Source organism: Lysinibacillus sp. G4S2 (assembly GCF_030348505.1).
Classification (GTDB): Bacteria; Bacillota; Bacilli; order Bacillales_A; family Planococcaceae; genus Lysinibacillus.
Window position 1 is genome coordinate 403,701 of sequence record NZ_JAUCFJ010000002.1, and the last position, 57,671, is coordinate 461,371.

Consider the following 57,671-nt stretch of genomic DNA (forward strand, 5'->3'; position numbering starts at 1 on the left):
CATATTAAGCATATGCTTTATACGACAATTCCAGCTTTAGTCATTGCAATCGTTGCATTTGGAATTATGGGAAGAAGCTTTGCGGATATCTCAATGAAATCAGAAAGCATTTTAACAACACTTCAAGTAATGGAGGAAAGCTTTGTTATTTCTCCGTGGTTATTGCTTGTACCAGTTGGTGTAATTGTCTTGGTAGCGAAAAAAGTACCTGCAATTCCAGCTTTAATTATTGGAATTATCTCAGGATTCTTACTACAAATCTTCGTGCAAGGTGGCACGCCTGCAATGGCTGTACATGCTTTACAAGAAGGATTTGTTATTTCAACTGGCAATGAAATGGTGGACGAGTTATTTAACCGTGGTGGCTTAGATTCGATGATGAATACGGTTTCAATGACGATTGTAGCTATGACATTCGGTGGGGTGTTAGAATATTCCGGCATGTTAAAAGCACTTATGAATGTTATTGTGAAATTTGCTAAATCTACAGGAAGCCTAGTTGCTTCAACGATTGCTGCATGTATTACAACGAATGCTACATGTTCTGAGCAGTATATTTCAATTGTTGTTCCATCACGTATGTTTGCAAATGTTTATCAAGAGCGTGGCTTGCATTCGAAAAACTTATCTCGTGCGTTAGAGGATGGGGGAACTCTAACTTCTGTATTCTTCCCGTGGAATACTTGTGGGGTGTTTATTTTAGCAACATTAGGTGTAAGCGCTATAGAATATGCGCCATATGCAATTATTAACTTCTTGGTACCGATCATTTCAATTTTTTATGCTTATATCGGATTTGCGATTGTTAAGCTGACACCTGAAGAAATGGAAGAAGCTGAGAAACGCAAAAAAGAGCAAGAAGTAGACGAAGCTAATATGGTCATGGCTGACTAATGTAGAAACTAAAATGTCACTCTTATCTGATAGTTAACGGTAAGTCTCGCGGATGCAAAAGCATCTGCGAGATTTCAATTTATATATTTTAGTAGGTTGCAAAGTTTAATTCGTATATTGTGCGTGGGCGACCTTGTTGGTGGGTCATTTCTTCACCAACTATTTTAGCATAGCTGTGATCCACTAGTTTTTTGATAATGCGCTCTGTTGTGCGGCGTGTAACTTGTAAGTACTCTGAAAGATTATGTGACGTGAATTGAGCGGATTGGCGCTCTCGGCTAAACTGAATGATCTTGGAAATGTTTAAGGGGCTTAAGCTTGTTTGCTTTGCCATTTGTAACACGTAAGGATCATCCGTTTTTAAAGCTAGCCTTACTTCCGAATTTGGGTATGGACCTAGCAAGTTTTTATGTTCATCTAATAGATAAACTTCACAAGGTTTAGCAAATGTTAATGCGTTCTTGGCATTTTGGTTAGCCTCAAAAATAGAGTGACCATAACCAAATGCTAACTTAAAGGGCTTATCAGTTTGCTGTAATAAGTTCTGTAAATTCTCTTTTTCGAGTGCCCTTTGCAAATGCCCAGCTGTCGTATAAAGCTCAAAAGAGTAAGGTGTAATTTGTTTATAAGTTGAATGGGTAGCTGCAGTGATTTGCGTTAACATGTTAGCGTCTATAGGTTTATTTTCAGGAGCCTCTAATAGTCCAACAACAGCTTTAACAGATTCAGATTTTGTAAGAAGTGATTGGGATTTCGTTTCCTCTAAACATTGAATAATAGAGTTAGTTGCATCTAGCATGCGCATTGCAGGTATTTGAAGAGCTTGTAATTCATCAAACACACTATGAATACTTGTTATGATAAAGTCAATACTGTTAGCCTCCCATAAAGCTATATGATGTTGCAATATAGATTGAGTAGGTTTAGTGATAGCGATAGGCTGGATAAACGGTTTTGGACCAAAATACTCTATTTCTGTTAAAACATTTTCTACAATAGCTGGGTTCATAACATCAATGGAAATTCTATTTAAAGGCACTGCATGATTTGCTATAAGGGATAAAAAAGTTGTAGAAATTGCCGTCTCATCTTGTTTTATATAATTCCAAGGTATTGGCATTGCTGACAGTGCAGATTGGGCATGTAAATAGGGTAACGTTCCTCCAAACAAAAGTGCATCACATGGCTTAATTTGTTTTAACAAAACGGGTGCCTCTGTAGGTTGAGTGTAAAGATAAAATTCTAATTGAATATTCTTAATGTTTTGTGCGATACTATTTATACGCTCCATAAATGCTTTAGAGCAGATAACTGCTATTTTAGTAGACATAGGCAATGTTCCTTTTCTTCCATATTTTTTCGATAATTAGCGACGTATTAACGACAACTATATTATACAGGAGACTGATAAAAATGAAAATCCAACAAGTAGAAATTTTTGCAATCCATTTACCACTTATTGATCCATTTATCATCAGTTATGCTACATATGATACGATGCCTTCTATTATTTTGAAGGTTACGACAGACACAGGTATTGTAGGCTACGGTGAAGCTGTACCAGATGAGCACGTAACAGGGGAGACATGGGAGAGTACATACGCTGTATTAAAGAATCAGCTTGCTCCTGCAATCATTGGAGAAAATCCAATGGCCTTTGAAAAACTTCACGATAAAATGAACAAAGTTGTGAAGGATGTCCCAGCAGCGAAAGCAGCGCTTGATATTGCTTGCTTCGATATTGCAGGTAAGGCGTTACAGGTTCCGGTATACCAACTACTAGGTGGACGCTATCATGAAAAGTTCCCTATTACACATGTACTAAGCATCGGAGAACCAGATGCTATGGCTGATGAGGCGGCTAGCAGAGCAGAGATGGGCTATCAATCATTTAAAATGAAGGTAGGAACAGAGGTAGCACGTGATGTTGCTCGTATTAAAGCAGTGCGTGAGCGTGTCGGTGAAGACATCGCCATTCGAGTGGATGTCAACCAAGGGTGGGGCAATGCGTCAACTACATTACAAGGTTTACGTGCATTAAAGGATCTAAATATCGATTGGTTAGAACAGCCGGTAGATAGTGAAGATATAGATGGAATGGTAGAAGTGAAGTCAAAATCGGATGTACCATTAATGATTGATGAAGGACTTCGCGGTGTACGCGAAATGCGTGAAATTATTGCCAAGCGTGCTGCAGATAAGGTGAATATTAAATTAATGAAATGCGGTGGCATTTATCCTGCTATGAAACTAGCAGTTATGGCTGAAATGGCTGGCATTGAATGTCAGATCGGTTCAATGGTAGAATCATCAGTTGGCTCAGCAGCTGGCTTCCATGTAGCATTCTCTAAAAAAATAATGACAAGTGTAGAATTAACAGGTCCATTAAAATTCTCTAAGGATGTCGGAAACTTACACTATGATGTCCCATTCATCTGCTTAAATGAAAAACCAGGATTAGGTGTGGACGTAGATGAAGAGATTCTTAAAGAATTATGTAAATTCTCAACAGTTGTAACAGCGTAAGGAGACGGTGAAATGGAAAAAATTTATGAAGGCAAGCTTGGTGAAACGCCGTTTTTTGTGACAACTTTAAATTTTCAACATTTAGAGGAAATTGAGAAATTACAGCTTGAGGTGTATGAATCTTTAGAAGACCGAAGTATCTTACAGCCATTAAGCACTGAAGAATTTAACTATATTTTAAAAGGCAATGGCATGATGATAGGTGCTTACGTCGGTGAGGAGTTAATTGCCTTCCGTGCACTATTAAATCCTCCTGTCGATGATGAGCACCTTGGCTTTGATTGTGGAATTGCCGAGGATGAATTTAATCGCGTATTATATCAAGAAATATCGAATGTCTCACCAATATATCGTGGCTATGGTCTACAAAAAACATTAGCCAAAGTGGTCATGAGTCATATCGATTTAGACAAATATGATTATGTATGCTCAACCGTAAAGCCATATAATATCCCAAGCTTAAAAGATAAATTTTCTCAAGGATTAGTGGTAAAGGGATTAAAAGTTAAGTATGTAGATAAGCTACGTTACATTTTCTATAAAGACTTGCGACAAGAGCTATCAACCTGTACAGAAAAGAAGACAATATCGATGGGGGATACAGTTGGTCAGCAACAGCTTTTAAAGCAGGGCTATGTAGGTACTTCTATGTATGAGGATCAAAATGATTGGTTCGTCGTTTATGAAAAATAAATAACAGTAAAAAGCCTTACCTTTTACTTATTGTGAGAGGGAAGGCTTTTTTGTAAGGGTAGAATATTAGAAATTCGACTTGATGTTTATTCTTTTTTTAATTTGTAATTGATTAATTCGAATTATATTTTCATCTTTATCTATTAATCGTCTTTATGAAGTGAGTAAATATTGTCTGCCAAGTATAAAAAATCTAACCGATTGGTTGTATCGTAGGCCATTACACAATTTAAACAAAATAAATTGATGGAATTAAAAGCGTCCAAAATGGGAATGATATGAGACTAGTTGATTGCTTATGAGATTCAGGTAAAAAACCTTTACATACAAAGTAAATTGTTGTTCGATCCAATTCGTGTAAATCTATCGTTCGCATTTTTTGATGTCCATAGTCATTAATTATCATCTTCAGCTCGAAGGGTAATAGTTGGTCTATAGAATATTTTTGTATTGGTTTTGTCGTCTACCTCTACAACAAATAGAACTGCTCCACTGGTTATGTAGAGACCTGAAAAATGTTTAACGCCAGTTCTTTTAACTTGAACAGGAACCTTCCCTAAAAAAGCATCCTTTCTTTCTGACGCATCTTTCATTACGTCTATATGACCATCAAAAGATATTCCTTTGTCTCCTGCTGGAATATCTGGCATAAGAGGATGACATATTGCTGCTGTTGTAATCGCATTAACTGCAAATGTTCCAAGTTGCATATTGGAGTATGTGGCCATTTGCTTTTCACCAACCGATTCATAATTAAAAATTGAAAGTCTAGATTTTTGGAGGGGATATTAGCAGTCCTTAATTATGATGTGGCAAGAAACTAAAGTTGTCTAAAAAGAAATAATACAGCTGATACGAAAGAATTAAAAAATAAATATTTGTAGACATCTACAAAATATTGTACAGTTTATGTAGACAGGAGTTGAGCGATTAGGAATGAACACATATGAGGTAGTTATTACCAGAGTGAAGAAATGGTTGGAATCGGAGGGTAAGTCTTACCAATGGTTAGCTGATCAAATGGGGATTAGTAAGTCACTAATAGGATTTATATTGAAAGGAGAGCGAACTCTTAAACCTGAAAGAATAGAACAAATAGCAAAAATAATGAACTTAACTACAAAAGAGCTAATGGAATCAGAAGTTATAACAAAAGATAAATTAACTGTAAATTTAAGAGGAAAGTTAACTAATCGACGTTCTCGTAGAGAGCTGGACTCTTTATTGTTTGCTATCGAAGACTATATTGGATTAAAAGAGCAGGTGGAAGATGTTGGAACGAAAAGAACAAGCTGAAGTATTAGCGGAGGCATTTGCAACAAGTTTTTTACATGATAAATATGGACATGATTTATTTATAGGTGGTCAAATTGAACATATTTTGGCAGAGTACGCAAATGTTATTTATCAATACGTTGAAGATGAAGAGTTCTTTGGTGTAGCAGTAACCCATGAAAATGAAGAACAATTTATTGCTTTAAACACATATCATCCGTTGCGGACGAGGTATTTCACAGCTTCACATGAATTGTGGCATTTAACTAAGTACAAAGATTTAGATAACGAGTTTTTTGATCATGAACGTGCTGCGGATCGATTTGCAGCTGCAATAATGCTTCCAAAAGCGTTAATAAAAGATTTGTGGAACAAACTTTCAGAACTAAATGATATCGAAAGTTGCATAATTCATCTTTCAGATTTCGCCCAGGTACCATATTTAGCTATGGTTCGCAGAGTAAAAGAATTAGGATATACAATACCTAGTTCGTTGGCAAATAGAACAGAGCATGAGTGGAGAGACAGCCGGATTGAGTTAGGGTTTCCATATTCGAATTTAGATGAACCTGTGAAAGAGACCCGTTTTAAGGCTTATGAAGATGTCGTTAAACAAAATGTTGAGCACATAGGCTTGGATACTTTAATTGCCGCAAATAAATTGGCAAAGTTTGCTCCCAAACAAGCTGAGCAGTACCAAAAAACGCTGTATCTGGGGGAAAACGATGAAGAAACGTAAAGGAAAAGTATTGATAGACTCCAACATATTAATATTTGCAACAGAATACAAGATAATTAACGTATTCCAATTGATTGATGCATTATATGATGAGGTCTATATTCATAAAATGGTGTATGATGAACTGTTGTTAAACGAGGTAAAGCAAAATGTAGACGCTAAGTTAAAAGACGGTTGGATACTATTTGATCCTGATGATGAAGTTACATTATCAGATGATATATATGAAATCTATAATCGATACTTAGTAGATGTGAAACAAGGGTTTGATGATCAAAATGAAAAGAAAAAAAGAGAAGGTCGGCCACTGAAACATACAAACGATTTAGGTGAAATGCATTGTTTAGCCGCTGCCATGTTATTAGGGGCTTCCATCATTTTTAGCAATGATTATGACATCCGAGAGATTATACAGGATTCAAAGCTATGTATAACTGTAGATGAGGCTGAGGAAAGTGTGCTCATTCAACATGATACGCTACTGGACTTTTGTTGCTATTTGGTTGTTTTTGAAATTGAGACTAAATCGAATGTCCGTGAATTTTTAAAAGCCATTCAGCCTTTAAAAGTTTCTGGTTTGGATGAACGTTTGAAGCAATTACTACCGAAAGAAACTAGTTGATATATTTGTTTTATTGAAAAAAGCTCGCTTATAATTTTTGATTTGAAGCGTTTTTTCTTTCCATACATAGAGAAACATGTATTTTCATCAAAATCGTTTAATAACCCCCGCTCCAATGTGACTGGAGGGGGGCTTTTTTGTATAAGAAGTATTGGGCCATTTTAGAAATTCGTCTTAATGTTTTTAGCACGTAATTCTTTTTTAAGAAGGTGAAAACTAAAATACTTTAATGTAGGGTTATCAGCCCTTAAATCCTCAACTATTTGTGTAAGTGTGCAATTCTTTTAATCCTTTCCTATCACATTATTTACAAATTTGATTCTTTCGAAAAAAAGGGAACGGTATTTGTACTTCATGACGTCTGCTTTATAGCGCGCTAATGTTCAGTGGATCGGAACATTCCAGCAGACGATAATGAGATTGATTGCGTTGTAAATTCTCTCCATTCCCTTTGTATCTTCATTGAAAGTTGTATTGGTTATTATATACGGTGGTATTATTTAATCGGGCAAAAGCCACATGCCATTAAACCAGGTATATCTTTAGAAAAACAACATGATTTTCGTACAGGAACGTTCACTAAATTAGTTGGACTTTGACCTCCTGTATATTGTGCCCACCACGATTTGTTAGAGAAACGAGCCCACGTTTTAGGATCCTCTAAAGCTTCAATATCCTCCATGGCTTGATCGGCTAAACCAGGATTAGAAAGCAATATGTGATAGTGCCAAAGTAAATATCCAAAGAAATTCTCCCAAATAGTGAGAGGGGAAATAGACGTTACTTTACGAAGCTGTTGAACGATAACATGCCCATCATATAAGATCTTCTCAATAACTGCCTGGCGTTCATCTTCATCGACATAACGCCAATCATTTGGGTTTACAAACATAGCGACTGTAAAGCTGTTGAATTCTTTTGCTGCATCAAAGCGAAGCTCGATTGGTTTACCATCCCACACTTCGTCATAGGCGGCAAGCATGTATAGTTGCATAGCGAAAAACATACCGTAGCGGCGTGCAAAGTGAGAAATAGCGGCCGTTTCCGTTGCTGCATCTGTAATTCCCATCATCAGGTTTAAAAAGTCAGGATGGTAAAAGTCTTTATGTATATCTGCTAAAGTAAATAATGTTCGCTTTGGTTCTGTTGTATAAATGCTATAGGAATTCAATTGTCGAACTTGATCCATCGTTAATGCTGGCATTGTCATCACCTTTTCTTTCAATCTTCTGCTTCAATTATAAATTAATCATTTTTGCTTCACAAATGGAATGCAATATAGTAAAATTAATTAAACATATCTGAAAGGTTGGTTTTAGTTATCGAAACCTCTATAGCTTAAATTATTTGCAATTACAAAAGGTGTAGTCATTAAAAACTTTAAAAAATTTTCAGATTAATGTTGACATTTTAATTGATAATGATTATCATTATCGTATAAAGATTATTCCTCTTCTACAATACAGTGTAGGGAGGATGAACTTTAGCTACTTTTCTCCAGAAGTTTGCTAGTTCATGATAGACGCTCCTAAAACCCCCCTCATTTTTTGGGAACGTGAAATCTTCAGACGACTCATCCATTGTGATTGAGTCGTTTTTTGGGGGATTGAAACTGCAATTGTTCTGATAAAACGAGAGAATGTTCCGATAAATGCCCAAAGTATTCCTATAAAAATGAAATCGTCAACGTAACGTGGGGTGATTTCTGTTTCTGCTAGGTAAGAGTGCGCTGCAGGGGTCATCTGTGACGCTGATCCCCAAGGAGTCACCCAGCCTTCACTCCAATCAATGTATATATCGTTCCAAAAATTACAATTTAATATATAATACCCCTGAATGCATATAGTTGCAGGAAGGGGGATTATTTCATGTTTTCTATTAAAAACTTCGAAGGTAATGAAAACGAGTTTGAGTTCTTTCAAGATATGTTATATGAATCAATACACATTCCTGAAAATAAACCATCAAAAGAGGCATTGCTAAATTCGCCTGACATAAAGAAATATCATGAAGGTTGGGGGAAAGTGGGAGACAAAGCTTTGATTGCCTTCAACCGAGAAAATCAAATGATTGGTGCAGTCTGGTATAGATTATTTGATGAAACTAATAAAAGTTATGGTTACATTGATTGCAATACGCCTGAAATAGGAATCGCTGTTTCGAAAGAGGTAAGAGGAAGGGGCTTGGGAACTTCACTTATGCTTAAAATAATTCAACAAGCAAAGGATGATGGATATCATACCCTTTCTCTTAGTGTAGACCTTGAAAATAGTTCTGCAATTAATATTTACAACAAATTAGGCTTTAAAGATTATGAAGTAGTAGGAACATCTAAAACAATGATTTTCAAATTATAAGAAACTGCAATTGTTCCGATAAAATGAGATTATGTTCCGATAAATCTTCAAATCTTTTCGATAAAAATGAAATCCTCATCACAACGTGGGGGAGATTATTGTTCCGATAAATGCCCAAAATAGTCCGATAAACTCCAAATTCCGCGAAAAAAGCAGCCCACTGTGTGCGGACTGCTATGAAGAGACAGCACTTTTTCTCCCTAGTATCATCGTGTAGTAACTATGTAATAGCATACCAACAATAATGACGCCTAGACCGGTAAGAGCAATTGGATCTGGGAATGCAATGCCGAGTAATAATACTTCACCAATAATGACAAAAAGTATTTCAGTGGATTGTGTTGCTTCAACTGCGGCAAGTTTGCCTTGATGATCGCGAACACGGTCAGTTGCAATGAAAAATAAAGTTGTCGCGATGACACCAGAGCTTATACCTACAAGCAACGATTGCATCACTTGGCTGCTTGAAGGAAGCCCGACCGTCGCCAGTGCATAAATGGCCATAATAATCCATGCGGGCATCGAGGCGATGGTCATGCCTAGTACGCGTTGAAATGTATCGATGCGTCCGCCGCAGATTTCCATCATTTTGCGGTTACCAAGAGGGTAGGCAAATGCTGCAACTACTACAGGTAAAATGCCAAGCATTAAACTTTTGAATGGAACGGACTGTGCCTGTGGTATTTGAATAAGAAAAATGCCGACTAAAATGACACATGAAATTAGTAATGAAATTAGCGGTATTTTTTGACGTACAGTTTTCCCAGCCACTACTGAAACAAATAGGGGGGCTAGTAATACGCCAGCGACAATTGTCAATTGCCACGTTCCAGAAACGAGCCAGCCTGGGCCGAATGCTGCTGCAAATGTTAGTGGTGCATAGAACAAAACGAACCCAATAAAGCTCCAAAGCAGCCAAGGTACTGGTTGTGCTTTCATTTCATCTGATAGTTGGGAATAGCCTTTTCGATAAAAGACGATGGCAAGTAAAAATGGAAGCATGAAGAAATAGCGCAGAGAGGCACTCCATAGCCAACTACCCCCTTGCATTTCCATTGCATGATTTAATATAAATGTAACAGCAAAAAATAGTGAGGCTAAAACGCCTAATGCAATCTCTTTCATTAAAATTCACCTCAAAACCTTTTATTTAATTTGAAAATTCAGTTATTTATCTCAAAAAAATTACGAAGAAGGGGCAGACCCTTCTTCGCAATTACTATTTTGCTTGTTCTTCAAATAGCTGTACGATTTCAATAATAACTTGTGTTGCTTTTTCCATTGTTTCCGCAGATACATATTCGAATTTACCGTGCATATTTTCGCCACCTGCAAAAATATTTGGTGTTGGTAAGCCCATGTAAGAAAGCTGTGAACCATCAGTACCGCCACGGATTGGTAATGTAATTGGAGTAATATCTAACTTTTCCATTGCTATGCGTGCAATGTCAACGATTTCTTTTACAGGCTCAATTTTTTCGCCCATATTATAGTATTGATCTTCAATTGTAATGCTTAAAGCATCTTCACCATATTGAGCTTTAATTTTTGCCGCAGCATCAAGCATTAATTGTTTTTTCGCCTCGAATTTTTGACGGTCGTGGTCACGAACGATATAGGAAAGCTCAGTATGCTCGATAGCACCTTTAAAGCCCATTAAGTGAATGAAGCCCTCATAGCCATCTGTTTTTTCTGGTACTGCATCAGTAGGCATTTCATTTTGGAAGGCGATCGCCATTGTAATCGCATTGACCATTTTATTTTTTGCAGAACCAGGGTGTACACTCGTACCTGTTGTCACGACTTTTACACCTGCTGCATTAAAGCTTTCGTATTGTAGCTCGCCAAGAGGTCCGCCATCCATCGTATAAGCATATTCGGCTCCAAATGCAGCTACATCAAATTTGTGAGGGCCGCGGCCGATTTCTTCATCAGGCGTAAAGGCTACACGTAATTTACCATGTTTAATCGAAGGATTATTTACTAAGTATTCCATGGCAGTCATAATTTCAGCGATACCAGCTTTATCGTCAGCGCCTAATAATGTCGTACCATCCGTTGTAATTAACGTTTGACCTACATAATTTTTTAGCTCAGGAAAATCTGTTGGCGACATCGCTAGATTTTCGTTTAGCTGAATATCTCCACCATCATAATTGTCAATGCGCTGTGGATTCACGTTTGTGCCAGTAAAATCTGTTGTAGTGTCGACATGCGCTAAAAAACCAATAGTAGGCACATTTTTATCTGTATTTGCTTCTAGTGTTGCAAATAAATAACCATTTTCATCTAATGTAATGTCAGTTAAGCCTATTGCAGCAAGTTCATCTTTTAGTACATGCAATAAGTCAAATTGTTTTTGTGTTGAAGGAGTTGTTTCGCTTGTGAAATCAGATTGTGTATCAATTTTTGCATAACGAATTAAACGCTCGATTACTTGTTCTTTCATAAGTATGGCCTCCTAATGTGTATGTGTAACTTCTTTAAGCCTTCGGACGCAATTATGCCGAGGCGTAATTGATATTATTGTAACACTTTACTTCGGATTTCGGAATATTGAAGGATGCTTAACGCAATAAGTATTTGGGCGCTATAATATGTCAGCATAATAAACTCGTGTGAAAATGGTAAAGGCATAACAAATTTATCAATAGCTAAATAGGAATCTGATGCGATAAATAGCATAGCTCCAATTGTTGCAAGAGTGGAACCTGTTCGAATTGCAGTCCAACCCATCGTTAATATAACCGAAATATAGGCAATTACTGCGAAACCAAGAACGACCTCTCCTGATGAAAACACTGTACCTACAATCCACACAGCCATGCTTCCTCCATAAACAAGTAATACAATCTTCGCCCAAGTGGGTACTTGTCGTTCATTCGTAGAAGAGAAGGCAAGGATATAAAAAATATGTCCGATTAAGAAACTTGTTAGCCCAACTAGAAACCACTGGAGCGTATAATCACCGACCATACAAAACACAAGTCCGATGACAATCAGTAGTTGATATTTTTTAATGCCTAAATTTTTTGGAGTAGCCGCTAAAATAATGATTAAAAGCATTGGAATGACTTTAAAGACAAGTTTCAAGCTTTCTGCAATATGGGAAAAGAAAAAAATATAATAGAGGCCAAACAAAATAATGAATGGTATTAATATTTTTTTAGACAAACTTCTCAGCTCCTTTTCTTTAAAATTCTTTATCTGTGTTACAATTTCCTTTATACAAAGTTTTAGATGCTATATAAAGAGTTTACTATACGCATCTTATGTATGAAACTTTTTTGATATGTAGCCGTAAATAAGTAGACAGTCAGCTAAGAGAGGGTGAACGAAATGACCAAGCTAATAGTAGCTTCGGCAATTATTGGACTAATTGCGAGTGTTTTATTAACACCGCTTATAACGAAAAAGCGAGAAGACGGATCTAAAAAGGTAATTGGATACTTCTTTATAGGTGTATTTGTGCTAGGATTTTTAGCTACAGGTATAACAGTATATGTGACAAAAATGGACGTAAACTGGCTTGCTTTTTGGCCAGCTATTATTCTATTAACATTAGGTGGTGCGCTTCTTGCAAGTGGCATTGAGAGAAAAATAAAAGGTGTTTTATTTTTAGCTAGTTTAGGTATTGCAGTGTATGTATTATCAGCACCTTTATGGAATGCTAACGAAAAATTCAAATCAGCTGACATGAAGCAAGAGGTTGAAATAAAACCGTTTGATGAAACAAAAACGCCAGCTAGTGTGCCTCCTCAATTTGCGCGTAATAAGATGAAAAAAGCGTTCGGGCAAGTACCGAATACAAGTTATTATGAGTTAGGACGCCTACAAATTCAAAAAGTAAATGGCGAGTATGTTTATATAGCTCCAGTTGAGTTTTCAGGCTTTTTTAAATGGATGAATGGTGGGACGACACCTGGTTACTTTACCATGAGTGCAACGGATTCAGCGGATAATCCTAAATTTGTTGAGCAAGAAATGAAGTATGTTCCTTCTGCTTTCTTAAATGCAAATTTAGAGCGACATATACGTTTACAAAATCCTTACCTTATTTTTTACGGGGATGTACAGCTTGAAGTGGATGATGAAGGTAAGCCATATTACATCCAATCATACGGTGATTTTATTACAGGACGTAATGGCTTCGATGTAAAAGGGATAGTGCTTGTAGATGCGCTGACAGGAAAATCTGAGGTGATTAAGCTAGCAGATGTCCCAGAGTTTATTGACGGAGCAGTTTCGCCTGAGACAGTAAGTTTACAAAATAGCTATTTCGGTAATTATGTTCACGGATTTTGGAACAGTAGATTTGGTAAGAAAGATGTAAAACTTCCTTCTGATGAGGGAACAGAGTCAAATGTCAGCCCAATTTTTGACGAGAAAGGTGATATGTATTATTTCACAGACTTTACGAGTCCTAAAGAGGGTGTCGATTCGATGCTTGGCTATTCATTAACAAATGCTCGAACAGGTGAAGCAACCTATTATACAGGAAATTTAGATTCTTCTTATATGGATTCACAAGGTAATTTGCAAATAATTGAGAAGAAATTTATCGAGAAAAAATGGACTGGGAAAATGCCAGTATTGTATAACTTCTACGGTGAAGCTAGTTGGCTAACAGCGGTGCTTGATTCAAATGGTTTCTTACAAAATTATTTCATCGTGTCCGCGGCAAATCCTGAAATTTCCGTTTATGCGCCAACTCCTAAAGAGGCATTAAAATTGTATAAAACTGCCTTAAGTCGAGGTGGCAATACGGTTGAAGGCAGCTCACATGCCGAAGAAAAAAATGCAAGTGGAAAGGTGCTTCGCGTATACAAAGAACGTCTCGGCGACTTTACAGTTGCATCATTTTTACTAGATAACGGAGAAAACTATGTAGTAAGTTCAGAAACAGAACCACTTGCAATTTATTTACAAGAAGGAGATGATGTAATTCTCACTTATGGTGACACAGGAGAGCAGTTCTTACCAGTTCGATCACTGATTATTAAAGGATTACAAGTAGAAGAAAAAAGATAATCTAAATCTAAAACTAAAAGACGATCTAGTAGTACTGCGCTACGAAGATCGTCTTTTTTATGTTGGTTGAGATTCCATATAGTGAAACATTTTTTCCTGGTGATTAGTATAAAGTGTCTTTGCATGATCATTTAATTCAAATATTTCATGTATGTACCCTTGAAGTAATGTATGTTCATACTCAAAAGAATAAGAGTTTTCGTTGTCTAAAATATGCGCTAATAAAAGGGTATGTAACACAACCACCTCTAGATTTTGCGTATTTGTAATGAATTTTAAGTTGAGGATAGTAGTGTGGGCAACGAATTGATTGACATAATCAATAGCATTCTTATAAACAGTTAAGTCGATATGTGGCTCAAGTCGCTTTCTTAATAATGTGCAATCATTATTTAAATCTTGGATTTTAAAAAATAAACCTCTTACACTTCGCTTATGTTGTTGTTCTAAGATACGAGCAAGATGTTTATTGGCATAGGACATATTTGCATAGCTCCTTTTTATATTGGTATCATCTATTAATAGTAATAGAATTGCTGGAAAAAGAAAGTGTCTTTTCGTTTAATTTATACCTAAATTTAACATACGGCTAAAGACAAAAATACTAGAATGGGGGCGTATATGAAAAAAGTGAAGTTACTATCATACGATAGTAACTCCACACAGAAAATTATTTCCAATTGAAACCTTTTTTTGCTAAAAATTCATTGATATGAGGACGGCGTTGATCAATTAAAAAATCCGCCATTTGCTTAGTCCAGTTATCAATTTTTCGATTTGATGAACGATTATTGTAGTATGTTTCCATTGTGTCGTTGTAAGCCGGTAAAAGCTCCTCGTATTTTTCTGCATTATATTCATTTTCATGTAATACTGCTGCAACCGGTAAACGAGGTTTTACTTCATTGCGACGAGCAGGAACCCCAATTGTTAAGCCGAATAGCGGGAATACATAATCAGGTAGATTGAATAATTCGCTTATTTCCTCAGGCTTATTACGCACTCCGCCAATATAACAAATACCATATCCCATAGACTCTGCCGCAATGACAAAGTTTTGCGCGAATAATGATACATCAGCTACTCCAACAAGTACGTTTTCTGCCGAATCCGCCACGATGTCTACACCTTCTAATTTGCCTGCAGTTTGAAGACGTTTGAAATCTACACAGAAGACAAAGGCACCGCCAGAAGTTTCGTATTGACGGGGATTACCAGAGAGTAAACCTAATTTTTCCTTTTTCTCTTCATCTGTTACCCAAATAACACTGTAAGCTTGTACAAAATGTGATGTAGCAGCCATTTGTGCAGTGGCAATTAATTCTTCAATAATTTCTTTTGAAATTTGATTTCCATCATAAATACGAACCGAAGAGTGGTTACGTAATAATTGTTTAACCATCTAAAAAATCTCCTTTTCCCCTTATATATCAAGAGCATATCACGCTTTTTCTTCAAAATCGAATTTATTAGATGTTGAAATTATTTGTGAGAAAAGTGCGAATGCATAATATTTCTCGTAAAATTAAATATTTCATTTGATATAGATTAAAAATTCTAAATAATATAGAATTAAGTGTGAGTGGTTTATTTGTTTGGATTTACAATAAATGGATGTATATACCAAGTGGATTAAGCCTAGTAATCTAGTTGAACAAAAATAAAGTGGGATGGAGGAATAAGGGATGGAAGAAAAGTTAGCGAAAAAGCTTCGTAATGAACAGCTACGGAGTAAGGTTGTAACAGCAGAAGAAGCAGCATCTTGGATTGAGGATGGTATGATACTTGGGATGAGCGGATTTACACGTGCTGGTGACGTTAAAGTGGTCCCTCTGGCACTTGTAGAGAAAGCTAAAAAAGAGAGCTTCAAGGTAGATGTATATACAGGTGCTTCGCTAGGTCCTGAAGTTGACCAATACTTAGCAGAAGCTGGCGTTATTCGTAAACGCGGGCCTTTCCAAGCAGATGCCGGTATTCGTAATAAAATCAATAGAGGTGAAATTACATTCGTTGATGCGCACCTTTCACATAATGCGGAACTAGTACGCCAAGGTATTATTGGGCCTATTGATTTTGCGATTATTGAAGCGGCTGCCATTACAGAAGACGGCTTACTAATTCCTACAACTTCAGTTGGTAACTCTCCGATTTTTGTGCAAGAGGCAGACCAAATAATCATAGAGTTGAACATAGCTCAGCTTGATGCATTAGAGGGTGTGCACGATATTTTTGTACCAGGACCACAGGGGAAACGTGATCCAATTCAATTACAAGATGTATCGGATCGACTTGGCACAATTGGCATTCCACTAGACTTAGATAAAGTAAAAGGTATTGTTATTTCAGATATTTTAGATGCACCATCCACAATCGTTCCTGCTGATGAAGAAACAGATATTATGGCCAACCATTTATTAAATTTCTTACGTGAGGAAATAAAAGTAGGTCGTTTAACGACGAGCTTACGACCAATCCAATCAGGTGTAGGTTCAGTAGCAAATGCTGTATTATTAGGCTTTAAAGATTCTGAGTTTGAGAACTTGGAAGTATATTCAGAAGTACTACAAGATGCGGTATTTGAATTAATAGATGCAGGCAAGGTAAGCTTTGCATCTGCTACTTCTATTACTCTTTCCGAGGAAGTTGGAAACCGAGTTTATAGTAATTTTGAAAAATATGCAGATAAATTAGTATTACGTCCGCAAGAAATCTCTAACCAACCAGAAATCATTCGCCGACTCGGGTTAATTTCCGTTAATACGGCGCTTGAAGTAGATATTTACGGGAATGTGAATTCTACGCATGTTTCTGGCACAAGAATGATGAATGGAATCGGCGGTTCTGGAGACTTTGCGCGTAATGCACGATTAGGTATTTTCGTCACAAAATCTTACGCAAAAGGCGGAAATATTTCTAGTATCGTCCCAATGGTATCCCATGTAGACCATACAGAACATGATGTAGACGTAATCGTAACAGAGCAGGGAGTAGCAGACTTGCGTGGGCTTGCGCCAAAAGAACGGGTTGCGCTTATTATCGATAACTGTGCACACCCAGAATATCATGAACAATTATGGAAGTATTTTAACGATGCCAATGAAGCAACAGGTGGGCACCAAACGCCACACAATCTCGAAAAAGCACTTTCATGGCATGTAAATTACGCAAAAAATGGGACGATGAAGGACCCTGCATTGTCGAAATAATAAATTGAAGAAAGCCTTGAAGGACAGTTGACTTGTTCCTTCAAGGCTTTTTTTAGCTGTCAAAGTGATCGGGTGGACCGGCGAAGTGATCAGGTTGGCCAGCGAAGTGATCGGGTTGGCCCCCAAAGTGATCAGGTAAGCCGACTAAGTGATCGGGTAAGCCGACAAAGCGCTCGGGTTGGCCCCCGAAGTGATTGGGTAAGCAGTCAAAGTGATCAGGTAAGCCGAAAAAGTGATCGGGTAAGGCGTCAAAGTGATCGGGTAGGCCAGCAAAGTGATCAGGTAAGCCGAAAAAGTGATCGGGTAAGGCGTCAAAGTGATCGGGTAGGCCAGCAAAGTGATCAGGTAAGCCGAAAAAGTGATCGGGTTGGCCCCCAAAGTGATCGGGTAAGTCTCCAAAACGCTCAGGTAAGCCGACAAAACGTTCAGGTAAGCCCCGAAGTGATCAGGTGCCCACAGAAAAGTCTAGCTACAAATTTCCTTCTTACAATAATCCAATCCATTTCCAATACGTTGCGGAGAATAGCAGAACTAGGAGGTATCCAAAAATCGTTAATGGAATACCAGATTTTAAGAAATCCTTTGTTGTAAAAGCTCCTGTACCGTAGGCAAGCATATTTTGCGGTGCACTAATAGGTAAGAGGAAGCCGAAGCTAATAACGAATTGTTGCACGATAACGAATCCAACCTGATCGACATTGACCGTTAACGTTGAAGCTAAAACGATAAATACTGGCACAAGTGCAGATGCTAAACTTGTTGCACTCGCAAAGCCTAAGTGAATAAGAATATTAAATAAAGTAACAATTGCGATTGTTGCTAGAATTGGCATAGAATCTAAACCGAGTGAACCGAATACTTTATCAGATAACCATGATGCGCCTTGTGTATTAAGTAAAACCGTTCCTAGCATAATTCCTACTGCAAAGACGATAATTGTTCCCCAAGGAATATGCGGTTCAACTTCCTTCCAAGTATAGACCCCGATTTTTGGCATTAATAAAATGGCAATTGCAACGATTGTGACTGTTGTAGTGTCGAATGGATGAAGTTTTCCTTCAGTAGCCCAGAAAAATAGTAAAACTACCGATGTTATGATTAACCGAATTTCGGGAGCTTTTAATGGACCAAGATCCGCAAGCTGCTTTTTAATGACATCCTTACCACCTTCAATATTATTCGTTTCAGGCTTAATCAGTGTAATCATAATGAAAAATAGAGCCACTGACATGATGATTGAGAAGGGGGCAGCGTAAAGTAACCAAGCACCCCAAGAAATATCCACACCAAACTGTTCTTTGATGAAATTTAAAGCGACCATATTTTGAGCTGCCGCCGTTTTAATACCGATATTCCAAATGGAGACAGCTTGCACAGAGGTAATGACAAGTAAAGCAGCAAGGCGACTATCACGTGGTAAACCAAATGCTGCTACCATTCCTAGTAGTATTGGCACAACTGCGCCTGCACGTGCAGTAGCAGAAGGGACAAAGAATGCGAGTGCTATCGATACTAAAATAGCACCGCATACAATGGCTTTTGTTTTTGTCCCAACTAGTGAAAGTATCCATAGCGCAAGACGTTTATGTAAATTGGTAATTTGCATAGCTGCTGCTAGGAAAAGAGCTGCGGCTACTAGTGCAACTGCAGAATTGCTAAACCCGCTTAATGCCAATTTTAGCGCTTCTGATGTTCCAAGTTGTGTCGTTGGATCTTCCATTGACGGAGCTAGACCTAATAAAATTGTAACGAGTGCAATAATCATGGTAGAGCTAACGGGATAGGATACTGCTTCTGTAACCCAAAGGATGACTGCGAAAGCTAAGATGGCCAAGGCTCGTTGTCCAGCTATAGGTAAATCGCCGTTGTTAGGTAAAAAAGTAATGATAAACAGTGAAGCAAAGGCTAATCCAATCCAGAGCGGTTTCAAATTACGTTTCGGTTTTGCTTGTTCAGAAGTAGACATACTTTTTTCATCCTTTCTTCTATCAATAACTATTATTTTCCATAACATCGGCTAGTAATATACTTTTTTAAGAAAGTAATTTGTATATTTATTGTAAATAAAAATCTTATATGAAATACTCTCTAGTTATAGCAATAATAGGCGATTGCGAGAAAATATGTGGTCATAGAAAGGACGAAAACCCTAAAGTAATATTATTTCTTTTTCTTAAATGCAGAAGTCACTTTTGGCTCAGTTCCCTGAATTAAGCGTTTGATATTTTCGATATGCAAAATGATTGCTATGCTAAAAAGTAGTAGAGCTATAATCGTTGGGCCTACTCCAGGAATCCATAAATATGTTGCTGTACAAAAAACAAGATAAAATTCAAGTACACCGACAATTAAATAGTTCGTCACGAAAGAAAAAATAACAAATAAAATAAGTGCAAATAAACCAATTTTCCAATCAACTGCAAGTAATATTCCTATGATTGATGCAGTTCCTTTACCGCCATTGAAGCCCATGTGAAATGGAAAATTATGACCTAGGATGACACCAGCAGCTATAATATAGCTTAAGAACCAAACTTGTACTTCTGTTAAATGTGTTGCATCTGCTAGATAGAAATGGGCACCTATAATAGCTGCTACACCTTTACCGATATCGATAAGTGCAACTAATACGCCGTATTTCCATCCAAGGGAAAGTGTTGCATTGGAAGCACCTGCATTGCCATGCCCAGTCTTTTTTAAATCTACCCCGGATAAAAACTGCGCTACTTTAGAGCCGTGGATACAGCCAATTAAATAACCAACAAGTAGAAAAATGATAACGGCTTTTACCATAAAAGTCCTCCTTTCAAAATAAATAGGCTCATCACCATAACGTGGGATTGATTTCCGTGCCGGCTGGGCGCATTGTAGCTGACGCTTCGCTTTCGCACAGATAAACAATGCGTCCAGATTTTTGAATTGTGCCCGCACAATTCATTCCACTTTCAGGGGTGGGGCTCTTCTACTGAATGAAGATAAATGGCATACGTTTTAACAAATTTCATCCCAAACTTTTGGTGATAAACCAATAAATACTAAAATAGTGTATGCGTTCGTAATACGTATATAAGCAGACAGAAGTTTCGGAAAAAATAAAATTTTAGTGTTGACAGAAAAAAAGTCTATGTTTATACTGTGTAACAACGATGGAAATTGAATCTCATACTCTTATCAAGAGCGGCGGAGGGATAGGCCCTATGATGCCCGGCAACCAGTAAGTGACGAACTTGCTAAGGTGCTAATTCCTACAGATTCTTACTTGGATCTGGCAGATAAGGGGAGGAAAACTTGCAACCGCAACCCTCTTCTTACTGAAGAGGGTTTTTGTTTTCTACTGAAAAAATCCTCCTCATCTCCGGTACCATCGTAAAAAAATAACCATTTGGAGGTATATAATGACAAATTTTAAACCAGAAACATTGCTGTTACACGGTGGCCAGGAGCCAGACCCGGTAACAGGATCTCGTACAGTGCCCGTATATCGCTCAACGGCATTCGTTTTTAAAGACACTGCTCATGCGCAACGTCTTTTTGCCTTAGAGGAAGCTGGCAATATTTACACACGAATTACAAACCCAACTGTAGATGTTTTTGAAAAACGCGTCGCTTTATTAGAAGGCGGTACAGCAGCGGTAGCACTTTCATCTGGTGCAGCAGCTATTGCATTTTCAATTTTAAATCTTGCAGGGGCAGGGGATGAAATTGTCGCAGCTAGCTCTTTATATGGAGGTACTTATAACTTATTTGCCAATACACTACCAAACTACGGTATTAAAACGAATTTTGTAGATGAAACAAATCCAGAAAATTTCCGAGCAGCTATTACTGATAAAACAAAAGCGGTGTTCGCTGAAATTTACGGTAACCCAAGTTTAAAAGTGCTAGACATCGAAGCAGTAGCGAATATAGCACATGAAAACGGCTTACCATTAATTATTGATAGCACATTTGCTTCACCATATGGCTCTACACCAATTGACTACGGTGCAGATATCGTCGTTCATTCCGCAACAAAATGGATTGGCGGACATGGTACAACTTTAGGCGGCGTTGTAGTAGATGCAGGAAAGTTTGATTGGACTCGTGGACGTTTCCCAGGCTTTACTGAGCCAGATGCTTCTTATCACGGTTTGCGTTATGGTATTGACACAGCAGAGGCTGCATTTGCCACAAAACTGCGTGTACAATTACTACGCGACTTTGGACCAACGTTGAGTGCAGATGCAGCATTTAATTTATTACAAGGTTTAGAAACGCTTCATTTGCGTATTCCAAAACACAATGAAAATGCATTGGCAGTAGCTGAATATTTACGAAACCACCCATCTGTGGAATATGTAAATTACAATGGCTTAGAAGATTTTCCTACTCATGATTTAGCAAAAAAATATTTGAGAAATGGCTTCGGTTCAGTGCTTACATTCGGTATTAAAGGTGGACGTGAAGCAGGGCGTAAACTAATTGATAGTGTGAAATTATTCTCGCACGTAGCAAATGTAGGGGATGCCAAATCATTAATTATTCATCCGGCATCTACTACGCATCAGCAACTATCAGCTGAAGAGTTAATCCAAACTGGCGTAACCGAGTCGCTCATTCGCTTATCAATCGGTTTAGAGGCAGTAGAGGACATTATTGCAGATTTAGAACAAGCTATTGAACAAGTAACAGCTTCTCAACAAACAATAGAAGCTTAATGAAAATTGGCTAATGTTGTAGCGTTTACGTATTTTCTCATTCGATAGGCCTCATTTGGTAATACGTAAAACGTTGCGGCATCAACCGCTTGCCTCATTCGGTAAGATATTTGAAAATATTCACGAATAATACCTAGTAATTTTATAAGTATTATTGATTTATTTAAATCCTTGTATTATACTAGGAAATAAGTTAAACGTTCTAAAGGCTACCAACCTAGAACCAATTTGTTTTCAAAGTGCTCCCCCACTTTTGAATATATGAAGAGGGGTAGTTGCTCAGCCCGCAACTACTCTTAACTAAAAACTGATGATAAAGGAGTGTTTTCAATGGGAAATGTTTATAGTGCACAAAACATTGCATCTTATCTTATTTATGAGTTAAATGAAGGTCATGTGTTTGTGAACAACATGTCCATTCAAAACATACTTGCATCGGTTGATAGTAAATGGCAACAAACCTTTGGACATTCTGCTTTTCAGGAAATCATTTATGCCAAAGAAGAAGATTATACAGTAAAAGAAGTTTTCGAAGCTTATAAAAGCTATGGAGCAAGTCATATACCTCTACCTGCGACAGAGTATTACTTAAAATACGGTACATTCCAATTAGTTGAACGTACGTATGCAATACCAAATCTTACGCAAGAAGAAATAGGACTAGTACAACAAGCATTAACAAAATATCGTTATAAATTGCTAGCAAAAGCTAGTTAATTATCCCTCATATAATTTGTGCTCATTCTCTGCTGCTACAGGGAATGAGCTTTTTTAAAAAGTGAAGAGATAGACTGGCATACCTTTTAAATATTTTTAGTACTATATTTCAAAAGAACACTTCTTTTGGATGTCTTAACATACATATATATAATAGAAGAAAGGCATTCATTTTTTAACTTCTATCAGCGGGTGTCACGGAAGCGGGAATCGTCATTTTTTGTTCAAATATTATAGAACTACTGAAAAATCATATGATAAAAGGGATGAAAACGATTTCTTTTGCACGTCTAGGGAAAACAAATGTCCATCCTAGAAAGATTTTTCTTGTGCAATGTATGTATTTGCGTTACAATTTTCTTTAAGTTGAATTTTGAATTATTTGAATTTGTTTGTGTTTCACATATTTTTTAACTTCTTTCAGCAAATATTTTTTGTACCGGAAGCGTCAGCTATAAAGAACTTCCACAGATGGTGAGAGCGAAAATACCACGACTAAATATATGACTGAAAATGAAGTATTAGAAATACGGCAATCTGACCTGCTTTGTAAAGTCGGCGCACAATTCAAAATCTGTACGAAATAAGCTAAGGCGAAATAAATTTAATGAAACTGCGGAATGTAAGTTGGAGGGAATACAGGAATGGCAACTATAAAGGCAGCTATATTAGGATTTGGAACGGTAGGTCAAGGAATTTACCATATATTAAACGAAAAGCGTGAAGAGCTTAAAAATAAATTAGGAATTGAGCTGGAAGTAGCGAAAATTTTAGTGACAGACGCTAGCCGTGAACGTGTACCGGGTACAGCGCATTTAATGACAACTAGTATGGATGAAGTCGTAGCAGAACCGGGTATGCAAGTTGTTTTTGAGGCGATCGTGAATGAGGAACCAGCATTTACTTACTTAAAGCGCGCTGTTGAACATAAATGTCATGTCATCACGGCTAACAAAGTAATGTTTGCAAAGCGAGGCTTAGAGCTGCAGGAACTTGCCAAAGCAAACGGTGTTTTTGTAGGCTTTGAGGCAACAACAGCTGGTGGTGTGCCTGTTATTAAAACGATGAAAAACATTTTGCTTGTCAATGATGTTAGTCGTATTCAGGGCGTTTTAAATGGCACATCCAACTATATTTTAACGAAGATGCGTTCTCAAGGCTGGTCGTTCGAAAGAGCTTTAAAAGAGGCACAAAATTTAGGGTATGCAGAGGCAGATCCATATAATGATATATCAGGCCAGGATGCCTTTAAAAAATTAATGATTTTAAGTGCTTTGGCATTTGGTGAACAACCAGATTGGGCAGATGTAGAAGTGATTGGGATTGATAGTATTTCAGCAGAGCAAGTGAAAGAAGCGTGTGAAAGGGGCTTGCGTTACCGCCACGTTGCTGAGGTTGAGAAGCTGGCTGATGGTAAAGTCTTCGCAAAAGTTGGTCCACAATTAGTGGATAAAGAACACCCACTTTATCCAGTTGATGACGTCAATAATGCTGTAGCGTTGGATACAAATTATATTGGCACATTAACGCTTATTGGACCTGGAGCAGGTATGTATCCAACAGCGAGTGTGATGGTTGAGGATTATGCGGAAATTATCGGTAAGCGAGCTGGATTTGTAGTAACAATATAATAGGTGAAGAACGTATAGATGCCTATCATTCATTTGTTTGAATGATAGGCATTTTTTAATCCTCATCTTTAACATCAATATCCTCGGGAATAGGTGTATTACGCCAAATTTCGATTTCCTCTTTAATGCGATCTAACTGCTCAAAGTATGTGCTGAACTGTCCGCTATTAATCAGTATTTGGTCCCCATCATACACTGAGCGGATACGTCCCTCATAAACTAGGCGCAGTATTTGATCCTCTGGCACACCAAGTTCAATGGCTGTTTCTTCAATTGTTTTATACATAATTTTCGCTCCTTTTGTTGTTTTTATTATAACGTCCCTTTAAAAGAAAGAAAAAGAAATATGGTAATTGTTTGATATTGGATAAATCTGTATTATTAATGTTAATGAGTGTAAAGGTCGAGGAGGAAATAAAAAATGTATCCATTTTTCGTGCTACTAGCGGCTATATTGTGGGGCATGACAGGAACTGCACAAACATTTTTAGATGATGGAACATCTCCGATAGCAGTAGCAACAGTTCGTTCTGCGATTGGTGGCGGACTATTATTAGCTATTACTATTTTGCTACGTAAAATTAACTTTCGTAAATGGTCGTGGAAATGGACAATTTTAGCTGCCGCGAGTATTGCAATATTCCAAGGTCTTTTTTTCTCATCAATTCGTCTAACGGGTGTAGCTATTGGAACAGTTGCAACGATTGGTAGTGCTCCTGTATTTTCAGGTGTTTTGGAATGGATACTATGGAAAACACGGCCAACAAAGGTGTGGGGAATAGCAACGATAATGGCCATACTCGGGTGTATTTTATTATTTGTTAATAATAGGGAAGAGGCTGTTCATATGGGAGGTATCGGACTAGCTCTTTGTGCAGGTCTCTCCTTTGCATTGTACACAAATATTAGTAAAAAGCTTATGACACAAGAGGAGGCACTACCAGCAGTGGCGATGACGTTTTCAATTTGTACGTTATTTTTACTGCCATTTTCGATAAGTGAAGGTTTTAGCTGGTTAGCCGTTACACATAACTTATGGACGATGCTTTTCATGGGGATTATGTGTACAAGCGTGGCCTATTTGCTGTTTTTAAATGGTCTACAGAAAGTTAATTCATCGACGGCTGTTACACTATCACTAGCAGAGCCTTTAACTGCAGCGATCCTCGGTGTATTTTTAGTAGGGGAATATTTAAGTATGACTTCCTGGATTGGTGTTGTAATGTTATTAGGTGGTATTGTTGTATTGACATTAGGAGGGCGAAAAAAGGTTTGAGAACAAGTCATACAATACAATCTTTTTTATTGCTATTGGCTTATTACACTTGTTGAAACGTAGCAATGTATATAGCTTGATTGGAGCAACGCGGCTCATCGGACGCCCCTAGGAAATCACCCCACGTCATAGTGATGAAATTCATTCAAAACTTAAGAAATTCTTCATTTTTATAATAACTGGTTTTTAAGATTTAAAAGGTACACTATTAATTGAGAGCGAGGTGTATATCATGACGAAACTAACAGTTCTTGTAACAGATGATGATCAAGATATTCGTGATGGTATTGAAATCTATTTAAAAAATGAAGGCTACCATGTGATTAAAGCTGCTGATGGCTTAGAGGCACTTGAAAAGTTAGAAAACAATGAAGTACATTTAATTATTTTAGATATTATGATGCCAAATATGGACGGAATTACAGCGACATTTAAAATTAGAACAGAGCGCAATATTCCCATTATTATGCTTAGTGCAAAGGCAGAGGATGGTGACAAAATTCATGGATTGTCTGTAGGTGCAGATGATTACGTCACAAAGCCTTTTCATCCATTAGAATTGTTGGCTCGGGTAAAATCACAGCTGAGACGATATGTACAACTTGGGACGTACAATGATGGAGCGGCTAAGGTGGAAATCGACGGACTTGTATTGGATGAAGACGCCAAGGAAGTTATTTTAGAAGGAGAGCCTGTTCGATTAACACCAATCGAATATAAAATTACGGAATTATTAATGAAAAATGCAGGGCGTGTATTTTCAATTAGAGAGATTTATGAGCGTGTATGGAATGAGGAAGCCTACAATGCAGAAAATATTGTGGCAGTACACATTCGAAAAATACGTGAAAAAATCGAAGCAGATCCGAAAAATCCACGCTATTTAAAGGTGGTGTGGGGCGTTGGCTATAAAATGGAAAAATAAAATAGAACAGTATGTTACAATTGCAGGGTTTGTAGCAGCGGTTTTTGGGCTAATTTATTTCGGTGTGTTTGCGTATCAGCTAGTAAATGCCCGCTCTTCAGAGGTACTACAATTGCTTGAGAGAATTTTTTAGAGGGGAGTTAAAAGTATGTTAAAAAATTGGAAACCTCTTCTCGCTCTACTATGTTTAATCTGGGTGATTTTCGGTATATTTACATTCTCCAATATCGGGTATAAATATATTGGAAAGTCCTATTTCCAATCTGAAAGTTTCCAGCATGAACTTGAAAATTTTCAGTCAGAGTTAGGACCATTAGTATTAAATGTACCAGCTGCAAAGGATTTGAAAAGTAAAATAGAGGTTACGCAAAATGAAATTGAAGAGCATCGTAATCGCTATGGAACATTAGGATACCAAATAGAAAATATTAAAGCTCAATATGAAGAGCGCATTCAAGAAGCTACTAATGTAAATGCAACGGATTTAAAAACAAAGCTAGAGAAAGAGCGAGATGAGAAAATTAAAGATATTACGACAAACTTTGAGGATGATGAGCATGTCCGTAAGAAAATTCTTGCTGATAAGGAAGCACTCGTTGATCAATATATAAAGGCAGCACAAGATGCAGCAAAGAGATTTGTGAAGGATAATAAGTATTGGTCTTATGAATTAACGAACACTGAAACAGGTAAAACATATAGTTCAGGCGATGTTTCGGACAGTAACGTATATAAAATAAAGTACACTGAGCAGCATCCATTAACTACTGAGAATATTAGTAGAAATTTGGACCATGTTTTTTATGAAAATGATGTCTCTGTTAACACAGATAATCTTAGAGAAACTGCTGATTATACTGGCATCATATCAATCTCAAAAAAACCAGCACAATCTGCAGTTGTGATGGAGGATTATGACCATTTTAAGCGCAATCAATACATTTTCTATTTTATATGGTTAACGAGTATTGTAGCGGCTATTTTTGCATGGAAAGGACGTAAAGAAGTACTGCGAATGGTACTAGGTATAAAGGAAAAAGAAGCTTTTGCAAAGCTGAAAATTGATTTCCAAATTGGATTGTTGTTCATAACTGGCTCTATGTATTGGTTTACATCACATGTTGTTATGGAATCAATTGAATTTTACAATCAATACAATTATGTACGTTTTATTTTGGATATACTATTTGAAGCAGGCGTCTTAATGATTCTTGCGATCGTATTCTTTATTCAGCTAATCTGGTTGTATGATCGAGTGAATACAGCACAGAAATTAGAGGAGAATTTAAAAGCTAGCTATTTATGGTCACTAGGCGAATCAATTACAGATTTATTTATAAATCGTTCCATCGCATTACATTCCATTGTAATGATTGGAGCAGCATTTTTCGGTGGTGGAAGTCTTGTCGCTACAATGGCAAGAGGTGGCGGTTTTCCTTTCTTTGTATTTGTCATTTGCGCAATAATCGGTATACCAGCCATGATTCTCTTCCTCTCTAGAACGGGGTATTTAAACCGAATTATGAAGGATACAAAAGACATGGCGGAAGGACGTTTAAATCGTGATGTGAAGGTAATGGGCAAATCACAACTTGCAGGGCATGCAGAAAATCTTAATCATTTAAGAGAAGGCGTACGCACGTCCATGCATGAGCAGGCAAAAAGTGAGCGATTAAAAACAGAGCTAATTACGAATGTTAGTCATGATTTACGCACACCGTTAACATCCATTATTACGTACACCGATTTACTGAAAAATCCTGATATTACAGAGGAAGAGCGTAAGCAATATATTCATATTCTCGATAAAAAATCAGAGCGTCTAAAAGTATTAATAGAGGATCTCTTTGAAGTATCAAAAATGGCGAGTGGTAATATTGAGCTCCATCGTAGTCGAGTTGATTTAAATCAGCTTGTTCAGCAGGCAGTAGGGGAGCATGAGGAAGATTTAGCGAAGGCACGTTTAGATTTACGAATGACAAATCCTCCTGAGCCAATTTACGCATATGTAGATGGTCAAAAATGGTGGAGACTGATCGATAATTTAATTGTCAATGTATTGAAATATGCATTAGAAGGCACACGTGTCTATGTGACATTAAAACATACTCCTGAGGGCGATGCGGAATTCACAGTAAAGAATGTCGCAAAGTATGAAATTAGCGAGGATGCCGATGAATTATTTGAACGCTTTAAGCGAGCAGATGCTTCGCGCCATACAGAGGGCTCAGGGCTCGGTTTAGCTATCGCACAATCCATTGTAGATTTGCACGGCGCTCGTATGAGTATAGAAATAGATGGAGATTTATTTAAAGTAATCGTCCGAATTCCAGCAGCATAGACAAAAAAACAGCGGCAAACGTATTTGCCGCTGTTTTCGTTATGTTGAAAAATAAAATATGTGAGTAAATCCTTTTGAATGTTGTCGCTATGGCTGTTCTATCCACGGTTGAGGCGGTTCTATCCACGATTGTGGCTGATCTATCCACGGTTAAGGCGGTTCTATCCACGATTGTGGCTGATCTATCCACGGTTAAGGCGGTTCTATCCACGATTGTGGCGGTTCTACCCACGGTTGAGGCGGTTCTATCCACGATTGTGGCAGTTCTATCCACGGTTGAGGCGGTTCTATCCACGATTGTGGCTGATCTATCCACGATTGTGGAGGTTCTATCCACGATTGTGGCTGTTCTACCACGGTAGTGTCGGTTCAATCCGTCGCTCAGAATTCAATTCGTCACCGCGACACTTTATTCCGTCGCTTTGGCCCATTCATCCGTCGTTCTGGCCTATCAATCCGTTGCTCAGAATTCAATCCGTCACTGCGACTGTTTAATCCGTCGCTTTGGCACATTCATCCGTCGTTCCGGCGCATCAATCCGTCGCTCAGAATTCAATCCGTCACTGCGACTGTTTAATCCGTCGCTTTGGCCCATTCATCCGTCGTTCCGGTCTATCAATCCGTCGTTTAGCGGTTCAATCCGTCGCTCAGAATTCAATCCGTCACCGCGACTGTTTATTCCGTCGCTTTGGCCCATTCATCCGTCGTTCCGGTCTATCAATCCGTCGTTTGGCGGGGCCATTCTCGGCATTGGCGGTTCTATCCACGATTTTGGCTGTTCAATCCGTCACCTCGGCTCATCGGATGCCCCCGGACAAGCGCTCAGTCGGGACGGAAATCAACCACTCGTTGTGCCGAAGAGCCATGCTTTATTACCTTAAAGTGCGTAGTTATAAGCCTAAATTTTTGGCAATAATCACTTTCATGACTTCGTTGGTACCTGCATAAATGGACATAACGGGAATATCTCGATATCTTCTAGCAATCTTGTATTCTTCCATATAACCGTAGCCACCATGTAATTGCATACACTGGACAGCAAGCTCACGTGCATTTTCCGTTATCCAGTATTTTGCCATTGAAACTTTTGTTACAACATCATTTCCTGCGATATGTTCTTCTATTAAAGTTTCTAAAAAAGATTTGCCAAGCTCAATTTTTGTTGCCATTTCGGCTATTTTAAATTGTGTATTTTGGAAGTCGCTAATTGATTTTCCAAAAGCTTCGCGTGATTTTACATAATCAATCGTTAAGGCTAGCATATCCTCAGCAGCTGTTTGTGCAGCGATGGCTACTGCTAAACGCTCTTGCTGTAGCTTTTCCATCATATAGATAAAGCCATTACCTTCTTCACCAAGGAGATTTTCTACAGGTACTCGACAATCCTCGAAATATAGCTCAGCTGTGTCCTGTGCGTGCATTCCGACTTTTTCGAGCTTGCGGCCTTTTGTGAAGCCTGGTGTCCCGTCCTCAATCACAAGAAGGCTAATGCCACGATGTTTTTTTTCTGCCTGAGGATTTGTTTTGACAGCAACGACCGCTAAATTTGTATGAATACCATTTGTAATAAATGTTTTTTGTCCGTTGACGATATAGTGATCGCCATCACGAATAGCAGTAGTTTTGATGTTTGCTAAATCTGAACCTGTGCCTGGCTCTGTCATAGCAATTGCTGTAATGTTTTCGCCTGTAACACATTTCGGCAGCCAGCGTGATTTTTGCTCATGTGAGCCGTATGCCTCAATATAAGGCACGACAATATCGTTATGCAAACCAATACCAATAAGGCTCGAACCTACACGCTCAAGCTCTTCTTGGATTATAACGCCAAAGCTAAAATCGAGCCCGAGACCGCCGTATTGCTCTTCTACTTGAGGACATAGATAACCCATTTCCCCGAGCTTACGCCAAAACTCAAGTGGAATAAGGTGATCTTTCTCCCATTGTGGATAGTGTGGCTCAGCCTCTTCTACTAAAAACTTACGTAAGGTTTTACGAAATAACTCATGCTCTGTTGATTCGAATTTATATCTTGTCATTGAAACAGCACCCCTTTTTCGCTCGTAAATGCGTAAATTTTCTCTTGCTATTATTATGTTACTGAAAAAATGGAAAAAATTAAAGTACATTAATCAAAAAGTGGGGTTCATTACCATAACGTAGGGTTAATTTCCGTTCCGACTGGGCTTTGTTGTTGCTGACGCTACGCTTTCGCACAGATAAAACAATTGTTGCTGACGCTACGCTCGCTACGTTTTACAATCATTAATATAGCTAAAGGGGTAAGTAATCACCTAGATTACAAAATTGTCACTTTCCTAGTAGAGATTGTCATGTAAATCATACGATTGAATTACAAGGAAGATGTACACTTGATATAAAGTGCCAATTGGTATCCTTTTTTCCTCTATTTTTTTCTATAAGAAGAATAGTGAAAGTACTTAATGCAAATATTAATGTTAAGTATAATGCTATAATCGATTAAGAAAATATGAAAGTGGAGGACTAAGATATGCCTAAAGTAATTGGTGGAATTCTTTTAATAAGTATATATAGTGCGTTAACTTTTTACTTAGGTTGGGGATTAAGGCAATGGCTTGTGGCAATGGAATGGTTCCGTTACCCAATTTTATATTGGTTAGTGCTGTATATAATTTCATTTAGTATTATTATTGGCAGACTGCATGAGTCTTTACGAGCGTTTTCAATTATTAGTAATTACTGGATGTTCATTTTTGAATATGGATTATTGATTTGTTTGGGAGCAAACATTATTATTTGGCTAAGTCCCTTTAATAGTGTACAGATAATTGGTAGTATAGCAGTTGCAATGTTGCTTGTACTAAGTATTGTGGGCTCCTATTTAGCCTATTCTGCTGTTGTCCGTCATTTAGAAATAACGATGGATAAAAAGAGTAGTGAGCGAGAGTCGTTGAGAGTTGTAGTGGCATCAGATTTTCATTTAGGTGTTCTATCACATAAAAAACATTTACAGCGCTTTGTTACTTTATCGAATGAAGCAAAGCCGGATATCGTTTTTTTAGTTGGGGATATTGTGGATGATGATCCCAAATGGTTTGTTCAAGAGGGAATGGCAGATGTGATGAAGCAATTAACTTCTACATACGGAGTGTATGGTGTACTTGGTAATCACGAATATTACGGTAAGAAAATATCTGAATTTGTTGAAGAGATGGAAAACGCAAATGTAAAGATTATGAGGGACGAAACTATTAGAATCGATAATGCGTTAATATTAACGGGCCAAGAGGATATTACAAACAAGGATAGAAAACAACTAGATGCATTGAAGTTAACAGATGACTTACCTTGGTTTGTAATGAATCATACCCCAAATGATTTAATAACGCCTGCCAAAATGGGCGTAGACTTCCATATGTCAGGTCATACGCATAAAGGTCAATTATGGCCCAATCAGTATATAACGGCTCGTGTATTTGAGCTTGATTATGGTTATAAGAGGAAGGGGAAAATGCATACACTTGTTTCATCAGGCTTTGGCTTTTGGGGTCCTCCAATGCGAATAGGTAGCCGTTCTGAATTATGGGTGGTAGATATCAATTTCCGTTAAATAATAAAGGCGGTAGTAGTTATGCTCATCACCAAAAGTTGTGGGAATATTGTTAATTGGGGTGGAGACTGGGTGACTCCTTGGGGGCCCCCAGGAAGCTTTGCTCTGTGCGAAAGCGAAGCGACAGCAACAAGGTTTTGACTGTGCGAAAGCGAAGCGACAGCAACAAGGTTTTGACTGTGCGAAAGCGAAGCGACAGCAACAACAAAGCGCCTAGTCGGAACGGGAATCAACCACACGTTATGATGATGGGGCAAAGGCTAGTGTTTAGACCGTTTGATGTTAAACAGCTATAATTATATTTTTTGAGTAAATGTTGTCTACTCACAGCTGAAGACTATAGCCAATGTACATGAAAAAGAGTATTTTATTATATGTGGATATTTAATTAATAAAAGGTAAGGTGAAGATGTGGATATCATAGAGTTATTAAAGGCGTTAATTTTAGGTATGGTCGAAGGGTTGACAGAGTTTGCACCAGTGTCATCGACAGGTCATATGATTATTGTGGACGATATGTGGCTAAAGACAGAGGAGTTTTTAGGGATGTATCCCGCCAATACATTTAAAATTGTTGTTCAACTAGGTTCTATATTAGCCGTAGTCGTTGTAATGTGGAAACGAATGTTGAGCTTAGTGGGGCTATATAAAATCGAAGGACAATCTACTTCGATGAAAAATCGCTTCAACTTAATGCATGTTATTGTGGGTATGTTACCAGCAACTGTATTAGGTTTTGCATTTAAAGATTTTATCGATGATCATTTATTTAAAGTAGAGCATGTTATTTATGCTTTAATAGCTGGGGCAATTTTAATGCTTATTGCAGATAAATTTGCACCGAAAAAACCAAAAGTGGATTCGCTAGATAAGATTTCTTATGGTTTAGCATTTAAAGTAGGTTTAGTACAATGTTTATCACTTTGGCCAGGATTCTCTCGTTCAGGTGCAACAATATCTGGTGGTGTACTATGTGGTATGAGTTACCGTGTGGCCGCTGATTTTACTTTCATTATGGCAGTACCAATTATGGCAGGTGCTAGTTTAGTATCTGTACTGAAAAACTGGGATACGCTATCTATGGATTATTTTAGCTTCTATGTAGTAGGCTTCATCAGTTCATTTATTTTTGCATTACTTTCTATTAAATTCTTTGTAGCACTTGTTTCAAAAGTGAAATTAAAGCCATTTGCTATTTATCGTTTAGTACTAGCTGCTGTACTAGCGTTCATTATTTTTATGTAAATTAGAAAGTCACTCTTCTATCAAAGAAAGAGTGGCTTTTTTGTTTATCCCACATATTGTTCAACGATCCACGAAGCGGCTCATCGGACGCCGCCAGTCGGAACGGCACTCAACCTCACGTTATGGCGATTAGCCTAGTTTTTATTTTTTTTTATAAATAGGATAAAGTCGCTTATTAGAAGGATAAAACAACAAATAGACGGATGAAGCTTGTAGAGGGATAGAATCACACATGGAAAGATAAGAAATTCCTAGAAAATGCGCTTGCTAAGTGTTACGCTATAGGCGAATTAATTAGAGGGGTGTTCGGAATATGAAAAAGAAATTATTTATTACGCGTAAGTTCCCGACGCATATAGTTGAGCCGTTAAAAGAGTATTATGATATCGAACAATGGGAGGAGGAGGAAATTGTTATACCGCGGGAAAAACTATTGGCAGCTGCCGCAGATTGTGAAGTACTGTGGGTAACGCTTGCTGACCAAGTCGATGAAGAGTTATTATTACACGCACCCAATTTAAAACTCGTGACCAATTTAGCAGTTGGATTTAATAATATTGATATTAATGCTTTGCGTAAGCGCGGAATAATGGCCACAAATACGCCAGGAGTTTTAACAAATACAACTGCTGATTTTGTCATGGGATTATTGCTTGCGACTGCTCGTAGAATACCAGAAAGCGAACGATATTTACGTGAGGGTAAATGGAAAAGCTGGTATCCAATGCAATTAGTAGGTAAAGATGTTTCAGGAGCTACTATAGGAATTATTGGCATGGGGCGTATTGGCCAGGCTGTTGCAAGACGAGCAAAAGGTTTCGATATGAAAATTTTATATAACAATCGTAGACGTCGCCATGAGGCAGAAGAAATGTATGGATTTCAGTATGTATCGTTAGAGGAACTTTTAAAGCAATCGGATTTTGTTGTTATTATGACACCTTATAATAATGATACGGTAGGTCTTATAGGAGCAGAGGAACTTGCTATAATGAAGGATGACGCGGTGTTAATCAACGCATCGCGTGGTGGCATTATCGAGGAGGACGCACTTTATGAAACTTTGAAAAGTGGTAAGCTGTGGGCAGCAGGTCTAGATGTATTTGAACATGAACCCATTGCGCTGGATCATCCATTATTAACGTTGCCAAATGTTATAGCACTTCCACATATCGGTAGTGCATCGCTTCAAACTAGAACTGCTATGCTGATGCTGAATGTCAATGCTCTTATTGCATATGGGCAGGGCAAGGCTCCGTCGAATCGAATTGATTAATCACACTGAATAACAGATGGAGGTGCCTTTTTGCCACGAAGCGTGAGGGAAACGATTGTCCGTAGTGGAAATCCATTGTTTTATTCATCTATAAGAAAAGGAGCACATCGTAACTAGATGAGCTCCTTTTGTTATGAACAATAGTAGAAATGCGTCTATTATTTATTAAACATATCAAATAAACCGCCGATACCGCCTTCACCTCTAGATTGACCGCCACCGCCTTGAGAAATTGGTGCTGCAGCGAAGACACGGCTTGCTAAACGGCTAAATGGTAATGATTGAATCCAAACTTTACCTGGACCTTTTAATGTAGCGAAGAAGATACCTTCACCACCGAACAATGCAGTTTTTACGCCACCAACCATTTCGATATTGTAATCTACATCGGATGTCATAGCAACTAAGCAACCTGTATCAACACGTAATACTTCACCAGGTTGTAGAGTCTTTTCGTGAATTGCTCCACCTGCATGTACAAAAGCCATGCCATCTCCTTCAAGCTTTTGCATAATAAAGCCTTCACCACCGAAGAACCCTACACCGATTTTCTTCTGGAATTCTACACCAACAGAAACTCCTTTTGCGGCAGCTAAAAATGCATCTTTTTGACAAATGATTTTTCCGTTTAATTGACTTAAATCCATTGGAATAATCTTACCAGGGTATGGAGCAGCAAAATACACATGACGTTTACCTGAACCAACGTTCGTAAATGTTGTCATAAATAAGCTTTCACCTGTAATTAGGCGTTTTCCAGCTCCAAATAATTTCCCCATAAGACCACTATCTTGGCTTCCATTTGAACCGTCACCAAAGATGGTTTCCATATGGATAGAATCGTCCAACATCATTAAAGCTCCAGCTTCAGCTACCACTGTTTCCTGTGGATCAAGCTCAACTTGTACGTATTGCATATCATCGCCATATAATTTGTAGTCAATTTCATGATTATTCATAATAGGATTCCTCCAAAAAAGTAATTTTGTTATATATACGATTATAATTCACATTAGTTTCAATGTATAATTATTTAATTTAGAAAAAAAGGGAATAAGCTAGGAAATGTCGAATATAAAAAACTAGAATGTGTATTTTTTATTTAGCTAAAGATTTTTGTGATTGTTTCTCCAATGCTCACAAAAGACTTCCATCAGTGACCCTACATCCGTGTTTAGCTAAAAGAAAATAAAGTCTCTGGCGATTGTCATCGACGTTGTTAAACCGAAAGCATGCCCTGCAGATTGTCATTTGTTGAAAATTCGGAATTTTGACATATTTACTCTGGCGGATTTGGAAGGGAGTTCTTTGTGCAAAAGCAAAAACAAATCTGGCACAATTATGCCGAGGTATAATTGATTCTCTGTATAGATAGAGTAATAGATGATATCTGTCTGCAGGCAATGTGACTGGTAACAACGGGGCAGAGGCATCATAGAAATTTCAGGGGGTGTTTGTAGTGGAAATCAAAAACTATATCGGTGGTGAATGGGTAACACATTCACATTTACAAAGTATAGCAGTGACCAACCCTGCAAATGGAGAGCAGCTAGCTGTCATACCGCGTTCTACGGCAAGTGAGGTAGATGAAGCGGTAGCGGTTGCCAAACAAGCACAAAGAAACTGGGCATTAGTACCTGCGCCTAAACGTGCTGACTATTTATATGCCATCGGTCAAAAAATGAAAGAGAAGAAGGAACATTTGGCGACCGTTTTAACAAAAGAGATGGGAAAGGTTATTGAAGAAGCTAGAGGTGAGGTACAGGAAGGGATAGACATGGCTTATTATATGGCTGGTGAAGGGCGACGGTTATTTGGGGAGACAACACCTTCTGAGCTAGCTAATAAATTTGCCATGAGTGTACGGGCACCGATTGGAGTTGTAGGTTTAATAACTCCGTGGAATTTCCCTGTAGCCATTGCCACTTGGAAGTCGTTCCCTGCAATTGTTGCTGGCAATACGTTCATTTGGAAGCCGTCTAATGAGACACCAATGATGGCGTATGAAATGGGCAAAATTTTTGAAGAGGTTGGCTTACCAGAAGGAGTAGCAAATATTGTCTTTGGTACAGGTCCAACAGTTGGAACAGCTTTAATTGAACATCCAGATGTTAAGGTCATTTCATTTACCGGCTCTACAACAACGGGTAGTAAAGTGGCGGAGCTAGGTGGTAAACACCTGAAAAAGATTTCATTAGAGATGGGTGGAAAAAATGCAGTCATCGTTATGGATGATGCCGATTTACAGCTAGCTACTGAAGGGATATTATGGAGTGCATTTGGCACTGCTGGTCAAAGATGTACAGCATGTAGTCGGGTTATTGTGCATAAAGATGTAAGAGAGGAATTAGAAAAACGTCTATTAGACGAAATGCAAAAGCTGACAATTGGAGATGGGCTAGATGAAGATGTGAAAATCGGACCTGTGATTAATAAAGCCGCATTGGAAAAAATTAATCACTATGTGCAAATCGGCAAACAGGAAGGGGCTACATTATTAGCTGGAGGTAGAATTTTATCTGAGCCTCCTTATGATAAAGGGTTTTATTATGAGCCTACACTATTTACCAATGTGAAGCCTGACATGATTATTGCACAGGAAGAAATCTTTGGCCCGGTCGTTTCTCTAATTGAAGTAGCAAGTTTGGATGAAGCAATCGAAGTAAACAATGGCGTAAAATTTGGCTTATCAAGTTCAATTTTCTCACAAAATGTTAATACGATTTTCCGCGCGCAACGAGATTTAGACACAGGTATTGTTTATGTGAATGCAGGCACAACGGGTGCTGAAATCCATTTACCATTCGGTGGTACAAAGGGTACGGGGAATGGTCACCGTGATTCAGGTGTAGCTGCTTTGGATGTCTATACAGAATGGAAAAGTATTTATGTAGACTATAGCGGTAAATTACAAAGAGCACAAATCGATACAGAGTAACAGATCAATGAAAGGGGATGTTCTTGATGAAAGTTGTTGTATTAGGTGCAGGTTTGATGGGGAAAGAGGTAGCTCGTGATTTAATAAAAAATAGCAAAGTAGAGCGTGTATTTTTAGGGGATATAGACGTAAAAATAGCGCAAGATTTTGTGGACACGTTAAATACTGATAAGGTTGAGGTTGTGGAGGTTCATGCTGAGCGCGATGACTCGCTGATGGCGGTTATCTCAAAAGGTGATGTAGTCGTTAATGCATTATTTTATTCCTTTAATGAGCGTGTAGCAAGGGCGGCAATTGAGGCTGGTGTTCATTCCGTAGATTTAGGTGGTCATATTGGTGGTGTAACGGAAAAAATATTAGATCTCAACGAAGAGGCGAAAGCAAAAGGTGTAACGATTATTCCAGATTTGGGTGTTGCCCCAGGTATGGTCAATATATTAGCAGGTTATGGTGCTTCGAAATTAGATGAGGTAGAATCTATTAAACTTTTTGTAGGCGGTATTCCTACAGAGCCGAAGCCACCTCTTCACTATACACGAGTGTTTTCTTTAGATGGTGTCTTTGATCATTATACAGAGCCATCAAAGACGATTCAAAAAGGAAAACTACAAGAAGTTCCATCATTATCAGGTGTTGAACCTATTTATTTCGATGGTTTTGGTGTGCTTGAGGCATTTTATACATCTGGCGGTATATCGACATTGTATAAGACATTCCCAAATGTCCGCACATTAGAATATAAAACAATTCGTTATAAGGGACATGCAGAGAAATTTAAGCTATTAGCAGATTTAGGCTTCCTTGATGCTAGTAATAAGGTAGAGGTAGAAGAACAGGAAGTTCCTGTGCGTGCAGTAGTTCGTGAGGCACTTAAAAAGAAGCTTGAGCTTGGTACAAAACCAGATGCAGTGCTACTGCGTGTTATTGTAGCGGGTGAAAAAGCACAACAACAAGTGACTTATGAATACGAAATGGTTGTGCGTAAAGATATGACGATTAATGAAACAGCTATGGCTCGTGCAACAGCAAATACAATTTCAGTCGTTGCACAAATGATTGGTGAAGATAAAATTACAGAGCGCGGTGTATTTGCGCCTGAATCAGTTGTACCGGGCGATACTTATATTGAAGAGATGGCAAAACGTGGTGTTGTCATTAAGGAAACATCTCATAAATCTGCAATGATCGTGAAATGGTAGGTGCGTGGTCATGAATTTCGAATTTTCCACTGAGCAGGAAATGCTACGGAAAACAGTACGGCAGTTTGTGGAGGATGAAATCATTCCACATATTGCGAAGTGGGATGCTGAAGGTGGCTTCGATCCGAAGATTTGGTCAAGACTTGCTGAGCTTGGCTTAATGGGTGTCTGTGTACCAGAAAATTACGGTGGCAGTGGCATGGATTACAATGCGCTTGCTATCGTCTGTGAAGAACTTGAACGTGGAGATACAGCGTTTCGCACAGCTGTTTCAGTTCATACAGGCTTGAATAGTATGACCTTAATGCAATGGGGGACTGAGGCCCAAAAACAGCAATACCTTGTTCCACAGGCGAAGGGGATCCGGATTGGAGCGTTTGGTTTAACGGAGCCTGGAGCGGGATCAGATGTAGCCGCAATGTCTACCACCGCCGTAAGGGATGGAGATTTTTACGTATTAAATGGGCAGAAAACATGGATTTCTTTATGTGATATAGCTGACCACTTTATCGTCTTTGCCTACACTAATAAATCGAAGAAACATCATGGTATTAGCGCCTTTATCGTAGAGCGTTCCATGGCGGGCTTTACATCGAAGGCCATTAAAGGAAAATATGGTATTCGTGCTGGTAATACTGGTGAGCTCTTTTTTGAAGATCTACGTATACCTGTAGAGAATCGTCTAGGAGAAGAAGGAGAAGGTTTTAAAATTGCAATGTCTGCGCTAGATAATGGCCGTTTTACAGTAGCAGCTGGTGCTGTAGGTCTCATTCAAGCATGTATCGAGGCGAGCGTGAAATACTGTCATGAACGCGAAACATTTGGAAAACCTATTGGTGAGCATCAGCTAGTAGGGCAAATGATTGCCAAAATGGAAGCGGGCTATCAAATGAGTCGCTTGCTTGTATATCGTGTTGGTGAGTTAAAAAACAAAGGTGTGCGCAATACGCGTGAGACATCATTAGCAAAGTGGCAGGCTTGTGATTTTGCCAATAAGGCTGCGGATGATGCTGTACAAATTCACGGGGCATATGGTTACTCGGATGAATACCCAGTCGCACGTTATTTACGTAACTCGAAAGCACCGGTCATCTATGAAGGTACACGTGAAATTCATACAATTATGCAGGCTGACTATGTATTAGGAAAACGCCAAGATAAGCCATTAGCAAATATGCTACCAAAATGGCCGTTTGAAGAGTAACCATTTAAACACATGAATACCAAGAAACGAATGTCAAATAAAAAACAACTTGGCCCCCTTTCTAAGGAGAGGAGGCTAAGTTGTTTTATTTTGATTTTAAAATGAAATTTAATTACTTATTTTGATTAAAGTTGTTCACAAACATTGATTTTAATATAGATTTCCGCTACAGGCTACTCGCTAACCTGATCTCATTACCTGAACCTCGGTTTTTACAGTATTTAATTAGTTTTTTTATCAGGTGTGTTGATTAACCATTTTTATCCACCATGATGTTGATTTCTTTGATAGAAAGAGCTTGTTTTTCGATAAAAGCCCAAATAGTTTCGATAAAATAAGATTTTGTTTCGATAAAAGCCCAAATAGTTTCGATAAAATAAGATTTTGTTTCGATAAAAGCTCAAATAGTTTCGATAAAGAGCGATTTAGTTTCGATAAATCTTCAAAGTATTCCTATAAAACGAACGAAAGTAGCTTTAGCGATTCTGTTTTGGGGCTCGATACTAAATAGCAACAAGAAAAACCCTTTCATCGATCAATAATAAACCTATTTTTTCCTAATCAACACGCCTGTTTTTTTATAGTATTTGACAATGAAGATTATTTGATTTAGTATAAACTTAAAATATTTTAATTAAAAAATTTTAAGTTTATTGCAGAAAGGAGAAAAAGTGTGTTGAATGAACTCTTTGAAGATTTGTATATGAAACTTGCTGTGAATTTTTATAAAAATGCATCTCACAACCAAACAGTAGAGATTGAAAATATAAGTGCTGTAGAAATGGCATCCCTTGAAGTTGTATATTTCTTAAAAAACCCTACCTATAGCGAGCTTGCAGAGTTTTTTAATATATCACAGCCGAATGCCACGTATAGAATCAATAAATTGATAAAAAAAGGATATCTTACAAAATTCAATGACGAAAAAGATAAACGTGTATATTACCTTCAAGTAACAGATAAATTTATGGATTATTACTGTCTGAATGATAATTATATTAATAATATGATTACAAATTTGAAAAAAAGATGTACCGCAGAGGAAATAGAACAATTTGAAAAAATGTTAAAAATATTAACACAAGAAGCTATGGAGTAATTACAGATGGAATTAAAATTTGAAAAATAGGATGAGAAATATTTAAACAGTGTGCAGTTCTACATAGTAAAAGTTTATTTCTGCAGCTTGAAATTTTTGTTCGTATAACATTATTCCTCAGAGATGGAAAGCTTAAAAAGATTGATCTCGGTCACTCCTAATCGTCTCTGAAAACGATATTGTAAAAGAAAAGGCTCATCACCAAAATTTGTGGATGACATTTTTGATGTATTTGATCTTCGTTACGGCTGGGCGACTCCTTGGGGATTAGCGTCACAGATGAGACCCTGGAGCGAGCAAGTAGAGGAACGAAGGCTAAGAGCATCACGTCCTGTGATAACGCCTTCGTGACCTACATCGTGTAGGCCTAAGCGGCTCATCGGACGCCCCTTGGAAGCTTTGCTCTGTACGAAAGCGAAGCGGCAGCATATGTTTTATCTGCGCGAAAGCGAAGCGGCAGCGACATATGTTTTATCTGCGCGAAAGCGAAGCGGCAGCGACATATGTTTTATCTGCGCGAAAGCGAAGCGGCAGCGACATATGTTTTATCTGCGCGAAAGCGAAGCGGCAGCGACAATTGTTTTATCTGTGCGAAAGCGTAGCGACAGCAACAACAAATGTTTTCTGTAGCGAAAGCAAAGCGACAGCTACAAATGTTTTCTGTAGCGAAAGCAAAGCGACAGCTACAAATGTTTTCTGTGCGAAAGCGAAGCGTCAGCAACAAATGTTTTCTGTGCGAAAGCGAAGCGTCAGCAACAAAGCGCCCAGTCGGAACGGAAATCAACCACACGTTATGGTGAAGAGCCAAAGAAAACCTAGATGTACAGTTATTTGAAGAAAGCATCTTTCATTCTTTCAGGTACAAATCTTTATTAGTAGGATTGCAAAAGCGTTTAGATATTGAAGTTTCTATTTCAGATTTCAAGCGTGATGAACGGGAAACACCAAATATGATTGATAAGAAATTGGGAGATCTACGATGAAAAAACTAACCTTTGGAGAGATGACATGGAATGGATTTATGAATTATTTCAACAGTATGGATACTATGTTGTATTAGTTGGTTTGCTGTTAGAATATATCGCTTTTCCATTTCCAGGGGAGCCAACATTAGTTTATGCAGGGTATTTAGTACATACGGGAGATTTAAACTTACCGATATTAATTATACTATCGTTTATTGGGACAAGTGTTGGGATGACGATTCAGTATTTTCTAGGTAATAAACTAGGTATGCCGTTTATACAAAAGTATGGAAAGTATGTATTTTTAACACAGAGGAAAATCGATTTAACGAAAATGTGGTTTGATAAATATGGATATTTCCTGCTTTTTATTGGGTTTTTCATTCCAGGCGTACGTCATTTTACTGGATACTTTGTAGGAATAATCAATTTATCATTTCGCCGTTTTGCAATAATAATTTATTCAGGTGCTCTGTTTTGGGTATCGTTCTTCTTAATTGGTGGTTACTGGTTAGGTGATAAAATGCATTCTGTCATTAGTATGATGGGACAACATGTCTGGGAGATTGTTTTTGGTGTTATTATAATTGTAGCTATTATCCGATTCCGTAAACAATTGAAACGTTTATTTGTACAAAACACAAATTAATTTGGAACCCATTCTATGTAAAAAGTTAGAAGCCTCATAGACAGTTAGAGATATTTCACATCAATGATTCTTATAGAAAGAGATGTTGATACATGAAGAAAACAATTAAAGAACAGTCGATATTAATTATACTTCTAAGCAATGTATTCATTGCTTTTCTTGGAATTGGTCTTGTCATTCCAGTTATGCCGTCATTTATGAATAGCATGCAATTATCAGGAAAAACGATGGGTTATCTTATTGCCGTATTTGCGATGGCACAACTACTTATGTCACCACTCGCAGGTCGTTGGGTTGACCGTTATGGCAGGAAGAACATCATCACAATCGGTTTATTCCTTTTTGGTATTTCAGAACTTATCTTTGGTTTAGGCACGCATGTATCGGTGCTTTATTTATCGAGAATGTTAGGGGGAATTAGTGCCGCCTTTATTATACCAGGTGTTACTGCATATGTTGCAGATATTACATCAGTTCAGGAACGACCAAAAGCGATGGGGTATGTTTCTGCCGCCATTAGTACTGGCTTTATTATAGGACCTGGCTTTGGAGGCTTTATTGCAGAATACGGTATACGCATGCCCTTCTTCTTTGCGGCAGCTATTGCCTTTGTAGCGTGCATTTTATCAATATTTATTTTAAAAGAGCCGCTTACAAAGGAACAGCTTGCAGAAATTTCTGCTAAAACAAAACAAACAAACTTTATAAACGATTTAAAAAAATCACTTAGTCCGCTTTATTTCATTCCATTTATCATTGTATTTGTACTAGCTTTCGGCTTGTCTGCATATGAAACTGTTTTTAGTCTATTTTCTGATCATAAATTCGGCTTCACACCGAAGGACATCGCAACCATTATTACGATAAGCGCAATCTTCGGTGTTATTGTACAAATATTTATGTTTGGAAAAATGGTAGATAAACTCGGTGAAAAGAAATTGATCCAATTATGTTTAATTGCAGGTGCAATATTGGCGGTTGCGTCCACCGTGATCTCTGGATTTTGGGCAGTGTTGGTGGTAACTTGCCTTATCTTCCTCGCATTTGACTTGCTTCGTCCGGCATTGACGACGTATTTATCAAAAGCTGCCGGTAAAGATCAAGGATTTATTGCTGGAATGAACTCAACCTATACGAGCTTAGGTAATATCATTGGGCCAATGTTAGGTGGAGTACTATTTGACGTAAACGTCCACTATCCTTATCTTTTCTCTGCTGTTATTATGGTCATTGGCATCGGTATTACATTTGTGTGGAAAGAAAAACAATTGACAGAAAACTTAGCGGAATAATTAGAAAAGTGGAGGAAGCCTTCGGAACAATAAAAACCCAAATTGTACCCGTTGTTATTCTCTTTGTGGATCTAGACAATTCCCTAACTCGAAAAGTTTTACCTAGTATTATCGTTTACTTAAATTCACAATATAATTAGCAGTTTGGGGAGAAGTCGAGAAATCAATTTCGCATTTATCTCACCACCTTCAGAGGAGGATTTTTCTGTACCTGTCGCTATAAAAACATTTACCGAATGAAAATTCTATTTTTCAAGGTGAGCTGTAAGACTGTTTTTTATCCATTGTGTTGATTTGAATGAATAGGAGGTTTATTATACTGTGAAACATATACCATGTATGATTACAATTGGAAACTTTATTTGCGGACTTCTTGCTATTCGCTCTTTGTTTATTCAAGATTTCTATACAGCAGCGTTCTTCATTTTTGTTGGTATGTTTCTTGACTTTTTCGACGGCATGGTCGCACGTAAGCTAAATGCCGTTTCGGATATTGGGAAGGAACTTGATTCTTTCGCTGATTTGATCACGTTTGGTGTGGCTCCGGCTATGCTTGCTTACAATGTAGCATTGTATAGTATTCCGTATATTGGGATTTTGTGTACGCTGGCATATGGCACTTGTGGTGCTATTCGCCTTTCCAGATTTAATGCTCATCACAGCAAGTCTCCAACATTCATTGGAATGCCGATTCCATTTGCAGGAATATGTCTTGTTATATTAAGTTTCATGAATAACTCAATCGTATTAGCAGTAAGCACATGTGTACTTTCTTATTTGATGGTGAGCACAATTAAGTTTCCACATTTTAAAAGACTTGCGGTTGAAAATTCAGAGGTGGAAAGATGGGAACAGTTCAAGAATTAATCGGATCTTATGGGTATCTAGCAATTTTTTTAATGTTGATTCTTGGAATCGTTGGATTGCCGATACCCGATGAAGTCCTAATGACAATTGTCGGTTATTTTACAAATATTCATGTCCTGAATTATGAACTTGCTATTTTCGTTAGTTTTGCAGGAGCGCTTATAGGGATGATGATCAGTTATCTAATCGGAAGAAAAGCTGGTCGTCCTTTAATAGCGAAATATGGAAAATGGATAGGGCTGAAAGAGAAGAGAATGATGAAAGTAGAAAGGTGGATGAAGAAATACGGGCCGTTCTCACTTGTTTTCGGGTACTTCATTCCCGGTTTCAGACACGTAACCTGTTACTTTGCGGGAATCGGCAAAATGAGATTAAAAACATATATTACGTTTGCTGCGATTGGTGCCTTTATATGGTGTTTCACCTTTATTACAATTGGAAAGGTCGTAGGGGTTATACAGGATTAATCCCATTTCTTAACGCACAAAGTGGCTGGGACATAACCGATTAAAACTTAAAAAAGCGCGAGAAATCAAATTTAAAAGTTGATTTCTTGCGCTTTTTTGATGTGAAATATTGTGAAAAAATCATAGGTGGATATGATTTTAACAACCAATTCAAGATAACATCGGGTTTCCCAGATTCCTCTGAAATTAATCGAGCTAAACAATAATGCATACACATAAAGGCAAATAGTGCCTGTACCATAATACTGTTCATCACTTTCGTTCGGTTTCTTCCGCACCTTCGTTTCTACGCGTTATCTGGAAATACTGTCACGATCACACCATCCGTATTATTGCCCGATACCTCATAACGAAGATTGGCTGGCACATTAATAGTGGTATTTTCAGTAACAGGATAATAAAAGACCTCATATTCTTGACCATTTACAGTAGCAGAAATATGTTCTTCTTCTTTTAGATAGTCTAAATATTCCTCTAAAACAAAATTCTTTTCTTTCATAATCGCACTATGTGGTAAACCGACATAGCGGATATGCCATGGTTCATTCATAATTCCCGTTATGTCCGTTTTATCCTCTGGATAACGTAGCGTAAACCCGTATTTCCAAGCGTTCTTTGCAATCCACTCTCCCTCAGGTGCTATCTCCATTTTCCCTTGGGTACTTCCCACATCAAGCGATAAACTTAAATTGTGTTCGCTGTGACCGGCTGGCAAGGCACGATTGGAACCCATTTGTTCATAAAGTTTAGTTTGCTCATCAAATCCTCGAAAACCACTCGTAATTAAAAAACTAGAAACTCCATCTTCTCCCGCATCAAGAACCATATCCGAAAATTTACGTGCTATATCTTCTGATAAATATATTTCGCTATTAAACATTCTGTATCCTTTTACCAATTCATCACGAGCATTTAAATTGATGATATCTGATTTTATACTTTCATTGTGAACTGGGTGCTTACTGTTAACCAAAAGTAAATTTCCTTGATAAATTTGTTCTTCTGGAATTTCTACTTTTTTCATATTTTCAGAAGACGAATTACCGTCCACTACACCATTTTCATTATAGGCTTTTTCACCTTGAAAGAACGGTACTATTTTAAAGGCTGTCACACCTAAACATATTGCGAAAATTAATAAAAAGACCCGCTTTTTCATTCTTAACTGCTCCCTTATTCTTCTTTACTTAAAATATTATAAATAAAACTAATGAAGAAAAAGGTAGGATAAATCTTAAGTTTATCTTAAATTACGTACTTAAAAGTATGAAGCTATCTTAACTATTGTGGTTGATTTCTTTGATAGAAAGAGCTTGTTTTTCGATAAAAGCCCAAATAGTTTCGATAAAATGAGATTTTGTTTCGATAAAAGCTCAAAAAGTTTCGATAAAGAGCGATTTTGTTTCGATAAATCTTCAAAGTATTCCTATAAAACGAACGAAAGGAGCTTTAGTGATTCTGTTTTGGTCCACATTTTATAAAGAATACTAGTGTATTTGACCAATAAAATTCATTCTCCCTCGTTTTTCTTTATCTGACATTTCAAAAATTAAATTCAGAATACTGTAACTTTTCTATTCTGTGGTAGTCTAATTAATAAACAACTTTATGAAAGGAAGGAAAAATGATGAAAAATAAGTGGATAGCCATTTTACTCATCGCCGTACTAGCTATTTTACCAGGAACTTTTTCGTTAATAGTGCCCCAAAAAGCGGAGGCACAGGAAGCAAGTACGAGTACGAAAACGCATAGCTGGCAAGCGTCCTTTACAGAGGCATTAAAGGAAAGCGAAATAACGGATGCCAATGTATACGTAACAAATAGCAAAAATAAAAAGGTGTTAGCAACAATAACATTGGGAGACGATAAAAAGACACTTATCGTTAGCGGATTAGCACCTGATAGCTATAAATTACATGTGAATAAAGAAGCATTTGCACGAAGCGGAACTAAAACAGCCTCACAAGTAATACCATTTACCATCATTGAAAAGCTAGAAGCAGTAAAATCAGAAAAAGAGCTGCAGCAATATTTCGAAGCACTTTTAGCCAACCACCCACAAAAAGAATTGGACTATGAAGCAACCGTAGAAGTGGCAAGCAGCGAAGATAAAGCGAGCACAAACAACGCCTCTACAACAAATAATCAAGTAGAAGGAGTGGAGGAAGGCGATATTGTTGTTGTCAAAGATGGCTTTATTTATGCTGTAAAAGATCAAGGCATTAATGTAGTTGATGCGAAAGATCCAAAAAATTTAAAGTTAGCGACAACAATCAAGCTGAAAGAATCACAATATATTTCAAAGCTAGCATTATATGATCATTTATTAATAGTGATAGGGGATGAATATCTAGAAAAAGTAGGCACAAGCATGTCGACAGCTACTTTGTATGATATTTCAAATCCAAAGAATCCAAAGCTTATACGTGAAGTGGGGCAAGAGGGATATTTACAGGATATTCGAATTACAAATGGCACATTATATTTAATCGGTAATATGTATCCGAATTATTGGATGCTTAGAGAGCAAAAAGCGCCAGATTTAAAACCAAAAACATTTGATAGTTTAGAAGGTAAAGAGTACAAAAGCTTACCTTTAGAGAAAATTTCTATTTTACCAAATACTATGGATGGAACATATAGCTTAATTACAGCTGTAGATTTAAAAAATGGTGCCAAGGCAACTGTGAATACTAAAGGTTATTTAGGTGGCAGTAGTGGGCTTTATATGTCAGAGAATGCACTTTATTTAACAACACCAATTTATGATAGAAGTCCAGCCGTTCCTGCTACTGGTCGCATTACGGATATGATCTGGATGCCAAGAACTACTGATACACAAGTGTTTAAGTGGGATGTTGATGGAACTACAATGAATTTTGTAGGTACTACGGAAGTGAAAGGATCCGTGTTAAACCAATACTCAATGGATGAGTATAAGGGCAATTTCCGCATCGTTACAACTGAAGGAAATACGTGGAATGAAAAAGATATATCACGTAATCACCTATTTATTTTAGATGAAAATTTACAACAACTTGGTGCAGTAAAAGATTTAGCTCCTGGTGAAAAAGTGTATTCTGCACGCTTTATGGGTGAAAAAGCATATGTGGTAACATTTAAGCAAGTGGATCCACTGTTTGTTATTGATGTGGCAAATCCGAAAAAGCCAACTGTACTAGGTGAGCTGAAGGTTCCGGGTTTTAGTAACTACTTACACCCATTAGACGATACGCATTTAATCGGCATTGGCTATGATACAGAGCAACGTTATGATGCAAATACGAAGCGTAATTTTACAGTGACAACGAATATGAAGATGTCATTGTTTGATGTTTCAGATTTCAAAAATCCAAAGGAACAATCAACAGTAAAAATCGGTGGTAAGGGCTCGTACTCGGATGTTCAATACAATCCTAAAGCGCTATTCCGCAATAAGGAATACAATTACTTTGGTTTCCCAATTGTCCTTTATGATGCAGGGAAGGGTGATGAAATCGTCTACAAAGGTCAGGGCGCACAAATCTATGAAATCACTACGGATAATGGAATTGTACTGAAAGGAAATATCATTAATGAAAACACTAGCGAGCCGTATGAAAATTGGGAGCAACTCGTACAGCGTGTAGTCTATATAGATGACACTCTTTACACAGTAGCACGCAATGAAGTGAAGAGCTATCAGTTAAAGGACTTCAAACCTCTAGATACATTAACGATCAAATAAAAAGAAAGTCCAATAAACTCAAGGTGGAGTTTATTGGACTTTTCATGTTGTTGAAAAACTATTATGTCAATGAAATTCAGGTGTCCTATCAAATAAAGTAAGGCTCTTCTGCAAAACGTGGGGGAGATTTTCGTGCTAGCTGGGGGGCGTCCGATGAGCCGCTTCGCCGGAACGAAGATCAACCACTTCGCTTAGTATTTATCTTCTGGCATACCTCTCTCATTTATAATGATAAAGGAAGTGTCAGCAATGAGTGTTTTTTGTGCGAAAGCGAAGTGCTAACGTAGCGGCAGCAACAAGGTTTTGTCTGTGCGAAAGCGAAGTGCTAACGTAGCGGCAGCAACAAGGTTTTGTCTGTGCGAAAGCGAAGTGTTAACGTAGCGGCAGCAACAAGGTTTTGTCTGTGCGAAAGCGTAGTGTTAACGTAGCGGCAGCAACAACCAATGCTTTTATACGGGGACAAAACTGGTCAAAACCTTAAAAAGCGCGAGAAATCAATTTAGAAACGTTGATTTCTCGCGCTTTTTTTGATGTTAGATTTTTAGACGCAAATTATCAGTGCGTTCAGATAGTGTTTCGAAGGTAGATGTCGATATTTTTCAAAAGTTGGGTGATAAATCGAAAAAGTTGGGTGATAAATTAAAAAAGTTGGTCGATAAATCGAAAAAGTTAGTCGATAAACAATCAAAAGTTCTCGATAAATCTCAAAACTGTAGCTCATTAAAGATTTTTGTCGCTATCATTGCGCTCTGCTCCACTTTTGCGACAGAGAACTTGCGACTGCCGTTGTCTACCGTAGTCGCTAAGTTTTCTTTGGTCAGTTATTTTTGACGATATGGAAGAATTTCTGATACTGTAACGAATTCATAGCCCTGCCCTTGTAAATAAGCCATTACAGCATCAAGTCCGTCAGCAGTTGATTGATGAATATCATGCATTAAGACGATGGCATTATTGTGCAAATTATTTTTAACATTAGGTAGTAACTGTTTAGCATCGCGATGCTTCCAGTCCAACGTATCAATCGTCCATAAGACAACAGGGACAGGAATTTGAGCGTTAATAGCATCATTTGTTGCGCCGTATGGTGGTCTAAATACAGTTGGACTTTGATTAATTGCTTTCTCTATCTCCGCAACTGTTGATGTGTATTGCTTCAGTGCTGACTCTAGTGACAGTTTTGTTAGTATAGGATGGTTCCATGAATGATTACCTATTTCGTGTCCACGTGCAAGAACGTCTTTAGCGATATCAGGGTAATGTTGCACACGACTACCAAGCATGAAAAAGGTAGCTTTTGCATGATACTTATCGAGAGTATCTAAAATTTGTTCTGTAACCTTTGGATGTGGGCCATCATCAAAAGTTAAGGCAATACGCTTAACATTTGGGTCACCATTATTGATTGGTTTCGTCGGCTTTGCCATCGCAATCTGAAAATCAGAGGCTAACAACGGGTTAATAAGTGAAAGGGGAAGCTTCACAATTGGCGAACCAGCTGCACCGCTAGCAATCTCATACTCATCAAAATAGAATTGTAACGAATCATCAACAATGGCAAAGCGATTGAAGTTAGACCATTTCGGTTCGGTTGCCTTTGATAGCTCATCCTTGATAAGCTCATCTTTTAACTTGGGGTTTTGTTGTAAGTCATTACGTACATGAGTTGCTAATGTCGATAAGTTGTTTTCATCGTTGTTCAATAATTCTTTAATGGAAATCAGGTCACCAGTTTCATTATTGATGAAGAATGTTTTTGTTGAAACTTCTTGATTAGCTCCACCCGTGTACAGCACTTTTGTTAGAACAAAGGAATAATAGTGCTTTTGATATGGGAAAGTTTCCAGACTAATATTAAGTTCGCCCGTTGCCTTTTTATCTTTATTTTTTTTCATAGATGACAGATAGTTTTCTTTGGAATCTTTTATGTACTGTAAGACAGCATCGTTAAAAGCTTTATTATCTGTTTCTGGATAATGCAAAGCAAAAGGAGTTCGCTCATCATTAGAAACATCTGTTACAATACGTATACCTGGAAACGCAGAGTTTTCTGTAGAAACTTTACTCGTTATTGGTGGTTCCTCTTTTGAGGCACTTATTTTTTGAAACTTAAAGTCATCCTTTGATAGGAGAATGACTAAAATAATTGTTGTTAATGTAATGATGAGGCCAACTAATAGGAAATCAATCATTGGGCCGCGTCTTTTTCTTTTGCTTCTTCTTCTGCGTTCCGGCATTTTGATGGATACGCTCCTTTCCTTATTTATTCTTCTATATAATCAGACGTGTTAGTCATTGAAAAAGTTATATGAATCTACGAACTTTTGTAATCAATTTATAGGGAACCGATCTTCATGAATAAATAACTCAATAACTTACACTTTTCAGCATATGACAGCCAAAGTGTTTTTGTTAAAAGTTAAAACTTTCAGTTGAGTTTTTATGTGCATTTCGATACTATGGGCAAGGAACCTTTTGAAGGAGGCAGATAGCTTAATGGCTTTACATGAAGCGGATAATGAATTTACGATTGACTGCTTATTACTTGCAGGGCGTATTATGATTGAAAGTGGTGCAGAAACATACCGTGTGGAGGATACGATGCTACGCATGGCACATTCTCAAAATATGCTGGATGCGCAATGTTATGCCACACCAACAGGGATCATTTTTTCTTTAGGCAAGACACAGCCAACGAGAATCACATCGATTTCCAACAGAATTACAGATTTACAAAAAATAGCCTTGGTAAATTCAGTATCTCGGAGACTCACATCTCACATGATAACATTAGAAGACGCTTATGACGAGCTAAAGTCGATACAAAAAACAAATTATTTTTTGCCAACATATATTCAAGTCATAGCAGCAGCTCTTTCGAGTGGTTGTTTCCTTATAATGTTTAAGGGGGGATGGTCTGATTTTCCGGTTGCATTTTTAGCGGGAGGGTTAGGCTTCCTAGTGCTTGTGATGATAAATCATTTAACAAAAGTAAAATTTTTCTCAGAATTTACGGCTTCATTAGTAATAGGATATATTGCTGTCTTAGCAGTGAACTATGGCTATGGTGCGGAATTAGACAAAATTATCATTAGCTCCGTTATGCCGCTCGTACCAGGTATTTTAATTACGAATGCAGTTCGAGATTTAATGGCAGGTCATTTTATGTCAGGGATGGCAAAGGGAGCGGAAGCTTTTTTAACGGCTTTTGCCATTGGTGCAGCTATTGCTGTCACTTTATCGTTTTAGGAGGCAGACGACATGGACTATATCATACAATTGATTGTTAGTTTTTTTGCCACTGCTGGTATCGCAATAATATTTAATGTACCTAGAAAAGCCTTACTTTATTGTGTTTTGGTTGGGGTAATAGGCTGGATGATATATTTCGTCCTAACAGAACATGGAATGGATGTTGTGAATGCCTCATTCTATAGCGCATTTGTAATTGCTATTGTTGCGCATTTATATGCTCGACGCTTTAAAATGCCAATGATTATTTTTATTGTTGGTGGTATCATCCCGTTAGTTCCGGGAGGTATGGCTTACAATGCAATGAGAAATGTTGTAGAAGATGATTATTTACAGGGGCTACAGTATGGATTAAAGGCATTTTTAATTACAGGTGCCATCGTTATGGGGCTTGTATTCGCAGAGGTATTTATACAGCTTATTTTCCGTTCTGTCCGTACTAGTAAAGCGACATTCCAGAAGGTTTATAAGAAATAAGGCTTTACAGCAAATGTAGGGGAGAACATGGCGGATAGAAAGGCCAGAGCGACGGATAGAAGCCAGAGCGGCGGATAGAAAGGCCAAATGACGGATAGAAAAGTCAAAGTGACGGATAGAAAGGCCAGAGCGAAGGATAGAAAAGTCAAAGTGACGGATAGAAGCCAGAGCGACGGATAGAAAGGCCAGAGCGAAGGATAGAAAAGTCAAAGTGCCGGATAGAAAGACCAGAGCGACGGATAGAAAGGCCAAAGTGGCGGATAGAAGCCAGAGCGATGGATAGAAGAGTCAAAGTGCCGGATAAAAAGACTAGAGCGACGGATAGAAAGCCAAAGTGCCGGATAGAAGCCAGAGCGACGGATAGAAAGGCCAGAGTGGCGGATAGAAAGACCAGAGCGACGGATAGAAAGGTCAAAGCGGCGGATAGAAGCCAGAGCGACGGATAGAAAGGCCAGAGTGGCGGATAGAAAGACCAGAGCGACGGATAGAAAAGTCAAAGTGACGGATAGAAAGACCAGAGCGACGGATAGAAAAGTCGAAGTGACGGATAAAAAGACTAGAGCGAAGGATAGAAAGCCAAAGTGACGGATAGAAGCCAGAGCGACGGATAGAAAGACCAGAGCGACGGATAGAAAGGTCAAAGCGACGGATAGAAAGCCAAAGCGAAGGATAGAAAGCCAAAGTGACGGATAGAAAAGCCAAAGTGACGGATAAAAAGACTAGAGCGAAGGATAGAAAGCCAAAGTGACGGATAGAAGCCAAAGTGACGGATAGAAAGGTCAAAGCGGCGGATAGAAAGGCCAGAGCGACGGATAGAAGCCAGAGCGATGGATAGAAAGGTCAAAATGACGGATAGAAAGACCAGAGCGACGGATAGAAAAGTCAAAGTGACGGATAGAAAAGTCAAAGTGACGGATAGAAAAGTCAAAGTGACGGATAGAAAGCCAAAGTGACGGATAGAAGCCAGAGCGACGGATAGAAAGGTCAAAGTGGCGGATAGAAAGGCCAGAGCGACGGATAGAAAAGTCAAAGTGACGGATAGAAGCCAGAGCGACGGATAAAAAAGCCAAAGCCAAAGAAATAATAAACACGAAAAAGGAGGTTACGTTCATAAACGTAGCCTCCTTCTTTAAATTAACTATTTAACGAGTAGTGCTGCAATTTCCTCAGCAGTAGTTGGTTTACTAATATAGTAACCTTGAATCGCATCACAGCCATAAGAAGTCAAAAGGTCTGCTTGTTCAGCTGTTTCAACACCTTCTGCTACAACTCTAAGTTCCATAGATTTTCCGAGTTGTACCATACCGTTTATTAGCTTTTGTGTTTTTTCAGATTTTAATAAAGAACTTGTAAATGCTTTATCGATTTTCAATGTTTCTATTGGTAAAATCTGCATATATCTGAATGAGCCATATCCGGTACCGAAATCATCTAGTATAAAGGCGATACCTTCATTTTCAAGCTTACGCATTTGCTGCGTGATAAAGGTAGCAACTTCTGCTTCTAAGGCAAATTTCTCTGTAATTTCAATTTGAATAAGATTTGCGGGACAGCCTGTTTTCTCTAACATTTCAAGTATTGAATTTGCCATGTTTTTATCACGGAATTCGCGTACAGAAGAGTTAATGGATACTTTTAAGTCAAGACCGGCTTTTTTCCAGATTAGAGCCTGTTCACAAGCTTTTTCTAACATAAAGGAACCGATATTATTAATGAGACCCGTTTCCTCAGCAATTGGTATCAGCTCATCAGGTGAGACAACGCCTATTACTTCATCTTCCCAACGGACTAATGCTTCTACAGCTGTGATGTTACCTGAAGAAACATCAAATTGTGGCTGATAAAGGACTTTTAGATTTTTTTGGTCAAGTGCCTGAAGTAAACGTTTTTCAATTAAAGCTTTCCGATTTAATGCCTTATGTGTTGCTTTTGATAGCGCGACGACTCTATCGCCACCTGCTTCGCGAACAGTTGTAATCGTAGCAATGGATGCCTTCATTAATTGGGAGAATGTAGTTTGATCCTCAGGGTAACGTGTAATTCCTCCACTAATAGAAATAGGGACAGCAACGTTACTATTATAAATTGGATGCTGTTGTAAGTAAGACAGGAAGCCCTGAATAAACCATTCACTTAAAGGTGTGATTACAACAAAATCATTTTCGTTAATGCGTGCCATTGTGCTATCTTGGAAATACATTTTTATACGATTTGTAAATTCCACGATAAGACCTTGATCGATTTGATGATCATGCAACTCTTTAAGCGTATAAAATTTATCGATACTTAAATAGACGAAAGAAAAGTTTCTTTCTTCCTCAATCATGCTGGAAATCACTTTTTCAAGTCGATGTGCATTCATGAGACCTGTTTCTGTATCGATATAAGCGATTTTTTCAAGCTGATGTTGTATCGTCTTTGACTTCGTAATATCTTTTTCAATTAAAATAAATTGTTGCTCATTTACTTCGAGATTAAATGTTGGGATAGCTGTTAGAAGTACCCAATAAGACTGGCCTGTTTTTGTGACTTTTTCGACTTCACCTTGCCACGTGTGACCATTGTTTAAATTACGCCAAATAGTATTTGTGATTTTTTCACTCACTTCATCATCAGGGAATAACTGCCAAAATGTTTTGCCGATAACGCGCTTAGGTGTCCATTGACTCGTTTTTAGAAATTCAGCATTACATTCTAAAATAAATCCATCCTGATCAAGTGTTACTGTCATAAACGTCGAGTCTAAGCCCTGTTTTAAGTCTACTAAAGTACTGCTATTTGAGACAGAATTAATCATTAATTCTGGTAACATAAACATCATAAGAATGAAACGCTCTCCTTGTTCAGTAAATGGTTTAGCTAGCAGCGCTGTCGTAATTTCTTCATTTGTATATGTGTTCATATGAATTTGATTTATATGCGTACTGTCATCATTTTGTAAAATTGTTTGAAACGTCTCTAATGAAAGCTGGCGTAGTAAATTTTCATGAATGAATGAAGCAGTACGTTCTTTAGTATCAGTAGCTGAAAAACCAAATAGCTGTTCAGCAAGTTTTCCCAAAATAATAACTTGTCCATCTTGATTCATGACAATGGCAGGAAAAGGAAGTGAATTTAAATAATGTTCATCAATCGTAAATGATTTGTGCATATGACTCATGATTATTCGATCTCCTTGCGTAATCTATATATACTAATATTATAGTTAATTATCGGGAATTAGTCATTATGAATATATTTGTAAATATTTGATAATGAAAAAAACTAGGACTTTTTCAGTGAAACCCAAGAAAATAATTGGAGAAAAATAACATTTTTTAGTATGTATATAGGAAGTAAGAATTGTATAAAACGGTTAACAGAAATAGTATATATCGGCTCTAGTTCGATGTTATGGGAGCAACTGGATCTTTAATGAAGTGGTTACTCAATCATACACCATTGACAGTTTCCTTTATGTTAACAATTCTTTTATCGGTTGCAGGACTTACATATTTATCTTCATTCAGCAGGGGTTTGGATACCCACATTGATCGTTAACTGGAAAAGATATTTTCAATATTGGGCGTACAGTTTGCTTTCGTGGCAGCGATCAACGAAAGTAATGCTGTATTAGCTACCTTTTTACATTTTTTAGCACCGATATTTATTGTTGCTTTTGTCATTCCTATTTTAAAGAAATTTCCCCCTAAATATCAAGTGATAGGGATTATTGGTATGCTTTCAGGTCTTTTTCTCCTACTAACGAACGCTTCTTTTGGTTCTTTGTTAGTTAGTAATAAAGCCTTATTATAGAGATTAGCCGTTGGTCTAACGTTTGCCTTCTACATATTGTATCCTGCACGTTTGATGAAAGAATGGAGTGTACTACTTGTTGTCGAGTGGGGAATGCTTATAGGTGGTGTAATGCTAGAAATATTAGTTGTGTTTGGCAGTCATATTTGTGATTTGTTTTAAGGTTACATGCTAAATGATTGCTTTAGCTTCTTTTAGCGGGTGTCTAAACATCCATTGAAAGAAGTTAAAGCCTCCGAATGCAATTATGCCGAAGTAAAATTGATTATTCTTCGGAAATGTGGCTTTCATACTGTTTTTAAGTAGCTTGAAATATATTACAGCAGTTGAGATTAGTATTCTTTCTAGTATTGAACCACTAGCTGCTATGGTTATTTCAGTAATCGTGTTTGAAGCATCATTAGGTTTTGGCAATTAGTTGGTGTGTTCGTTATGCTTGTTTGTGTAACATGGCTTTCGGTAGCGGGAGAAAAAGCATAAATATACTATCAGCGTAGGAGCTTACGACTATCTTTGAATTATAGAGAACATCTTCATTCAAATGAAGATAATGCCTCCGAACGTATTGTTTGTCGGTAGCGACAGCAACAAATGTTTTCTGTACGAAAGCAAAGCGACAGCAACAAATGTTTTCTGTGCGAAAGCGAAGCGTCAGCTACAATTACGCCAAGGCGAAATTGATTTTTTACTAGGACAA

56 protein-coding genes, 2 pseudogenes and 1 riboswitch (2 of these 59 cut by a window edge) are annotated in these 57,671 nt (G+C 37.8%); of the genes and pseudogenes, 37 read left to right on the forward strand and 21 right to left on the reverse strand.

What is annotated here, in order from left to right; all coding sequences use genetic code 11:
* On the forward strand, window positions 1–894 hold the 3' portion of the coding sequence (gene nhaC / locus QUF91_RS02330; RefSeq protein WP_285397350.1) for a Na+/H+ antiporter NhaC. The gene continues 552 nt to the left of window position 1, outside the view; the window shows 894 of its 1,446 coding nt (coding positions 553–1,446); the start codon falls outside the window, past its left edge; it ends in the stop codon at window positions 892–894.
* 88 nt (window positions 895–982) lie between these two features.
* On the opposite strand, the gene QUF91_RS02335 is transcribed toward nhaC, so the two are convergent.
* A complete protein-coding gene (locus QUF91_RS02335) occupies window positions 983–2,224 on the reverse strand; it encodes a hypothetical protein (protein WP_289416713.1) in 1,242 nt (413 codons plus the stop codon).
* A gap of 83 nt (window positions 2,225–2,307) precedes the next feature.
* Here QUF91_RS02335 and QUF91_RS02340 point away from each other — a divergent pair, with 83 nt between their 5' ends.
* Together QUF91_RS02340 and QUF91_RS02345 are read left to right on the forward strand one after the other, a co-directional pair.
* Entirely contained in the window at window positions 2,308–3,420 is a 1,113-nt protein-coding gene (locus QUF91_RS02340) for a mandelate racemase/muconate lactonizing enzyme family protein (protein ID WP_289416714.1), read from the forward strand.
* A 12-nt stretch (window positions 3,421–3,432) separates the two neighbouring features.
* On the forward strand, window positions 3,433–4,113 hold the full coding sequence (locus QUF91_RS02345; protein ID WP_289416715.1) for a GNAT family N-acetyltransferase: 681 nt from the start codon (window positions 3,433–3,435) through the stop codon (window positions 4,111–4,113).
* 395 nt (window positions 4,114–4,508) lie between these two features.
* On the opposite strand, the gene QUF91_RS02350 is transcribed toward QUF91_RS02345, so the two are convergent.
* Window positions 4,509–4,841, reverse strand: coding sequence for a hypothetical protein (locus QUF91_RS02350; protein WP_289416716.1), 333 nt, complete (start codon window positions 4,839–4,841; stop codon window positions 4,509–4,511).
* Between the two features lie 208 nt (window positions 4,842–5,049).
* Between QUF91_RS02350 and QUF91_RS02355 the strand changes: the two genes are divergently transcribed.
* The 3 genes from QUF91_RS02355 to QUF91_RS02365 are packed head-to-tail and all read left to right on the forward strand — an operon-like array spanning window position 5,050 to window position 6,749.
* Window positions 5,050–5,409 carry a helix-turn-helix domain-containing protein gene (locus QUF91_RS02355; protein WP_289416717.1) on the forward strand — a complete coding sequence of 120 codons (360 nt, stop codon included), beginning with the start codon at window positions 5,050–5,052 and terminating at the stop codon, window positions 5,407–5,409.
* Window positions 5,384–6,127, forward strand: a complete 744-nt coding sequence (locus QUF91_RS02360; protein ID WP_481817449.1) for an ImmA/IrrE family metallo-endopeptidase — start codon at window positions 5,384–5,386, stop codon at window positions 6,125–6,127. Before QUF91_RS02355 ends, QUF91_RS02360 begins: the two co-directional genes overlap by 26 nt.
* Window positions 6,114–6,749 carry a hypothetical protein gene (locus tag QUF91_RS02365; RefSeq protein WP_289416718.1) on the forward strand — a complete coding sequence of 212 codons (636 nt, stop codon included), beginning with the start codon at window positions 6,114–6,116 and terminating at the stop codon, window positions 6,747–6,749. Before QUF91_RS02360 ends, QUF91_RS02365 begins: the two co-directional genes overlap by 14 nt.
* 496 nt (window positions 6,750–7,245) lie before the next feature.
* Here the strand turns inward: QUF91_RS02365 and QUF91_RS02370 are convergent, their stop codons facing one another.
* Window positions 7,246–7,953, reverse strand: coding sequence for a Fe-S oxidoreductase (locus QUF91_RS02370; RefSeq protein ID WP_350224353.1), 708 nt, complete (start codon window positions 7,951–7,953; stop codon window positions 7,246–7,248).
* 664 nt (window positions 7,954–8,617) lie between these two features.
* Between QUF91_RS02370 and QUF91_RS02375 the strand changes: the two genes are divergently transcribed.
* Complete coding sequence (locus QUF91_RS02375) at window positions 8,618–9,106, forward strand: GNAT family N-acetyltransferase (RefSeq protein WP_289416719.1); 489 nt, start codon at window positions 8,618–8,620, stop codon at window positions 9,104–9,106.
* A 174-nt stretch (window positions 9,107–9,280) separates the two neighbouring features.
* Here the strand turns inward: QUF91_RS02375 and QUF91_RS02380 are convergent, their stop codons facing one another.
* The 3 genes from QUF91_RS02380 to QUF91_RS02390 form a co-directional block, all read right to left on the reverse strand.
* Window positions 9,281–10,231 (reverse strand): DMT family transporter, encoded by a 951-nt coding sequence (locus QUF91_RS02380; protein ID WP_289416720.1) that lies wholly within the window; start codon window positions 10,229–10,231, stop codon window positions 9,281–9,283.
* A gap of 94 nt (window positions 10,232–10,325) precedes the next feature.
* Window positions 10,326–11,555, reverse strand: coding sequence for a peptidase T (pepT, locus tag QUF91_RS02385; protein WP_289416721.1), 1,230 nt, complete (start codon window positions 11,553–11,555; stop codon window positions 10,326–10,328).
* Window positions 11,556–11,629: 74 nt separating this feature from the next.
* Complete coding sequence (locus tag QUF91_RS02390) at window positions 11,630–12,280, reverse strand: lysoplasmalogenase (protein ID WP_285397363.1); 651 nt, start codon at window positions 12,278–12,280, stop codon at window positions 11,630–11,632.
* Window positions 12,281–12,445: 165 nt separating this feature from the next.
* Here QUF91_RS02390 and QUF91_RS02395 point away from each other — a divergent pair, with 165 nt between their 5' ends.
* A complete protein-coding gene (locus QUF91_RS02395; RefSeq protein ID WP_285397364.1) occupies window positions 12,446–14,137 on the forward strand; it encodes a hypothetical protein in 1,692 nt (563 codons plus the stop codon).
* A 57-nt stretch (window positions 14,138–14,194) separates the two neighbouring features.
* On the opposite strand, the gene QUF91_RS02400 is transcribed toward QUF91_RS02395, so the two are convergent.
* On the reverse strand, window positions 14,195–14,620 hold the full coding sequence (locus QUF91_RS02400; protein WP_289416722.1) for a hypothetical protein: 426 nt from the start codon (window positions 14,618–14,620) through the stop codon (window positions 14,195–14,197).
* Window positions 14,621–14,807: 187 nt separating this feature from the next.
* Complete coding sequence (chrR, locus tag QUF91_RS02405; protein ID WP_285397366.1) at window positions 14,808–15,539, reverse strand: class II chromate reductase ChrR; 732 nt, start codon at window positions 15,537–15,539, stop codon at window positions 14,808–14,810.
* A 283-nt stretch (window positions 15,540–15,822) separates the two neighbouring features.
* Here chrR and QUF91_RS02410 point away from each other — a divergent pair, with 283 nt between their 5' ends.
* Window positions 15,823–17,343, forward strand: a complete 1,521-nt coding sequence (locus QUF91_RS02410; protein WP_285397367.1) for a succinyl-CoA:acetate CoA-transferase ScpC — start codon at window positions 15,823–15,825, stop codon at window positions 17,341–17,343.
* A 144-nt stretch (window positions 17,344–17,487) separates the two neighbouring features.
* On the opposite strand, the gene QUF91_RS02415 is transcribed toward QUF91_RS02410, so the two are convergent.
* The 3 genes from QUF91_RS02415 to QUF91_RS02425 form a co-directional block, all read right to left on the reverse strand.
* Window positions 17,488–17,763 carry a hypothetical protein gene (locus QUF91_RS02415; RefSeq protein WP_289416723.1) on the reverse strand — a complete coding sequence of 92 codons (276 nt, stop codon included), beginning with the start codon at window positions 17,761–17,763 and terminating at the stop codon, window positions 17,488–17,490.
* A 64-nt stretch (window positions 17,764–17,827) separates the two neighbouring features.
* Entirely contained in the window at window positions 17,828–19,309 is a 1,482-nt protein-coding gene (locus QUF91_RS02420) for a DASS family sodium-coupled anion symporter (RefSeq protein ID WP_289416724.1), read from the reverse strand.
* Window positions 19,310–19,503: 194 nt separating this feature from the next.
* Complete coding sequence (locus tag QUF91_RS02425; protein ID WP_289416725.1) at window positions 19,504–20,136, reverse strand: glycerol-3-phosphate acyltransferase; 633 nt, start codon at window positions 20,134–20,136, stop codon at window positions 19,504–19,506.
* Between the two features lie 372 nt (window positions 20,137–20,508).
* Window positions 20,509–20,622: riboswitch (SAM riboswitch) on the forward strand.
* 116 nt (window positions 20,623–20,738) lie between these two features.
* Between QUF91_RS02425 and QUF91_RS02430 the strand changes: the two genes are divergently transcribed.
* The 3 genes from QUF91_RS02430 to QUF91_RS02440 all read left to right on the forward strand — a co-directional run bounded on the left by QUF91_RS02430 (window position 20,739) and on the right by QUF91_RS02440 (window position 24,388).
* Entirely contained in the window at window positions 20,739–22,040 is a 1,302-nt protein-coding gene (locus tag QUF91_RS02430) for an O-acetylhomoserine aminocarboxypropyltransferase/cysteine synthase family protein (protein WP_289416726.1), read from the forward strand.
* A 330-nt stretch (window positions 22,041–22,370) separates the two neighbouring features.
* Entirely contained in the window at window positions 22,371–22,757 is a 387-nt protein-coding gene (locus QUF91_RS02435) for a hypothetical protein (RefSeq protein WP_285397371.1), read from the forward strand.
* A 644-nt stretch (window positions 22,758–23,401) separates the two neighbouring features.
* Window positions 23,402–24,388, forward strand: coding sequence for a homoserine dehydrogenase (locus QUF91_RS02440; RefSeq protein WP_285397372.1), 987 nt, complete (start codon window positions 23,402–23,404; stop codon window positions 24,386–24,388).
* Window positions 24,389–24,443: 55 nt separating this feature from the next.
* Here QUF91_RS02440 and QUF91_RS02445 read toward each other — a convergent pair whose 3' ends face one another.
* On the reverse strand, window positions 24,444–24,674 hold the full coding sequence (locus tag QUF91_RS02445; protein ID WP_289416727.1) for an excisionase family DNA-binding protein: 231 nt from the start codon (window positions 24,672–24,674) through the stop codon (window positions 24,444–24,446).
* A gap of 135 nt (window positions 24,675–24,809) precedes the next feature.
* On the opposite strand from QUF91_RS02445, the gene QUF91_RS02450 reads away from it, so the two are divergent.
* The 6 genes from QUF91_RS02450 to QUF91_RS02475 all read left to right on the forward strand — a co-directional run bounded on the left by QUF91_RS02450 (window position 24,810) and on the right by QUF91_RS02475 (window position 29,811).
* Complete coding sequence (locus tag QUF91_RS02450) at window positions 24,810–25,664, forward strand: DMT family transporter (RefSeq protein WP_285397373.1); 855 nt, start codon at window positions 24,810–24,812, stop codon at window positions 25,662–25,664.
* 232 nt (window positions 25,665–25,896) lie between these two features.
* Entirely contained in the window at window positions 25,897–26,589 is a 693-nt protein-coding gene (locus tag QUF91_RS02455) for a response regulator transcription factor (protein WP_289416728.1), read from the forward strand.
* Window positions 26,567–26,722, forward strand: a complete 156-nt coding sequence (locus tag QUF91_RS02460) for a hypothetical protein (RefSeq protein WP_285397375.1) — start codon at window positions 26,567–26,569, stop codon at window positions 26,720–26,722. Before QUF91_RS02455 ends, QUF91_RS02460 begins: the two co-directional genes overlap by 23 nt.
* Before the next feature lie 15 nt (window positions 26,723–26,737).
* On the forward strand, window positions 26,738–28,930 hold the full coding sequence (locus QUF91_RS02465) for a sensor histidine kinase (protein WP_289416729.1): 2,193 nt from the start codon (window positions 26,738–26,740) through the stop codon (window positions 28,928–28,930).
* A 74-nt stretch (window positions 28,931–29,004) separates the two neighbouring features.
* The gene (locus tag QUF91_RS02470) at window positions 29,005–29,292 is read left to right on the forward strand and encodes a hypothetical protein (protein ID WP_289416730.1); all 288 of its coding nucleotides are present in this window, start codon (window positions 29,005–29,007) and stop codon (window positions 29,290–29,292) included.
* Window positions 29,293–29,352: 60 nt separating this feature from the next.
* Window positions 29,353–29,811 (forward strand): hypothetical protein, encoded by a 459-nt coding sequence (locus tag QUF91_RS02475; protein WP_289416731.1) that lies wholly within the window; start codon window positions 29,353–29,355, stop codon window positions 29,809–29,811.
* A gap of 9 nt (window positions 29,812–29,820) precedes the next feature.
* On the opposite strand, the gene QUF91_RS02480 is transcribed toward QUF91_RS02475, so the two are convergent.
* Window positions 29,821–30,969 (reverse strand): acyl-CoA dehydrogenase family protein, encoded by a 1,149-nt coding sequence (locus QUF91_RS02480; protein WP_285397379.1) that lies wholly within the window; start codon window positions 30,967–30,969, stop codon window positions 29,821–29,823.
* A 473-nt stretch (window positions 30,970–31,442) separates the two neighbouring features.
* Between QUF91_RS02480 and QUF91_RS02485 the strand changes: the two genes are divergently transcribed.
* From QUF91_RS02485 to QUF91_RS02495, 3 genes are all read left to right on the forward strand, one after another.
* The gene (locus QUF91_RS02485; RefSeq protein WP_289416732.1) at window positions 31,443–32,522 is read left to right on the forward strand and encodes a metallophosphoesterase; all 1,080 of its coding nucleotides are present in this window, start codon (window positions 31,443–31,445) and stop codon (window positions 32,520–32,522) included.
* A gap of 411 nt (window positions 32,523–32,933) precedes the next feature.
* Window positions 32,934–33,767 carry an undecaprenyl-diphosphate phosphatase gene (locus tag QUF91_RS02490; protein ID WP_285397382.1) on the forward strand — a complete coding sequence of 278 codons (834 nt, stop codon included), beginning with the start codon at window positions 32,934–32,936 and terminating at the stop codon, window positions 33,765–33,767.
* A 313-nt stretch (window positions 33,768–34,080) separates the two neighbouring features.
* Window positions 34,081–35,043, forward strand: coding sequence for a 2-hydroxyacid dehydrogenase (locus QUF91_RS02495; protein WP_285397384.1), 963 nt, complete (start codon window positions 34,081–34,083; stop codon window positions 35,041–35,043).
* Between the two features lie 158 nt (window positions 35,044–35,201).
* Here the strand turns inward: QUF91_RS02495 and QUF91_RS02500 are convergent, their stop codons facing one another.
* A complete protein-coding gene (locus tag QUF91_RS02500) occupies window positions 35,202–36,002 on the reverse strand; it encodes a TIGR00266 family protein (RefSeq protein ID WP_285397385.1) in 801 nt (266 codons plus the stop codon).
* Between the two features lie 500 nt (window positions 36,003–36,502).
* Here QUF91_RS02500 and QUF91_RS02505 point away from each other — a divergent pair, with 500 nt between their 5' ends.
* The 11 genes and pseudogenes from QUF91_RS02505 (at window position 36,503) to QUF91_RS02555 (ending at window position 45,723) form a co-directional block, all read left to right on the forward strand.
* Window positions 36,503–37,981, forward strand: coding sequence for an aldehyde dehydrogenase family protein (locus tag QUF91_RS02505; protein WP_285397386.1), 1,479 nt, complete (start codon window positions 36,503–36,505; stop codon window positions 37,979–37,981).
* A gap of 26 nt (window positions 37,982–38,007) precedes the next feature.
* A complete protein-coding gene (locus QUF91_RS02510; RefSeq protein ID WP_285397387.1) occupies window positions 38,008–39,180 on the forward strand; it encodes a saccharopine dehydrogenase family protein in 1,173 nt (390 codons plus the stop codon).
* Between the two features lie 10 nt (window positions 39,181–39,190).
* The gene (locus tag QUF91_RS02515) at window positions 39,191–40,384 is read left to right on the forward strand and encodes an acyl-CoA dehydrogenase family protein (RefSeq protein ID WP_289416733.1); all 1,194 of its coding nucleotides are present in this window, start codon (window positions 39,191–39,193) and stop codon (window positions 40,382–40,384) included.
* Window positions 40,385–41,060: 676 nt separating this feature from the next.
* Window positions 41,061–41,483: a MarR family transcriptional regulator gene (locus tag QUF91_RS02520; RefSeq protein WP_289416734.1), complete on the forward strand. Its 423-nt coding sequence runs from the start codon at window positions 41,061–41,063 to the stop codon at window positions 41,481–41,483.
* 399 nt (window positions 41,484–41,882) lie between these two features.
* Window positions 41,883–42,113 carry a hypothetical protein gene (locus QUF91_RS02525; protein ID WP_289416735.1) on the forward strand — a complete coding sequence of 77 codons (231 nt, stop codon included), beginning with the start codon at window positions 41,883–41,885 and terminating at the stop codon, window positions 42,111–42,113.
* On the forward strand, window positions 42,101–42,283 hold the full coding sequence (locus QUF91_RS02530; RefSeq protein WP_289416736.1) for a hypothetical protein: 183 nt from the start codon (window positions 42,101–42,103) through the stop codon (window positions 42,281–42,283). The genes QUF91_RS02525 and QUF91_RS02530 overlap by 13 nt, the downstream gene beginning before the upstream one ends.
* Window positions 42,284–42,289: 6 nt before the next feature.
* A pseudogene (gene dltC, locus QUF91_RS02535) lies at window positions 42,290–42,466 on the forward strand (D-alanine--poly(phosphoribitol) ligase subunit 2); the annotation flags it as partial.
* A 25-nt stretch (window positions 42,467–42,491) separates the two neighbouring features.
* The gene (locus QUF91_RS02540; RefSeq protein ID WP_285397390.1) at window positions 42,492–43,097 is read left to right on the forward strand and encodes a DedA family protein; all 606 of its coding nucleotides are present in this window, start codon (window positions 42,492–42,494) and stop codon (window positions 43,095–43,097) included.
* 92 nt (window positions 43,098–43,189) lie between these two features.
* A complete protein-coding gene (locus QUF91_RS02545; protein WP_285397391.1) occupies window positions 43,190–44,389 on the forward strand; it encodes an MFS transporter in 1,200 nt (399 codons plus the stop codon).
* A 321-nt stretch (window positions 44,390–44,710) separates the two neighbouring features.
* Window positions 44,711–45,256: a CDP-diacylglycerol--serine O-phosphatidyltransferase gene (gene pssA, locus QUF91_RS02550; RefSeq protein WP_289416737.1), complete on the forward strand. Its 546-nt coding sequence runs from the start codon at window positions 44,711–44,713 to the stop codon at window positions 45,254–45,256.
* A complete protein-coding gene (locus QUF91_RS02555) occupies window positions 45,235–45,723 on the forward strand; it encodes a DedA family protein (protein WP_285397393.1) in 489 nt (162 codons plus the stop codon). The genes pssA and QUF91_RS02555 overlap by 22 nt, the downstream gene beginning before the upstream one ends.
* A 286-nt stretch (window positions 45,724–46,009) precedes the next feature.
* Here the strand turns inward: QUF91_RS02555 and vanY are convergent, their stop codons facing one another.
* A complete protein-coding gene (gene vanY / locus QUF91_RS02560) occupies window positions 46,010–46,882 on the reverse strand; it encodes a VanY-A/VanY-F/VanY-M family D-Ala-D-Ala carboxypeptidase (RefSeq protein ID WP_289416738.1) in 873 nt (290 codons plus the stop codon).
* A gap of 468 nt (window positions 46,883–47,350) precedes the next feature.
* Here vanY and QUF91_RS02565 point away from each other — a divergent pair, with 468 nt between their 5' ends.
* Window positions 47,351–49,450: a beta-propeller domain-containing protein gene (locus QUF91_RS02565; protein ID WP_289416739.1), complete on the forward strand. Its 2,100-nt coding sequence runs from the start codon at window positions 47,351–47,353 to the stop codon at window positions 49,448–49,450.
* Between the two features lie 821 nt (window positions 49,451–50,271).
* On the opposite strand, the gene QUF91_RS02570 is transcribed toward QUF91_RS02565, so the two are convergent.
* The gene (locus QUF91_RS02570; protein ID WP_289416740.1) at window positions 50,272–51,642 is read right to left on the reverse strand and encodes a polysaccharide deacetylase family protein; all 1,371 of its coding nucleotides are present in this window, start codon (window positions 51,640–51,642) and stop codon (window positions 50,272–50,274) included.
* 304 nt (window positions 51,643–51,946) lie between these two features.
* On the opposite strand from QUF91_RS02570, the gene QUF91_RS02575 reads away from it, so the two are divergent.
* Together QUF91_RS02575 and QUF91_RS02580 are read left to right on the forward strand one after the other, a co-directional pair.
* Entirely contained in the window at window positions 51,947–52,699 is a 753-nt protein-coding gene (locus QUF91_RS02575) for a threonine/serine exporter family protein (protein ID WP_285395583.1), read from the forward strand.
* A gap of 12 nt (window positions 52,700–52,711) precedes the next feature.
* Window positions 52,712–53,179, forward strand: coding sequence for a threonine/serine exporter family protein (locus tag QUF91_RS02580; protein ID WP_285395581.1), 468 nt, complete (start codon window positions 52,712–52,714; stop codon window positions 53,177–53,179).
* Here the strand turns inward: QUF91_RS02580 and QUF91_RS02585 are convergent.
* The 5 genes from QUF91_RS02585 to QUF91_RS02605 are packed head-to-tail and all read right to left on the reverse strand — an operon-like array spanning window position 53,167 to window position 56,339.
* The gene (locus QUF91_RS02585; RefSeq protein WP_289416741.1) at window positions 53,167–53,328 is read right to left on the reverse strand and encodes a hypothetical protein; all 162 of its coding nucleotides are present in this window, start codon (window positions 53,326–53,328) and stop codon (window positions 53,167–53,169) included. The two genes, QUF91_RS02580 and QUF91_RS02585, sit on opposite strands and share 13 nt — an antisense overlap.
* Window positions 53,325–53,594, reverse strand: coding sequence for a hypothetical protein (locus QUF91_RS02590; protein WP_289416742.1), 270 nt, complete (start codon window positions 53,592–53,594; stop codon window positions 53,325–53,327). The genes QUF91_RS02585 and QUF91_RS02590 overlap by 4 nt, the downstream gene beginning before the upstream one ends.
* Complete coding sequence (locus tag QUF91_RS02595) at window positions 53,591–53,962, reverse strand: hypothetical protein (RefSeq protein WP_289416743.1); 372 nt, start codon at window positions 53,960–53,962, stop codon at window positions 53,591–53,593. Before QUF91_RS02595 ends, QUF91_RS02590 begins: the two co-directional genes overlap by 4 nt.
* Window positions 53,959–54,291, reverse strand: coding sequence for a hypothetical protein (locus QUF91_RS02600; RefSeq protein ID WP_289416744.1), 333 nt, complete (start codon window positions 54,289–54,291; stop codon window positions 53,959–53,961). The genes QUF91_RS02595 and QUF91_RS02600 overlap by 4 nt, the downstream gene beginning before the upstream one ends.
* A 26-nt stretch (window positions 54,292–54,317) precedes the next feature.
* The gene (locus tag QUF91_RS02605; protein ID WP_289416745.1) at window positions 54,318–56,339 is read right to left on the reverse strand and encodes a GGDEF domain-containing phosphodiesterase; all 2,022 of its coding nucleotides are present in this window, start codon (window positions 56,337–56,339) and stop codon (window positions 54,318–54,320) included.
* Between the two features lie 186 nt (window positions 56,340–56,525).
* Here QUF91_RS02605 and QUF91_RS28255 point away from each other — a divergent pair.
* Together QUF91_RS28255 and QUF91_RS02620 are read left to right on the forward strand one after the other, a co-directional pair.
* A pseudogene (locus tag QUF91_RS28255) lies at window positions 56,526–57,454 on the forward strand (DMT family transporter).
* Between the two features lie 61 nt (window positions 57,455–57,515).
* Window positions 57,516–57,671, forward strand: partial view of a hypothetical protein gene (locus QUF91_RS02620; protein ID WP_289416747.1) — the 5' portion only. Its footprint extends 15 nt past the window's final position; the window shows 156 of its 171 coding nt (coding positions 1–156); its start codon is at window positions 57,516–57,518; its stop codon lies off the right edge, out of view.

Coding starts and splice junctions, on each gene's coding strand:
- QUF91_RS02335 (WP_289416713.1), bottom strand. CDS start 2,224: ATGTCTACTAAAATAGCAGTTATCTGCTCTAAAGCATTTATGGAGCGT.
- QUF91_RS02340 (WP_289416714.1), top strand. CDS start 2,308: ATGAAAATCCAACAAGTAGAAATTTTTGCAATCCATTTACCACTTATT.
- QUF91_RS02345 (WP_289416715.1), top strand. CDS start 3,433: ATGGAAAAAATTTATGAAGGCAAGCTTGGTGAAACGCCGTTTTTTGTG.
- QUF91_RS02350 (WP_289416716.1), bottom strand. CDS start 4,841: ATGGCCACATACTCCAATATGCAACTTGGAACATTTGCAGTTAATGCG.
- QUF91_RS02355 (WP_289416717.1), top strand. CDS start 5,050: ATGAACACATATGAGGTAGTTATTACCAGAGTGAAGAAATGGTTGGAA.
- QUF91_RS02360 (WP_481817449.1), top strand. CDS start 5,384: ATGTTGGAACGAAAAGAACAAGCTGAAGTATTAGCGGAGGCATTTGCA.
- QUF91_RS02365 (WP_289416718.1), top strand. CDS start 6,114: ATGAAGAAACGTAAAGGAAAAGTATTGATAGACTCCAACATATTAATA.
- QUF91_RS02370 (WP_350224353.1), bottom strand. CDS start 7,953: ATGCCAGCATTAACGATGGATCAAGTTCGACAATTGAATTCCTATAGC.
- QUF91_RS02375 (WP_289416719.1), top strand. CDS start 8,618: ATGTTTTCTATTAAAAACTTCGAAGGTAATGAAAACGAGTTTGAGTTC.
- QUF91_RS02380 (WP_289416720.1), bottom strand. CDS start 10,231: ATGAAAGAGATTGCATTAGGCGTTTTAGCCTCACTATTTTTTGCTGTT.
- pepT (WP_289416721.1), bottom strand. CDS start 11,555: ATGAAAGAACAAGTAATCGAGCGTTTAATTCGTTATGCAAAAATTGAT.
- QUF91_RS02395 (WP_285397364.1), top strand. CDS start 12,446: ATGACCAAGCTAATAGTAGCTTCGGCAATTATTGGACTAATTGCGAGT.
- QUF91_RS02400 (WP_289416722.1), bottom strand. CDS start 14,620: ATGTCCTATGCCAATAAACATCTTGCTCGTATCTTAGAACAACAACAT.
- chrR (WP_285397366.1), bottom strand. CDS start 15,539: ATGGTTAAACAATTATTACGTAACCACTCTTCGGTTCGTATTTATGAT.
- QUF91_RS02410 (WP_285397367.1), top strand. CDS start 15,823: ATGGAAGAAAAGTTAGCGAAAAAGCTTCGTAATGAACAGCTACGGAGT.
- QUF91_RS02420 (WP_289416724.1), bottom strand. CDS start 19,309: ATGTCTACTTCTGAACAAGCAAAACCGAAACGTAATTTGAAACCGCTC.
- QUF91_RS02425 (WP_289416725.1), bottom strand. CDS start 20,136: ATGGTAAAAGCCGTTATCATTTTTCTACTTGTTGGTTATTTAATTGGC.
- QUF91_RS02430 (WP_289416726.1), top strand. CDS start 20,739: ATGACAAATTTTAAACCAGAAACATTGCTGTTACACGGTGGCCAGGAG.
- QUF91_RS02435 (WP_285397371.1), top strand. CDS start 22,371: ATGGGAAATGTTTATAGTGCACAAAACATTGCATCTTATCTTATTTAT.
- QUF91_RS02440 (WP_285397372.1), top strand. CDS start 23,402: ATGGCAACTATAAAGGCAGCTATATTAGGATTTGGAACGGTAGGTCAA.
- QUF91_RS02445 (WP_289416727.1), bottom strand. CDS start 24,674: ATGTATAAAACAATTGAAGAAACAGCCATTGAACTTGGTGTGCCAGAG.
- QUF91_RS02450 (WP_285397373.1), top strand. CDS start 24,810: ATGTATCCATTTTTCGTGCTACTAGCGGCTATATTGTGGGGCATGACA.
- QUF91_RS02455 (WP_289416728.1), top strand. CDS start 25,897: ATGACGAAACTAACAGTTCTTGTAACAGATGATGATCAAGATATTCGT.
- QUF91_RS02465 (WP_289416729.1), top strand. CDS start 26,738: ATGTTAAAAAATTGGAAACCTCTTCTCGCTCTACTATGTTTAATCTGG.
- QUF91_RS02480 (WP_285397379.1), bottom strand. CDS start 30,969: ATGACAAGATATAAATTCGAATCAACAGAGCATGAGTTATTTCGTAAA.
- QUF91_RS02485 (WP_289416732.1), top strand. CDS start 31,443: ATGCCTAAAGTAATTGGTGGAATTCTTTTAATAAGTATATATAGTGCG.
- QUF91_RS02495 (WP_285397384.1), top strand. CDS start 34,081: ATGAAAAAGAAATTATTTATTACGCGTAAGTTCCCGACGCATATAGTT.
- QUF91_RS02500 (WP_285397385.1), bottom strand. CDS start 36,002: ATGAATAATCATGAAATTGACTACAAATTATATGGCGATGATATGCAA.
- QUF91_RS02510 (WP_285397387.1), top strand. CDS start 38,008: ATGAAAGTTGTTGTATTAGGTGCAGGTTTGATGGGGAAAGAGGTAGCT.
- QUF91_RS02515 (WP_289416733.1), top strand. CDS start 39,191: ATGAATTTCGAATTTTCCACTGAGCAGGAAATGCTACGGAAAACAGTA.
- QUF91_RS02530 (WP_289416736.1), top strand. CDS start 42,101: ATGTTTTCTGTAGCGAAAGCAAAGCGACAGCTACAAATGTTTTCTGTA.
- QUF91_RS02540 (WP_285397390.1), top strand. CDS start 42,492: ATGGAATGGATTTATGAATTATTTCAACAGTATGGATACTATGTTGTA.
- QUF91_RS02545 (WP_285397391.1), top strand. CDS start 43,190: ATGAAGAAAACAATTAAAGAACAGTCGATATTAATTATACTTCTAAGC.
- QUF91_RS02555 (WP_285397393.1), top strand. CDS start 45,235: ATGGGAACAGTTCAAGAATTAATCGGATCTTATGGGTATCTAGCAATT.
- vanY (WP_289416738.1), bottom strand. CDS start 46,882: ATGAAAAAGCGGGTCTTTTTATTAATTTTCGCAATATGTTTAGGTGTG.
- QUF91_RS02565 (WP_289416739.1), top strand. CDS start 47,351: ATGAAAAATAAGTGGATAGCCATTTTACTCATCGCCGTACTAGCTATT.
- QUF91_RS02570 (WP_289416740.1), bottom strand. CDS start 51,642: ATGATTGATTTCCTATTAGTTGGCCTCATCATTACATTAACAACAATT.
- QUF91_RS02575 (WP_285395583.1), top strand. CDS start 51,947: ATGGCTTTACATGAAGCGGATAATGAATTTACGATTGACTGCTTATTA.
- QUF91_RS02580 (WP_285395581.1), top strand. CDS start 52,712: ATGGACTATATCATACAATTGATTGTTAGTTTTTTTGCCACTGCTGGT.
- QUF91_RS02600 (WP_289416744.1), bottom strand. CDS start 54,291: ATGAACGTAACCTCCTTTTTCGTGTTTATTATTTCTTTGGCTTTGGCT.
- QUF91_RS02605 (WP_289416745.1), bottom strand. CDS start 56,339: ATGAGTCATATGCACAAATCATTTACGATTGATGAACATTATTTAAAT.